The 56,149-nt window shown below is 71.3% G+C and carries 54 protein-coding genes (1 of these 54 cut by a window edge); 30 read left to right on the forward strand and 24 right to left on the reverse strand.

Annotated elements, in window-relative coordinates; translation table 11 throughout:
• Positions 1-149 precede the first annotated feature (149 nt).
• Genes ACFY6U_RS35830 through ACFY6U_RS35860 form a run of 7 tightly spaced genes read right to left on the reverse strand, consistent with a single transcriptional unit; the run spans position 150 to position 8,367 of the window.
• On the reverse strand, positions 150-1,076 hold the full coding sequence (locus ACFY6U_RS35830) for a GNAT family N-acetyltransferase (protein ID WP_390045470.1): 927 nt from the start codon (positions 1,074-1,076) through the stop codon (positions 150-152).
• A gap of 5 nt (positions 1,077-1,081) precedes the next feature.
• On the reverse strand, positions 1,082-2,338 hold the full coding sequence (locus tag ACFY6U_RS35835) for a hypothetical protein (protein ID WP_390045472.1): 1,257 nt from the start codon (positions 2,336-2,338) through the stop codon (positions 1,082-1,084).
• Complete coding sequence (locus tag ACFY6U_RS35840) at positions 2,338-3,543, reverse strand: MFS transporter (protein ID WP_390045017.1); 1,206 nt, start codon at positions 3,541-3,543, stop codon at positions 2,338-2,340. The genes ACFY6U_RS35835 and ACFY6U_RS35840 overlap by 1 nt, the downstream gene beginning before the upstream one ends.
• Before the next feature lie 36 nt (positions 3,544-3,579).
• Positions 3,580-4,452, reverse strand: a complete 873-nt coding sequence (locus ACFY6U_RS35845) for a GNAT family N-acetyltransferase (RefSeq protein WP_390045019.1) — start codon at positions 4,450-4,452, stop codon at positions 3,580-3,582.
• 41 nt (positions 4,453-4,493) lie between these two features.
• Positions 4,494-5,756, reverse strand: a complete 1,263-nt coding sequence (locus tag ACFY6U_RS35850) for an MFS transporter (protein ID WP_390045021.1) — start codon at positions 5,754-5,756, stop codon at positions 4,494-4,496.
• Positions 5,747-7,072 (reverse strand): hypothetical protein, encoded by a 1,326-nt coding sequence (locus ACFY6U_RS35855; RefSeq protein ID WP_390045023.1) that lies wholly within the window; start codon positions 7,070-7,072, stop codon positions 5,747-5,749. Before ACFY6U_RS35855 ends, ACFY6U_RS35850 begins: the two co-directional genes overlap by 10 nt.
• A gap of 26 nt (positions 7,073-7,098) precedes the next feature.
• Positions 7,099-8,367: an ATP-grasp domain-containing protein gene (locus ACFY6U_RS35860; RefSeq protein ID WP_390045025.1), complete on the reverse strand. Its 1,269-nt coding sequence runs from the start codon at positions 8,365-8,367 to the stop codon at positions 7,099-7,101.
• 152 nt (positions 8,368-8,519) lie between these two features.
• On the opposite strand from ACFY6U_RS35860, the gene ACFY6U_RS35865 reads away from it, so the two are divergent.
• The 3 genes from ACFY6U_RS35865 to ACFY6U_RS35875 all read left to right on the forward strand — a co-directional run bounded on the left by ACFY6U_RS35865 (position 8,520) and on the right by ACFY6U_RS35875 (position 11,565).
• The gene (locus ACFY6U_RS35865) at positions 8,520-9,272 is read left to right on the forward strand and encodes a class II glutamine amidotransferase (protein WP_390045027.1); all 753 of its coding nucleotides are present in this window, start codon (positions 8,520-8,522) and stop codon (positions 9,270-9,272) included.
• A 27-nt stretch (positions 9,273-9,299) separates the two neighbouring features.
• On the forward strand, positions 9,300-10,118 hold the full coding sequence (locus tag ACFY6U_RS35870; RefSeq protein ID WP_390045029.1) for a hypothetical protein: 819 nt from the start codon (positions 9,300-9,302) through the stop codon (positions 10,116-10,118).
• 73 nt (positions 10,119-10,191) lie between these two features.
• Positions 10,192-11,565, forward strand: a complete 1,374-nt coding sequence (locus ACFY6U_RS35875) for a glutamine synthetase family protein (RefSeq protein ID WP_390045031.1) — start codon at positions 10,192-10,194, stop codon at positions 11,563-11,565.
• A 91-nt stretch (positions 11,566-11,656) separates the two neighbouring features.
• On the opposite strand, the gene ACFY6U_RS35880 is transcribed toward ACFY6U_RS35875, so the two are convergent.
• From ACFY6U_RS35880 to ACFY6U_RS35915, 8 genes are all read right to left on the reverse strand, one after another.
• Complete coding sequence (locus ACFY6U_RS35880; RefSeq protein ID WP_390045032.1) at positions 11,657-12,934, reverse strand: DegT/DnrJ/EryC1/StrS family aminotransferase; 1,278 nt, start codon at positions 12,932-12,934, stop codon at positions 11,657-11,659.
• Positions 12,934-13,737, reverse strand: coding sequence for an SDR family NAD(P)-dependent oxidoreductase (locus tag ACFY6U_RS35885; RefSeq protein ID WP_390045034.1), 804 nt, complete (start codon positions 13,735-13,737; stop codon positions 12,934-12,936). Before ACFY6U_RS35885 ends, ACFY6U_RS35880 begins: the two co-directional genes overlap by 1 nt.
• On the reverse strand, positions 13,734-14,468 hold the full coding sequence (locus ACFY6U_RS35890; RefSeq protein ID WP_390045036.1) for a cupin domain-containing protein: 735 nt from the start codon (positions 14,466-14,468) through the stop codon (positions 13,734-13,736). The genes ACFY6U_RS35885 and ACFY6U_RS35890 overlap by 4 nt, the downstream gene beginning before the upstream one ends.
• Positions 14,468-15,634 (reverse strand): 2-deoxy-scyllo-inosose synthase, encoded by a 1,167-nt coding sequence (locus ACFY6U_RS35895; RefSeq protein WP_390045038.1) that lies wholly within the window; start codon positions 15,632-15,634, stop codon positions 14,468-14,470. The genes ACFY6U_RS35890 and ACFY6U_RS35895 overlap by 1 nt, the downstream gene beginning before the upstream one ends.
• A 192-nt stretch (positions 15,635-15,826) precedes the next feature.
• Positions 15,827-16,741 (reverse strand): TauD/TfdA dioxygenase family protein, encoded by a 915-nt coding sequence (locus ACFY6U_RS35900; protein ID WP_390045040.1) that lies wholly within the window; start codon positions 16,739-16,741, stop codon positions 15,827-15,829.
• A gap of 100 nt (positions 16,742-16,841) precedes the next feature.
• Entirely contained in the window at positions 16,842-17,939 is a 1,098-nt protein-coding gene (locus ACFY6U_RS35905; protein WP_390045042.1) for a DUF1611 domain-containing protein, read from the reverse strand.
• 1 nt (position 17,940) lies between these two features.
• Positions 17,941-19,191, reverse strand: a complete 1,251-nt coding sequence (locus tag ACFY6U_RS35910; RefSeq protein WP_390045044.1) for an MFS transporter — start codon at positions 19,189-19,191, stop codon at positions 17,941-17,943.
• Positions 19,184-20,476 (reverse strand): ATP-grasp domain-containing protein, encoded by a 1,293-nt coding sequence (locus tag ACFY6U_RS35915; protein WP_390045046.1) that lies wholly within the window; start codon positions 20,474-20,476, stop codon positions 19,184-19,186. The genes ACFY6U_RS35910 and ACFY6U_RS35915 overlap by 8 nt, the downstream gene beginning before the upstream one ends.
• Positions 20,477-20,723: 247 nt before the next feature.
• Between ACFY6U_RS35915 and ACFY6U_RS35920 the strand changes: the two genes are divergently transcribed.
• From ACFY6U_RS35920 to ACFY6U_RS35930, 3 genes are read left to right on the forward strand one after another with little or no spacing between them, the layout of a single operon-like run.
• Positions 20,724-21,821, forward strand: coding sequence for a fatty acid desaturase (locus tag ACFY6U_RS35920; protein WP_390045048.1), 1,098 nt, complete (start codon positions 20,724-20,726; stop codon positions 21,819-21,821).
• 44 nt (positions 21,822-21,865) lie between these two features.
• Complete coding sequence (locus ACFY6U_RS35925) at positions 21,866-22,996, forward strand: aminotransferase class V-fold PLP-dependent enzyme (RefSeq protein WP_390045050.1); 1,131 nt, start codon at positions 21,866-21,868, stop codon at positions 22,994-22,996.
• Positions 22,997-23,016: 20 nt separating this feature from the next.
• A complete protein-coding gene (locus ACFY6U_RS35930) occupies positions 23,017-24,330 on the forward strand; it encodes an amino acid deaminase (protein ID WP_390045052.1) in 1,314 nt (437 codons plus the stop codon).
• Positions 24,331-24,797: 467 nt separating this feature from the next.
• Here the strand turns inward: ACFY6U_RS35930 and ACFY6U_RS35935 are convergent, their stop codons facing one another.
• Positions 24,798-25,421: a prolyl oligopeptidase family serine peptidase gene (locus ACFY6U_RS35935; RefSeq protein WP_390045474.1), complete on the reverse strand. Its 624-nt coding sequence runs from the start codon at positions 25,419-25,421 to the stop codon at positions 24,798-24,800.
• Between the two features lie 163 nt (positions 25,422-25,584).
• Here ACFY6U_RS35935 and ACFY6U_RS35940 point away from each other — a divergent pair, with 163 nt between their 5' ends.
• Positions 25,585-25,740, forward strand: coding sequence for a hypothetical protein (locus ACFY6U_RS35940; protein WP_390045053.1), 156 nt, complete (start codon positions 25,585-25,587; stop codon positions 25,738-25,740).
• A 148-nt stretch (positions 25,741-25,888) separates the two neighbouring features.
• On the opposite strand, the gene ACFY6U_RS35945 is transcribed toward ACFY6U_RS35940, so the two are convergent.
• Positions 25,889-26,575 (reverse strand): response regulator, encoded by a 687-nt coding sequence (locus ACFY6U_RS35945; protein WP_390045055.1) that lies wholly within the window; start codon positions 26,573-26,575, stop codon positions 25,889-25,891.
• Positions 26,572-27,852, reverse strand: a complete 1,281-nt coding sequence (locus ACFY6U_RS35950; protein WP_390045056.1) for a sensor histidine kinase — start codon at positions 27,850-27,852, stop codon at positions 26,572-26,574. The genes ACFY6U_RS35945 and ACFY6U_RS35950 overlap by 4 nt, the downstream gene beginning before the upstream one ends.
• Positions 27,853-27,984: 132 nt before the next feature.
• Between ACFY6U_RS35950 and ACFY6U_RS35955 the strand changes: the two genes are divergently transcribed.
• Positions 27,985-28,551 (forward strand): class I SAM-dependent methyltransferase, encoded by a 567-nt coding sequence (locus tag ACFY6U_RS35955; RefSeq protein WP_390045057.1) that lies wholly within the window; start codon positions 27,985-27,987, stop codon positions 28,549-28,551.
• A gap of 236 nt (positions 28,552-28,787) precedes the next feature.
• On the opposite strand, the gene ACFY6U_RS35960 is transcribed toward ACFY6U_RS35955, so the two are convergent.
• Complete coding sequence (locus ACFY6U_RS35960) at positions 28,788-29,387, reverse strand: cation transporter (RefSeq protein WP_390045059.1); 600 nt, start codon at positions 29,385-29,387, stop codon at positions 28,788-28,790.
• 358 nt (positions 29,388-29,745) lie between these two features.
• Between ACFY6U_RS35960 and ACFY6U_RS35965 the strand changes: the two genes are divergently transcribed.
• From ACFY6U_RS35965 to ACFY6U_RS35980, 4 genes are all read left to right on the forward strand, one after another.
• Complete coding sequence (locus ACFY6U_RS35965) at positions 29,746-30,657, forward strand: M56 family metallopeptidase (protein WP_390045061.1); 912 nt, start codon at positions 29,746-29,748, stop codon at positions 30,655-30,657.
• 583 nt (positions 30,658-31,240) lie between these two features.
• On the forward strand, positions 31,241-31,792 hold the full coding sequence (locus ACFY6U_RS35970; protein WP_390045063.1) for a hypothetical protein: 552 nt from the start codon (positions 31,241-31,243) through the stop codon (positions 31,790-31,792).
• A 129-nt stretch (positions 31,793-31,921) separates the two neighbouring features.
• Entirely contained in the window at positions 31,922-32,371 is a 450-nt protein-coding gene (locus ACFY6U_RS35975; RefSeq protein WP_390045065.1) for a hypothetical protein, read from the forward strand.
• Between the two features lie 107 nt (positions 32,372-32,478).
• Complete coding sequence (locus ACFY6U_RS35980) at positions 32,479-34,122, forward strand: multicopper oxidase family protein (RefSeq protein ID WP_390045476.1); 1,644 nt, start codon at positions 32,479-32,481, stop codon at positions 34,120-34,122.
• Between the two features lie 207 nt (positions 34,123-34,329).
• Here the strand turns inward: ACFY6U_RS35980 and ACFY6U_RS35985 are convergent, their stop codons facing one another.
• Positions 34,330-34,701, reverse strand: coding sequence for a BlaI/MecI/CopY family transcriptional regulator (locus ACFY6U_RS35985; RefSeq protein WP_390045067.1), 372 nt, complete (start codon positions 34,699-34,701; stop codon positions 34,330-34,332).
• A 245-nt stretch (positions 34,702-34,946) separates the two neighbouring features.
• On the reverse strand, positions 34,947-35,489 hold the full coding sequence (locus ACFY6U_RS35990) for an NUDIX domain-containing protein (protein WP_390045069.1): 543 nt from the start codon (positions 35,487-35,489) through the stop codon (positions 34,947-34,949).
• A gap of 144 nt (positions 35,490-35,633) precedes the next feature.
• Here ACFY6U_RS35990 and ACFY6U_RS35995 point away from each other — a divergent pair, with 144 nt between their 5' ends.
• The 3 genes from ACFY6U_RS35995 to ACFY6U_RS36005 all read left to right on the forward strand — a co-directional run bounded on the left by ACFY6U_RS35995 (position 35,634) and on the right by ACFY6U_RS36005 (position 38,207).
• Complete coding sequence (locus ACFY6U_RS35995; RefSeq protein WP_390045071.1) at positions 35,634-36,818, forward strand: BTAD domain-containing putative transcriptional regulator; 1,185 nt, start codon at positions 35,634-35,636, stop codon at positions 36,816-36,818.
• A gap of 148 nt (positions 36,819-36,966) precedes the next feature.
• Positions 36,967-37,401 carry a hypothetical protein gene (locus ACFY6U_RS36000; RefSeq protein ID WP_390045073.1) on the forward strand — a complete coding sequence of 145 codons (435 nt, stop codon included), beginning with the start codon at positions 36,967-36,969 and terminating at the stop codon, positions 37,399-37,401.
• The gene (locus ACFY6U_RS36005; protein ID WP_390045075.1) at positions 37,398-38,207 is read left to right on the forward strand and encodes a helix-hairpin-helix domain-containing protein; all 810 of its coding nucleotides are present in this window, start codon (positions 37,398-37,400) and stop codon (positions 38,205-38,207) included. The genes ACFY6U_RS36000 and ACFY6U_RS36005 overlap by 4 nt, the downstream gene beginning before the upstream one ends.
• A 24-nt stretch (positions 38,208-38,231) precedes the next feature.
• Here the strand turns inward: ACFY6U_RS36005 and ACFY6U_RS36010 are convergent, their stop codons facing one another.
• Both ACFY6U_RS36010 and ACFY6U_RS36015 read right to left on the reverse strand, forming a co-directional pair.
• Positions 38,232-38,558, reverse strand: a complete 327-nt coding sequence (locus ACFY6U_RS36010; RefSeq protein ID WP_390045077.1) for a hypothetical protein — start codon at positions 38,556-38,558, stop codon at positions 38,232-38,234.
• A gap of 205 nt (positions 38,559-38,763) precedes the next feature.
• Positions 38,764-39,861 carry a DMT family transporter gene (locus ACFY6U_RS36015; RefSeq protein ID WP_390045079.1) on the reverse strand — a complete coding sequence of 366 codons (1,098 nt, stop codon included), beginning with the start codon at positions 39,859-39,861 and terminating at the stop codon, positions 38,764-38,766.
• Positions 39,862-39,996: 135 nt separating this feature from the next.
• On the opposite strand from ACFY6U_RS36015, the gene ACFY6U_RS36020 reads away from it, so the two are divergent.
• Complete coding sequence (locus ACFY6U_RS36020) at positions 39,997-40,917, forward strand: LysR family transcriptional regulator (RefSeq protein WP_390045081.1); 921 nt, start codon at positions 39,997-39,999, stop codon at positions 40,915-40,917.
• A 58-nt stretch (positions 40,918-40,975) separates the two neighbouring features.
• Here the strand turns inward: ACFY6U_RS36020 and ACFY6U_RS36025 are convergent, their stop codons facing one another.
• Positions 40,976-41,944, reverse strand: a complete 969-nt coding sequence (locus ACFY6U_RS36025; RefSeq protein ID WP_390045083.1) for a ScbA/BarX family gamma-butyrolactone biosynthesis protein — start codon at positions 41,942-41,944, stop codon at positions 40,976-40,978.
• A gap of 140 nt (positions 41,945-42,084) precedes the next feature.
• On the opposite strand from ACFY6U_RS36025, the gene ACFY6U_RS36030 reads away from it, so the two are divergent.
• From ACFY6U_RS36030 to ACFY6U_RS36095, 14 genes are all read left to right on the forward strand, one after another.
• Positions 42,085-42,732 carry a ScbR family autoregulator-binding transcription factor gene (locus ACFY6U_RS36030; protein WP_390045084.1) on the forward strand — a complete coding sequence of 216 codons (648 nt, stop codon included), beginning with the start codon at positions 42,085-42,087 and terminating at the stop codon, positions 42,730-42,732.
• On the forward strand, positions 42,729-43,694 hold the full coding sequence (locus ACFY6U_RS36035) for an NAD-dependent epimerase/dehydratase family protein (RefSeq protein WP_390045085.1): 966 nt from the start codon (positions 42,729-42,731) through the stop codon (positions 43,692-43,694). Before ACFY6U_RS36030 ends, ACFY6U_RS36035 begins: the two co-directional genes overlap by 4 nt.
• 444 nt (positions 43,695-44,138) lie before the next feature.
• The gene (locus ACFY6U_RS36040; protein WP_390045087.1) at positions 44,139-44,906 is read left to right on the forward strand and encodes a TetR family transcriptional regulator; all 768 of its coding nucleotides are present in this window, start codon (positions 44,139-44,141) and stop codon (positions 44,904-44,906) included.
• The gene (locus tag ACFY6U_RS36045; protein WP_390045088.1) at positions 44,903-45,664 is read left to right on the forward strand and encodes an SDR family NAD(P)-dependent oxidoreductase; all 762 of its coding nucleotides are present in this window, start codon (positions 44,903-44,905) and stop codon (positions 45,662-45,664) included. The genes ACFY6U_RS36040 and ACFY6U_RS36045 overlap by 4 nt, the downstream gene beginning before the upstream one ends.
• 33 nt (positions 45,665-45,697) lie before the next feature.
• Positions 45,698-46,504 carry a carbon-nitrogen family hydrolase gene (locus tag ACFY6U_RS36050; protein ID WP_390045090.1) on the forward strand — a complete coding sequence of 269 codons (807 nt, stop codon included), beginning with the start codon at positions 45,698-45,700 and terminating at the stop codon, positions 46,502-46,504.
• 295 nt (positions 46,505-46,799) lie between these two features.
• Positions 46,800-47,492, forward strand: coding sequence for a hypothetical protein (locus ACFY6U_RS36055; RefSeq protein WP_351499459.1), 693 nt, complete (start codon positions 46,800-46,802; stop codon positions 47,490-47,492).
• Positions 47,489-47,683 (forward strand): hypothetical protein, encoded by a 195-nt coding sequence (locus tag ACFY6U_RS36060; RefSeq protein WP_390045092.1) that lies wholly within the window; start codon positions 47,489-47,491, stop codon positions 47,681-47,683. The genes ACFY6U_RS36055 and ACFY6U_RS36060 overlap by 4 nt, the downstream gene beginning before the upstream one ends.
• A 121-nt stretch (positions 47,684-47,804) precedes the next feature.
• Positions 47,805-49,490 carry a GH3 auxin-responsive promoter family protein gene (locus tag ACFY6U_RS36065; protein WP_390045094.1) on the forward strand — a complete coding sequence of 562 codons (1,686 nt, stop codon included), beginning with the start codon at positions 47,805-47,807 and terminating at the stop codon, positions 49,488-49,490.
• 124 nt (positions 49,491-49,614) lie between these two features.
• Positions 49,615-50,499 (forward strand): alpha/beta hydrolase, encoded by an 885-nt coding sequence (locus ACFY6U_RS36070; protein ID WP_390045096.1) that lies wholly within the window; start codon positions 49,615-49,617, stop codon positions 50,497-50,499.
• Positions 50,489-51,634 (forward strand): enolase C-terminal domain-like protein, encoded by a 1,146-nt coding sequence (locus tag ACFY6U_RS36075; protein WP_390045098.1) that lies wholly within the window; start codon positions 50,489-50,491, stop codon positions 51,632-51,634. Before ACFY6U_RS36070 ends, ACFY6U_RS36075 begins: the two co-directional genes overlap by 11 nt.
• Before the next feature lie 84 nt (positions 51,635-51,718).
• Positions 51,719-52,606: an FAH family protein gene (locus tag ACFY6U_RS36080; RefSeq protein WP_390045100.1), complete on the forward strand. Its 888-nt coding sequence runs from the start codon at positions 51,719-51,721 to the stop codon at positions 52,604-52,606.
• Positions 52,603-53,820: a hypothetical protein gene (locus ACFY6U_RS36085; RefSeq protein WP_390045102.1), complete on the forward strand. Its 1,218-nt coding sequence runs from the start codon at positions 52,603-52,605 to the stop codon at positions 53,818-53,820. The genes ACFY6U_RS36080 and ACFY6U_RS36085 overlap by 4 nt, the downstream gene beginning before the upstream one ends.
• A gap of 161 nt (positions 53,821-53,981) precedes the next feature.
• Positions 53,982-55,664: an IS701 family transposase gene (locus ACFY6U_RS36090; protein WP_390045104.1), complete on the forward strand. Its 1,683-nt coding sequence runs from the start codon at positions 53,982-53,984 to the stop codon at positions 55,662-55,664.
• A protein-coding gene (locus tag ACFY6U_RS36095; RefSeq protein ID WP_390045106.1) for an MFS transporter crosses the window boundary here: on the forward strand, positions 55,664-56,149 show its 5' portion. Its footprint extends 810 nt past the window's final position; only the first 486 of its 1,296 coding nucleotides appear in the window; its start codon is at positions 55,664-55,666; its stop codon lies off the right edge, out of view. The genes ACFY6U_RS36090 and ACFY6U_RS36095 overlap by 1 nt, the downstream gene beginning before the upstream one ends.

Genomic DNA, 56,149 nt, shown 5'->3' on the forward strand with positions numbered 1-56,149 from the left:
GCGGGCTTTCCGTGGCCCCCCGCGCCCGGGGGGCCGGCCCACCCGCCGCCCCCCCCGCCGGGGGGGGGGCGGGGGGGCGCCCCCCCCGGGGGGGGGGGCCCCCCCCCCCCCCCCGGGGGGGCGGGCCCCCCACGGCCCCTTCATGCTGCCTACTGTCCGGGCGTCCGCACCTCGACACCTGTCAGGAACGGCGCGGTGTACTTCCTCGGGTCCGTGCCGGCAGGTTCGTCGGTGAACAGTTCGGCGTGCAGCATCCGGTTCTCGGCGGAGTCGGTCGCGTAGCCGAGAATCAGGCAAGGACCGCTCAAGTTCGTCAGGTTCAGGACCAGATCCGCCAGATCGCGGCCCTCGGGGTCGTGGAAGTCCTGGGACGGCACACAGCGGAATCCCATGCTCACCTTGAACGAGAAGAGCCCGGCCTTCGTGAGATGCCCGTACAGGTTGGGCTCGTCGCCCAGGGTCACCCACCGGTAGCCCTTCTCTCGGGCTGTGCGCATCGCGGCGAAGTAGAGCGTGCGGGCGAGGCTGGACCGCCGCCACTGTTCCGTCACAGCCGAGAACCTGATGCGTACGGCGTCCTCGTCCGGGCATTCCCGTACCACGCAGCCGCCGACCAGTTCGTCACCCTCGTGGGCATAGACAGCGAAGTACTTCTCTGCGCCGCCGAGAAGGCGGTTGCGCTGCCGTACGGCGATAGGGACGCCGAAGGCCATCTCCTGGACCCGCTCCAGGTAGAGCGCGAGGAAGGGGTCCAGGATCTCGGGCGCCATCGTGTCCTGGACCGTGAACCGCAGCGCGCTCTCCGCCCGCATCCGGGCCCGCCGTACGTCCTGACGCGACTTGTTCTCCAGACGGGACAGGAACTCCGCCTCGTCGGCGCCGAGCTCGGCCTTCCAGCACAGCAGCTCCGGCTTGCGAACAAATCCCGCCGCCGTCAGCTCGTCCCAGCACTCGGCCGGCGGTTCGGGGAGCCGAACCACGTCGATGTGCGGGCCGCTGTTGCGCCAGGGCCGGGTGTCCAGGTCCGCCGGAGTGATCAGGGCGACGGACAGCCCGTGTTCGTCGACGATCTCCATCGCGGTCACCCGACCCTGTCGTAGCTGACGGTCGCCAGGACGGGCTGGGCGTCGGTGCCCTCGGCCACCGTCACGCGGAACCTTCGGCCGATCTCCGTCACCCGCTGGGCCACCTGGTCCTCGTCCGCGGCGCGCATCACCACAATGCCGGCGTAGACGGATGAGTCGAGCGGCCCGTGGAAGACATCACCGGCCTTGATCTTGACCTCGGCATGGACCACACCCGGCACCGCGAGCAACTCCCGGACCGGAGTGACCTCGGTGACCGTGCCGAGCGGACGCGGAAGCATGTACTGGATCATGTGGTCCGTGCGGGGCGGCTGCTTGACGTCGAGCATGCCCCCCATGGACAGCTCCAGCAACGCACTCAGCTGGTCCACGCCGTACTGGTGCTCCAGCTGGGGAGTGATCCCGCCGCCGCCGGTACGGCAGGCGATCTCGCCGATCAGATAGCCCCGGGAACACTTGAGGACCTCGAGGTGGGTCACCCCGTCGGTGAGGCCCAGCGCGGCGACGACCCGCTCGTGGAGGGCGGTGATGATCTCGGCGTCCGGGTGGTCATCGGGCAGGGTGTACGAGCCGATGACGCCGCCCACGCTGCGCAGTACGGGCGCGAAGTAACGGGATACCGGGGCGAATCGGACCTCCCCGTCCACGACGATGCCGTCGCAGTGGAACTCGGTCTCGATGTCGATCAGTTCCTCGGCCATCAGCGGGTAGGCGCCCGCGCGCAGATTCGCCGTGCTGTCGTCGCCGGCCAGCGCCAGGGCGTGGTCCGCGTCGCGGACCACGAAGACGTCCTCCGAGCCGCCGCCGAAGGCCCGCTTGACTACGATCGGCCAGCCGAGATCGTCCCCGGCGGCCGGCGCGTCGCCGAAGGCGTCAAGTCGCCGGAAGTTCGCCACCGACAGCCCCGCGGCAGCCAGTTCCTGTTTCATCACGAACTTGTTGGAGAAGGCGTTCGACACCGCGTAGCCGGTGCCTGGCAGGCCGAAGTACGAACGGATGTAGCCGCCGGCCTGAATGCTCCACTCGGAAGGGGCCACCACGTAGTCGAACGGGTTGCGGGCCCTGATGCGCAGGGCGGCGAGCCGGACCTGGGTGAGGTCCTCGACGGTGTCGATCACCTCGACGTCCACGCCGGGAGAGTAGTAGTGCGCGTACTCCGGCATGGTGATGACGGAGAGATTTATGTCCTCACGCTGTTGGAGCGCTCGGGCCGCGTTCTCCCGGCCTGAGTTGATCAACAGGACGTTCTTCATCACACGGACCTTTCCTCGGCCATGGCGAGTTCGGCGGGTACGGGGACAGGGCGAGGGGCGCCGCTCCGGACTGTCCAGACGAGCACCCCGAGCAGTGCGGTCACGGTGACCGGGAAGAAGATCCGGAGCGAACCGGTGAGGTTGGCCGTGAGGCCAAGAAGGAGCGCGGAGACGGGGACAGCGCCGGTCATAAAGGTACGGATCACCGCGTTCACCCGGCCGGCCAGTTCGCTGGGGATCTCGGCCTGCCGGTAAGCCATCGTCGTGGCATTGACACCGCCCTCGCCGAGGCACAGCACGCAAAACGCGACGACCACGGCCAGGGGCGCGCTGATGAGCAGGGCGATGGAGCCGAGGGCGGCCACCCCGAGCCAGAGGGCGATCCGGTGGTGTCGGCGGTCAGGAGCCAGCACTTTGGGGCTCAGCCAGGCGCCCACGGCGGCAGCCACCGCACCGCAGGACACCGCGACGCCCAGGGCGGAGGAAGACCAGCGCCACTGGGCGGCGCCGACGGTGAGCAGGGTGGGTTCCAATGCTCCAGCACCGAGGTTGTACAGCGCGACGGCAAGGGTCAGCCGCTGGAGGTCGGATCGCGAGCGGAAGTACGTGATGCCCTCGCGAAGCATCGCGGTCAGCGCCGTCCGGGTAGTGGCGGGTGCCGACTTGGGCATGAAGACGACGGTCAGGCTGGTGAGCAGGAAGGTGGCGGCGTCGATCGCCAGGGCCCAGCCTGGGCCGACGCCGGCGATGACGGCACCGGCCAGGGCGGGGCCGGCGAACCGGGCCGTCAGCTGGATGGAATTGAACCAGCTCGACGCCTGGTCCAGGCGGTCACGCGGGACCAGGGCAGGTAGCAGCCCGTAGTCGCCCGCCACGTCGGAGACGACCTTGGCGAGGCCCATGACGAACAGCGCCACGAACACCGGCGCGATCGCCTTCATGGCAAGGAGCAGCGGGATCAGGGCCACGCACGCGCCCTGGATCACCTCGCCCGCGGCGAAGAGGAAGCGGCGGTCGTACCGGTCGATGGCCGCACCGAGGAACGGTGCCGCCAGATAGGGAGCGGTCTGGGCGGCAAGGCTCAGGACGGCCAGCAGACTCGACTGTGTCGACTCGACGAGGGCCCAGGGAACGGCCAGATAGAGAAAAGTATTTCCGGCCGTGGACACCGCGGTGGCCCCGGTCAGCAACCAGAACGATTTCATCGGGATTCCTCAACGCAGAGGGACATCAGGGAAAGATCAGAGGAAGTGCCCACTGGCCAGGTACGGTCCGGGTACCGCCATGCCGCGCACTGCGACATAGCCCTCCTGGACGATGTCGAGTCCAGCGGCGAGGCCTACGTCCATCGCCCACTCGTTGACCGCCGTGATCGACGGGACGAACGCCTCCGCCTGGGATGAGGCCAGGGCCTCCCACAACAACGCCCGTGCCGTGTCCTCGTGGGCGGCGGCCAGCAGCGCCACACGGCCCCGGTGGTCGACGTACGCGTATCCCGGCCTGGCATCGGACCGGGACACGATCAGCCGGAGGGTGGCCAGCATGAACGCGTGGTCGGGTCCGTGGCCCGCGCCGCGGAGGTCAGTGTCCAGCCGGTCCATCCAGCTGAAGTCGTCGGTACCGCCCTCGTTGAGACCGGTGACCGCTGGAAGCGTGGACCGGTTGACGGTGCCGGTCATCCGCACCTGAGAGTGGAGCGAGAACCCGGCGAGCCGGTAGCGGCGGGTAGCGCCGGGGTGCACGCTGGAGATGAAAATCCCCTGGCGGTCCCCGGCATGTGCGAGCGCGGCGTCCATGAGGCCTTTGCCGACGCCCTGTCCCTGGTGGCCCGGCAGCACACCGTACGTCGCCAGGTACCAGAGGCGGTCACGGTTCTGCGAGATCGCGAAGCCCGCGACCTCGCCCGCCTCGTCCACCGCTACCCAGCAGCCTCCGGGATCCACGGTGAGAAAAAGGCGCATCCGGTCGATCCAGAGGGCGGAGGCCTCGGCCGAGCGGGGCTGCACCTGCGGCTCGACGACACGCCGGTTGAGCTCCTCGGCCTCCAGGAACGTCGCCGCCGAGGCGCGTTCCGCGGAGTGGAGGTCGTCCTCCCGCATGAGCCTGATCTGCATGTTGAACTCCTGAATTCCCGAACTCTTCCGACTCCGCCGTCCTACCCCGGGAAGCGGCGGCCGGCGAAAGCGACCGCGGGACGGCTTGCCGCCCCGACGAGCAGGAGGAGCCCGGCGAGGACCAGCCAGCCGGGCCGGCCCCAGCCCAGCACCATGACGCCCATCACGGTCGGGGCCAGGGCGTCTCCGGCGCCGGCGCCGAGCCTGAAGACGCCGGAGTACTGGCCTTGTGCCTCGGCATCAGCGAGGCCGAAGGAGTACTCCATGGAGGCCGCGGCGTGCCAGAGCTCGCCTGCCGTGTACACGGCGGTGGCCGCCACCAGGATCAGGACCGAGACCCAGGCCGTCGGTCCGCTGGCCGCGGCCATCAGGACGAGGCCCGTGCACAGGGCGCAGCCGGCCCACAGCATCCGTTTGCCCGCGGCCTCCGTCGAGGTGACCGACCGGCCCGCCATCACCTGGAGGCTCGCCACCATCACGGTGTTGAGCAGCAAGATCGCCGACACGGTCCAGCGCGGGGCATCGGTGTGGTCCACGATCCAGAGCGGCAGCGCGAAGGTCGGCACGGCGTAGTGCACCTGCATGGCCCCGTTGATCACCGTTGCCACGAGGAAGGAGCGGTTGCGCAGGGCCACCCAGCCGGGTTTGTCCGTCGCCCGGGTGCCGCTGCGTACGGGACCGGGCAGCCGGGTGAGCACGAGGGCGCAGCCGACGAAGGCGAGGGTCCGGCCGACCAGGAGGCTCACGTAGGCCTCGCGGGTGTCTGCCTGGATGGCCAGGCCGGCCACCACCGCACCCAGGGCGATCGCGAGGTTCGTCATGGCCTGTAGGTAGGCGCGGTACGCAGCGGGCCGCTCGCCGCCGAACTGCCGGACCAGCGGGTCCCGGCTGCTGGGGTTGGCGGAGTGCACCGCGGCGGTCAGACAGGCCACCGCGATGAACGGCCAGAAGGTGTGGACGAAGAGGTAGCAGGTCATGAAGAACGAGCCGAGCACCATGACGCCGATCTGGGTGCGTTTGGCACCCCAGCGGTCCGCGACCCGGCCGCCGGCCAGCCCCGCGACGAGACCGACGATGCCGCCCGTGGTGAGACCGATCGCCACCTGAGCGGTGGGCAGTCCGACGACCCGGGTGAAGTACAGCGCGCTGCTGGTGACGAACAGACCGCTGCCGAAGGTGTTGACGAGGGTGGCGGCGGCGAGAATGCGCTGCGGCCCGGGTGCGGGCAGCAGCCTCGCCCACCGGCCTGGTGCACGCCGGTCCGCCGGGCCGACCTTCCGCTCGGTGTTTTCGGTCAGGGCCACAGCCGGTCCCCGAGGTCGCTGTGCGGCCAGGTCGCCCGCTGCCAGGTGCGCAGTTCCTGCGGGGTCGCCGGATGGGGGGCAACGGTCAGTCGCTCGTCGAACCACTGGCGGACGTCGGCGAAGCGTTGCTTCAACTCGGCCTCCGAGTCGGCGGTGACGAGGATCTGGGCCACCCGCTGGTCGGTGCCGGCGGGACCGCCGGTCCAGACCGTTCCGACGGGGGCTTCCACTCGGGCGTACTCGACCTCGGGCAGGGCCATCAGGTCGGCCGCCGAGGGGCGGTCGACGAGGATGCCGGGGCGGCCGGGCAGATAGGCGGTGCCGACCAGGCCCGGCCGGACTTTGACGTTCAGCTCGGGCCGTCGGCCGAGGCCGCACAGCACCATGGCCTCGCCGAGGTCAACGTCGAACTTCGCCTGCACCTCCTCCTGGATGAGTGCACCGCCGCGGCGGGCGCCGCACTCACCGAAGACGAGCCTGCCGGAGGCCGGATTGTGGAAGAGCTCCATGTGGAAGACGCCGTCCGTGAGGCCGAGCGCCCGCAGCGCGCCGAGCACCACGGGTTGAGCTCGCTCATACCGCCACTGCTCGGTGTCCGGGTCGATCCGCCGCATCCACAGCGGTAGTCCCTCGTCGAGCGCGGTCAGGCAGGGGGCGCCGTAGGCGCCAAGGGACCAGAAGAGGACCTCGCCGCCGAAGACGATGCCGTCGGCGATCCATTCCTCGCCTCCGATGAACTCCTCCAGGACGAAGGTGCGTTCAGCGGTGCCGGCCGTGCGGTACCGCCGGCTGAGACCGTGCAACTCCTCGGCAGTGTCCACGACGGCGGTCAGCCGGGTCGAGGCGCCGGCCACCGGCTTGAGCACGGCGCGCGGGTACGGAAGGTCTGTCAGGGCGGAGACGTCGTGAACGTCTTCGATCAGCGTCACCCGGGCGGTGTCGATCCCGGCCTCCGCGACCAGTCGCTTTTGCAGGTACTTGTCGCGGAAGTTGAGCGCCGTGCGCGCGTCGATCGCCCGGCAGCCCAGGTGTTCCGCGATCAGCCCGGCGGTGACCAGCGCGAACTCGTCGGAGGTGACGACTGCGTCGAAGTCGCGGTCCGTGAACCCGCCGCGATGCAGAGCACCCAGGACTGCCTCCGAGGAGGCCTGATGGTCGACCCGCAGAACGGTCACCTGGTCGTCCGCTGCGAGACCGGCGTCGTTCTCCCGGGCGCCCGAGGCGACGACGGCGTCGATGCCGAGGCGGACGCACGCCTCGACCACATACCGGGCGCTGCCCAGGAGCAGGACCAGCGGGCGGTTTTCGTTTTCCATGTCACTTCCTTCCGTGTGGGGTGCCGTCACAGCAGCCGGTAGACCTCGTCCTTGAGGTCGTCGACCAGGGCTCGGTCCCGGCGCAGGCTTGCTTCGTCCGGGCCGGCCAGGAAGAACCGCAGCGGGCTGGTGAGCAGATCCTCGGTGGGCCGGAGGCGCCTTCCGGGGCCGGAGCGGACGACGGCGCTGTGGACGGCGGGGAGCGCGGTGATCCGCTCCACGACGCCCGTGTCGACGGCGGCGATGACGCCGTCGAGAGCGGTGGGCGCGTGGTAGACGGCGGCAGCCTGCATCGGCTGGTACACACGGCCACCGAAACGGCGAGCGAAGCCGGTGGGCTCGGTGTAGGCATGGGCGACCAGTTCCGCGACGTTCGTGCCGAACACGATGTCGTGGAAGTCGGGGTCCATCGAGCCGTTGAGGCGGGCGCCGATCTCGACGAGGGTCGGGCCCTGCGGGGTCATGATGACCTCGGCGTGGGAGGGACCGTGCCGGATGCCCAGGGCGTCGAGGACGGTGTGGACGTAGGCGTTCAGGGCCGGGACGGGTGCGGCGTCGGGATCGCGCAGCACGCACATGTCGTAGATGGTGCGGCCGCCGTCGATGTGGCGCCGCTCGGACTCCCAGACCCCTGCCAGATAGCGGCTGCCGTCGGCGCTGACGCAGTCCACGGCGTACTCGCGGCCGGACAGGAACTCCTGGACCAGGACCTCGGTGTTGCGCTCCGCGAACATCGAGTGCGAGGCGAGGACACGGCGGGCAGCGTCGGCCACCTCTTCGGCGGTGCGGCAGATGTACACGTTGTCGGAGGACGCAGAAGAAAGCGGTTTGACGACGACGGGGGTACGCCCGTGCCGTACCGCCCACGCGGCGGCCGCGTCCGGGTCGTCGGTCTTGAACTGGTCGGCACAGCGGATGCCGGCGGCGCGCAGCGTCTCGATCATCTCGTACTTGTCGCGGCGGGCGGTGGAGAGCGCCGTGCCGTTGGTGGCGAGGCCGAGGCGTTCGCTGAGCATGTCGGCGAGCGGCACCCCGGGCTCCTGACCGGCAAGCACCGCGACCGGGTCCAGTGCGTGCAGCTGGTCGACGACCTGGTCCACCGCGGCCGCGTCCGGGCAGACCAGCCAGCCCCGGTAGTCCTCGGGACGCGGCGGGATCATCGCAGGCCGCGGCTCCGGCGTGCTCAGTACGTGCGTTGAGGCGTACCCGCGCCGAGCGAACGCGGTGACCAGGGACGCGGCGTTGGAGTATCCGTCCACGATCACAACGGTCTTGGGTGGCAAGTGGTCAGCCATCGTCACTCCTTGATCGAGGTCTAAGAGGTTGTCACAGCATTGCCTAAGAGGCAACCATATTGCCAAAGATTGCCACGGCTTCTAAGGTCGGTGCGACAGCCGACTCCGAGACCTTCGGGAGCCCCGATGCCCGCTGAGAGAACGGGCGGCCCATGTGCCGACTGATCCTGGCCCACGGCTCGTTCGACCCGGCGGAGATCGTCGCCGCCGCTGTGCAGATGAGCTGTGGAGTCACCGCGAACCACGACAACGCCACCACCGTGCACGCCCACGGCTGGGGAGCGGTATGGCGCGACCCCGTCGACGGCCGGCTGCGGGCCCACCGTGACGTACGCCCTGCCGCCGACAGCGCCGCCGACTCGCCCGTGGCGACCGTCCGGACCGACTTCCTCGCCCTTCACGTCCGCAACGCCACACTGCCCGAGAACCGGGGCCTCGCCTACACCCACCCGCTGGAACGGCCCGAGGACGACTGGTACTTCATGCACAACGGCTACCTGCCGACCGTGCACCGACTGCTTGGCATGCCCGCGTCCGTCTTCGACTCGGCGGAGTACTTCGACTACCTGATCCCGCCCCGGACCCCGCGCCTGGAACAGGAGAGCGCCCTGGAACGGCTGCGGGCGATCCCGGGCGGCGGCATGTCGGGCAACGCCATCGCCATCCACCCCGACCAGGCCCATCTCGTCCACTGGAGCCCGCCGGAGACCCGCACCCCGCGGTTCTTCGCGATGCACCGCCACACCACTGCGGACCGGGTCGTCGTGGCCTCCGAGACCGTTGTGGACCTGGCCCCCGCCGACCAGTGGGAGCCGCTGCCTGCCGACACCGTGTTCACGTTCCCGTTCACCCGGGAAAGCGCCCGCGCCGACGCCGCCTGGGAAAGCGCCCGCGTAAGCGCCTGAGAAAGCTCCCGAGAAAGGACCCCCGACATGCCCGCTGCCTGGGAACGCGTCGTTCACCACCTCGACCGGCCTGGGGATGCCGAGCCCCCCGGCCCCGGCATTCTGAAGGGACTCGTCAACGGCGACCACGCCGTGGTCGTCCTCCGTGGCCTTTTCCCCCGGGAGGAGTTCGACGCCGACGTCCAGCGCGTCGTCCCGCTCTTCGGGCAGGCCTCCACCACGCAGTACAGCAACGGCAGTCTGACCACCATCGGCCCGTTCCTGGCCAAGCACCTCGGTGCCGTCGACGCCTACTTCGAGGAGGCCGCCGCGGCCGCGCGGCTGACCGACTCGATCGGCTTCGGCTTGGCTGCGCGCACCCGCGCCCGCCTCGCCGAGGTCCTCGGCCTGAACTCGTTCGAGGCGGCCGTGGAGCCGGACGGCCGGCGATACGCGGAGAACAACGTCCGCATCTACCCGAACGGCGTCCGCACCCCGCTCCACAACGACAACATGATGCGCGACGCGGCCGGCACCGGCCTGCTCCTGCAGAACCTGCGACACCACCTCAGCGTCGTGGTGTGCCTCCAGGAGTGCGAAGAGGGCGGCGAACTGGAGATCCACCGCAAGAAGTGGGCACCCGAGGACGAGAGCTTCAAGGTCGTCCACGGCCTCGGCTACGACGACGCGGTCACCGGGGGCGCTCCCTCGCACCGCTTCAAGCCGGAGGCCGGCGACGTCTACCTGCTCAACCCCACGCACTACCACTCGATCGAACAGCCGCTGGGCACGGCGGACCGAGTCACCATGGGCTTCTTCTTCGGCTTCTTCGACGACGCCCTGACCGACGCCATCGCCTGGGTCTGACCGGCCGGGCCCTCCGGGGCCGTCCAGGACCACCTCAACGACCGCATCCGATCAGAGATGAGAGCTGCTGCACGTGCGTAACCACGACGCCCTGGACGGCATCAAGCACGCCGTCGAACAGGACAACATCGAGCTGATCCGCTTCCTCTGGGTCGACCACAACTCCGTCACCCGCGGCAAGGCCGTGACCCGCAGCGCCCTGCCCTCCCGCATGGAGTCCGGCATTGGCCTGGCCCGTACCCGGCAGGCGTCGAGCCTGCTGGACCTGGGCCAGCCGGTGCCCGGCTTCGACGCGGTGGGTGAGGTCCGGCTGGTGCCGGACCCCGACTCGTTCGTCCGGCTCCCGTACGCCCCCGGGTCGGCTGCCATGCTGTGCGACCTGGTGACCCTGGACGGCGAGCCCTGGGCCGCCTGCCCCCGCACCTTCCTCAAGGAGGCGCTGGCCACAGCCGCCGACTACGAGGTGTTCGCCGCCTTCGAGCCGGAGTTCACACTGTGCGCCGGGAAGCCGTCGCCCGGCCGGCTCGATCTCCTCGACGACGGCCTGTGCTTTGACAACGAGAGCTTCGATACCGCCAACGAGTACGCCGTGGCCCTGGTCCGCGCGCTGCGCGACCAGGGCCTGGAGGTGGAGACCTACCACCCCGAATTCGGCGCCGGCCAGCACGAGATGACAGTCCGGTACGCGCCGGCCTTGCGGGCTGCCGACAACTACGTCTGGCAGCGGGCCATCACCCGCGGCCTGGCCCGAGAACGCGGACTCTGGGCCACCTTCGCGCCCGTCCCGCGCCCCGGAATGCGCGGCAACGGCAACCACACGCATCTGTCGCTGTGGCAGCCCGGACCGGCAGGGGAGCCCGCCGTCAACCTCTTCGCCGACCCATCGGACGACCTGGGGCTGTCCTGCCTTGGGCGCCACTTCATCGGAGGTCTCCTCGCGCACCTTCCTGCGCTCATCGCCCTCACCAACGCGAGCGTCAACAGCTACCACCGGCTCCAGCCCGGCATGTGGTCCGGTGCCTTCGGCGCGTACGGGTTCGACAACCGCGAGGCGGCCATCAGGATCCCCAGCCAGCTGCGCGGCAGCGAGTCAGCCTCGACCAACATCGAGGTCAAGACGGTCGACTCGACAGCCAACCCCTATCTGGCCCTCGGGGCGCTCATCCACGCGGGGATGGACGGCGTACGCCGCCGGCTCGACCCCGGTGAGCCGCTCTTGGAGGACCCGAACAAGCTCTCCGACCGCGAGCTGCGCGAGCGCGGCGTCAGGCCACTGCCGAGGTCGCTGGAAGAGGCCGTGAACGCCCTGGAGCAGGACGAGTTCATGATGTCCGTCCTCGGTCCGGAACGCCGCGCCCTGTATCCGGCCGTCAAACGGGCCGACGTCCGGGACATGAAGGACATGGGATCCACCGCCGAATTCCACACCCACTCGATCAGGTTTTAGACGAGCTCGGCGCGGAGTATGTGCTTTGGCCCTGCACCCCTTCGAGGGGTGCAGGGCCAAAGCACATACTCCGCGCCGTAGTGCGGCCGGGTCAGCCGGTGAGCTCCGCACGACGGGCCAGGACCCGACGGAAGGCCTCGGCGATGTCGTGCATGTCCTCCTCCTCGCCCAGCAGCGCGGCGTGATGGAACGTGAGGAAGGAGCGGGCAGCGCGTTCGCTGATAGGCAAGGCATACCGGCCCGGGTCGAGCCGCTCCAGGTGGCCGGGGCCGATGTCGAACCTGGGGCGGGACGACGGGTCGTACAGCCGGCTGGCGAAGAGCGGCTGATACACGGGGCGCACGTGGAGTCCCAGCTCGGCGGTCAGGGCCTCCGCGACGTCCGCGGCGGCGGCGCCGTCACGGACCTCCTCGGGCAGTTCGACCGCGTAGCCGAAATAGGTGCGCCGGGTCGTGCCCGGGGAGGTCTGCTGGGGGCGCAGGCCCTGCCCGGCCAAGAGCCGGTCGAGCAGGACCGCGTTGGCCCAGCGGGTACTGTTCTGCGCGTCGAGGGTCTTCAGCTGAGCGATGAGCAACGCGGACTGGAACTCGGACAGACAGCGGTTGCTGCCCATCAACTCGCCCGTCTCCACCAGTTCGGGAGCGCCCGTGCGCGGCGGCGCCGCCGCCCGGCAACGCCCGTCAGCTCGCAGATGCTCGATTCGCCGGGCGAGGGCCGGGTCGTCGGTGACCGCCGCTCCCCCTTCGCCGCTGGTGAGCACCTTGGTGTGGTGCATGCTGAACGTGCCGACGTCACCGAAGGTGCCGACCTTGAGACCCTCGTACGTCGCTCCGTGGGCCTGGGCGCTGTCCTCGATCAGCGCCAGTCCGTGCCGGTCCGCCACCGCCCGGAGGGCGGCGAGGTCGGCCACGGCCGAGTACAAGTGCACCACCACCATGGCCTTCGTCGCCGGGGTGACGGCGGCCTCGGCCGCAGCCGGATCCAGGCACAGCGTTCGCGGGTCGACATCGGCGAACACCGGTACGGCGTTGACCCCGACCACCGTCGAGGCCGAGGCGGCCCAGGAGAGGGCGGGCACGATCACCTCGTCGCCCGCCCCGACCCCGCACGCCTCCAGGGCCGTCATCAGGGCCGCCGTACCGCTTGCGGTGGGGATGCAGTGGCCGACGCCGAGGTACGCCGCGAAGTCGCCGGCGAACCGCTGCTCGTACGTCGGGACGCCGCCGTACGGGCTGGCGATGGACCACCGGCCCGAATGCAGTACTTCGAGAAGCGCCACGTCCGCGTCCGGGGCGGGCTGCGGCCAGCGGGGCCAGGACCGGCCGGCGCGCACCGGTGTCCCGCCCCGCACCGCGAGTGCCGAGCCCATCAGAGCAGGCCTCGGATCGTGCCGCCGTCCACGCCCCAGACCGCGCCGGTGACGAACGAGGCCGCGTCCGAGGCGAGGAACGCGATGACCCGGGCGATCTCGTCCGGGGTACCCATCCGGCCAAGGGGCAGCTGGCGCTTGCTCATCTCGTACTCGACGGCCTGCTTGGCCTCCCGGCCGTGGACGTTGCCGAGGGTCTCGGCGAAGCCGCCCGGCCGGATCCACAGCGGGGTCCACACCGGGCCGGGGGCAACGGCGTTCACCCGTACGGCCGGGCCTTCGGACAGCGCCAGGCTCTTGGTCAAGCTGAGCAGGGCAACCTTGGAAACCTGGTAGTCGGCCGGACCGGCCTCCGGCTGGCGGGCGAGGTCGGAGGCATTGGTGACGATGCTGCCGTACCCGCGCTCCCGCATCCCCGGCAGGACCAGCCGGGTCGCGCGGACCGCGCTGAGGAAGTTCATCTCGAAGGTGTCCAGCCAGTCCTGGTCGGAAAGCTCGTCGAAGACACGGGCGCGGCACTGACCGACGTTGTTCACCAGCACGTCCGTGTGCCCGCCGAAGACGTCGAGCAGGGTGGTGAACGCCTCTGTGACGCCGTCGGCGCTGCCGAGGTCCGCTGTCACCGGTGTCACCTCGGCGCCTGCTTCGGACAACTCCTTGCCGAGCTGGGTGAGTTCCTCGGCGTCGCGGTCTATCAGGCCGAGCCGGGCGCCTTCCCCGGCCAGGGTGCGGGCCGTCTCGGCTCCGATGCCGCTCGCGGCACCGGTGATGATCGCCGTCCGGCCGTCGAGTCCGAGCTTCATACGACCCCCACCTCCGTGCTGATCACCCGGAGGGGTCCCGGCCCCGCGGTGCTCGTCGCGGTGAAGGCGAGCCCCGGGGTGACAGCGACGGACAGGCCCGGACCGCCGGAGTACTCGGCGCCGTCGACGGAGATCACGGCGGAGCCGTCCAGGACGTGCAGCACGATGCTGCGGTCGGCCGGCACGCTCTCGTCGAGTCGGCCGCCGTCCGGGACCTCCAGGAGCCGGAACCGTTGCCAGTCCCCGGTGAAGTACGGGGTGAGGTCGACCTCCGCCGACCGGTGCCCTTCGCGGGGCGCCAGCAGGTCGGGCACGTGCAGGTGGGCGGGGAGCGCTGCCGGGCCCTCGCCGGGGAAGACCTCGGTCACGAAGAAGTGCATGTCCTCGCCGCCCCGGTTGGCGATGGAGTGGGACGAGCCGATGGGAGTGGTGATCAGATCGCCGGCCTTGGCGTGGATCTCCACACCGTCCATCGTGACGACGGCGTGGCCCTTGACGATGTAGTAGATCTCCTCGGTGCGCAGGTGCACGTGCTCGCCGACAGAGGCGCCCGGCTCGATGACCACGTACTCGACGCAGTTCCACTCGCCTTCCAGGTGCATGCCGTTCATCAGCATCTTCCAGCGGCAGATGCCCTCGCCGCCGACTTGGCGGTGGGTGACGGCCGGCCCGGAGATGTCGTTGGCGATCGGTCCGAAGGGGCGGCGTTCGCCGCGTACCACGGTGGCCATCAGGCACCCACCAGCGAGGGACGGCTGGAGAGCACCGACTCGATGCCGATCCGTACGGTGTCCTCGTCGACCTGGGTGATCTGGTTGCCGCCAGGGCGGTGCGGTCGGCCGAGGCCTTCCAAGAGGATCAGGTCGCACGTGCCGTTGCGGCCGGGGACGTAGCCGCGCTTGTTGTCGAGTCGGACGATGTTGAGCACGGACGTGGTGTCGAGCTCCTCGGGCAGCGCAGTCGGGGCGCCGTTGAGTTCGAGAAGCTTCAGATGGGCCGCCTCGTCGGAGCGGTCGAGCATGCCGAGCTCCCGGGAGACCCGGGCGGCCGCCAGCATGCCGATGCCGATGGCGAATCCGTGGCGCAGCCGTCCGCCGGTGAGCAGTTCGGCGGCGTGTCCGACGGTGTGCCCGTACTCCAGGATGAGCGCCTCGCCCTTCTCGTTGGCGTCGTGACGCATCACCCGGGTCTTGGCGTCCACACACAGGTCGATGAACCGGCTCATCACGTCGGGCGGGTAGCGGCCGTCGGTGCGCAGCAGCCCGGCGACCTCGTCGTAGCGCTCGGGCACGATACCGATCACGTTCTTGATCATCTCGCAGAGCGCGGACTGGATCTCAGCGGCAGGAAGCGACTCGAGGAAGTCCAGGTGGTTCCACACGAGCACCGGGGCGTGGAAAGTGCCCAGGTGGTTCTTGCCGTAGCTGGAGTTCACCGCCTGCTTGAGGGAGAGCACCGAGTCGGACATGCCGAGGAGGGTGGTGGGCATGTGGACCAGCCGAATGCCGCGGAAGACGAGTGCGGCGAGCAGGCCCGCGATGTTGCCGACCGTGCCGCCGCCGAGGGCGACCACGACCGAGCGGCGGGTGATGCCGTGGCGGAGTGTCTCCTCGGCAAGCCGGTCGAGGGTTGTGAGGCTCTTCTGCGTCTCGTCGGCCTGGGCCTTCAGAACCTGGGTGGGCGCGAGCGCGGCCAGGTTCATCTCGGTCTCGGCGAGCAGGTGCGCCGGCAGCCCGGCGTCCGCCACTATCACGAACCGGTCCGCATCCAGCTCCGCGAACCGGGCGCGCAGATCACTCCACGCGCTGTGGCCGTGTCGTACGTGGAAGTCGTAGCGGACGTCGCCGAAGCGGACCTCGCGGTCGAGGCCGATGGCGTTCTCCGACAGGATGGTCACGTCTTCTCCTGGAATCGATCAAGAGCTGTCAACGGGCCTCGTGCCGCCTGTCCGTGCAGACATGAGGCCGCGGGGGAGTAGAGGTGGACAACTGTGAGGGCCCCCGCCGGGCGAGGGCGCGGACGCGCGGAGTGCGCCCGGCCTGGTGACGTCGCGTCGCCAGGCCGGAGTGCTTGCAGGACAGGGCCGGAATCACATGGTCTGCGCCCCGCCGGCGCCGAACTCCACGGTGTTGCCGTGGATCGCGTAGCCCGGCAGGCCGTCCACGCCGACGGTCGTCGGACCGGCGACGGTGACACGCTCGCCGCGCCGGTGCTCGGTGTAGTCCCGGATGGCGTAGTGCAGGGTCGCCTGGTTGTCCCAGATGACCAGGTCGCCCTTGCGCCAACGCCAGCGCACCGTGTGCTCGGGGAGGGTGGCGTACTCGGTGAGGGCACGCAGGATGTCCCGGCCGCCCTGCGGGCTGTAGCCGACGACGCGACGGGCGAACCCACCGAGCATCAGCGCCTTCTCACCGGTCTCCGGGTGCACGCGCACCGCGGGGTGCTCGGCGCTGAACACGTTCTTGAGGTAGCTGTCCTTCACGTCACCGTCGTAGGTGGCGTCGGTGAAGTCGGAGTCGTTGCTGTGGATCACGCGCAGGCCGTCGGCGAGCTTGCGCAGCCCCGCCGGCAGGTTGCGGTACGCCAGGGCGGTGTCGGCCCACATGGTGTCGCCGCCCACCGGCGGGCAGACGACGTTGTGCAGGATCGCGAACGCCGGCGGGTTCTCCATGTACGTGAAGTCCGCGTGCCAGTAGTTGGCACGGGTCCCCTCGCCCATGGAGTCCATCTCCCGCAGGTGCGGGAAGCCCTCGGGGCCGCCGTAGATCGGGTGGCCCAGGGTCAGGGTGCCCAGGCGACGGCCGAAGGCGACGAGCTGGTCGTAGGCGAGGTCCTGGTCGCGCAAGAAGATGACCTTGTGGGTCAGCAGGGCCTGACGCAGCTCGGCGACAACCGGCTCCGGCAGCTCCTCCGCGGCGTTCACGCCGCTGATCTCGGCACCGATGTTGCCCGCCACGCGGGCGATCTCGACACCGGTGTGCTCTCGTGTCAGGGTCTCGGACACTTCATCGTCTCCTTCTCGTCGACTTCGTCGTATTTCGGTCAAGAGTTCTGGGGAGAGGGGTGGGCCAAGGGGTGGCAGAAGGCCGGAGAGAGGGGTGCGCTCAGGCGGTCGGGCCGGCGAGGATCGCGTCCAGGAGCTTTGCGGCACCATCCGGGTAACGGACCACGTCGGTGGTGGGCAGGCCGGTGGCCGCCTCGATCTTGGCGATCTCCTCGCGGGCCTGTTCGTCGGAGAGACCTCGGGTGATCAGCGAGATGCCGACGACCGGGCAGCGGCCCTCCGGCCACACCCAGCTCGCGCCCTCCGCGTGCATCTCGATTGAGCGTTCCAGCGACGGGAGCGGGAAGTCCGGCAGCAGCTTGATGGTCGGACGGCTCAGGTCATGGCACAGGATCAGTGAGTCGGCGCGGCTGCCGTGCATCAAGAACAGCGGACCACCGGAGCCACGCGGGTGGTTCAGCGCGCCCTGGCCCTCGACCAGGACGAGTTCGCTCTCCTCCAGCGCGGAGAGGGTCTCCTCCTCGATGATCTTGGCGACGTAGTCGACCATGATCGCGTCGATCGAGACACCACGGCCGGTGATCATGGTCCCGATCTGCCCGGTCGCGACGAATTTCGCCGCGAGCTCGCGGCGCAGCGCCTCCTTCTCGATCTCGAGCATCGTGGTCATCTTGCCGATGCCGCAGTCGGTGCCGACCGTGAGCACGGTCCGCGTGCCCGGACGGTGCGTCGCGATCTCGAAGACCGGCTTGCCGTCCGGCATGAACTCGACGGTGTAGCGCTCCGTGGGCTCACGGCGGACGTCCCAGAGCGTGGCGCCGGTGCGCTCGGCCACGGCGACGATCTCGGCGTCCTCCCCGAGCATGGTGTGCAGGCCGTTGATCACGTCGAGGCCCCGGCCGACCGCGTCGAGGACCATGGCCCGCCAACTCGGCGGCAGAATGCCGCCGGTGGGCTCGGCACCCAGCAGGACCGCGTCCGGCTTGAAGGCCATCGCAGCGTCGACATCCGCAACGATCGGGATCCCGGTGCCGAGGCCCTGACCGACCGCGTCGCCGGTGTCCCGGCCGTCGTTGTGGCGGTCGACCACGGCGACCACCCGGTCGGACCGGTACCGCAGGATGCCCATCAAGGTCTTGGCCGGGCTCGGGGTGATCTCGTCCTCGGCGAGAATCGCGATGCGCTTCAGGTGTTCCATGTCAATGCCCTTCCTCGGGTCGTTCGGGGGTGATTCGGGCTCGTGCGAAGTGGAGACCGGCGCCGGCAAGCGTGGCCGCGCCGAGCGCGAGCCAGTACCAGTCACCCGCGCCGTGGTGGTAGCAGGCCAGGAAGACAGCTCCGCCGGACAGCGATCCGAGGGCCTCGCCGGTGGTCAGCGAGATGCCTTGGAAGTTGGAGGAGGTGATGGGGGAAACGTTGGTGAGGCGGTTGAAAGCGATACTGACCATCGGACCGAACAGCATTTCGGCGAACGCGAACACCGCCACTGCCAGAGCCGCCCCGGCGACGACGGGCAGGCCGACGCCGAGCAGCACGATTCCGGAGCCGAAGGCGGCCACCGCGATGGCCAGGAGCTCCTGCGGAGCCATACCGGCCCGGAGTCTCCGGTTCGTCAGGGCGGTCACCCCGGACTGGAACAGCACGATGAGGATCGGGGGCCCGCCGAGCAGCACCGCGCGGAGCATCGCGGGCTCGACCGCCAAGGCGACGAAGAGCGCGAACGCGGAGTAGAACTGCCCGTAGGCGAAGGCCCCGACCGCCGTGAGCGCGAGGGCGCGCAGACACTGCGGATCCCGCAGCGTACGCATCCGGGCGCGGACCCCGTCGATGCGCCGCAGCGTCCTCGGCGGTCGTAGCCCGAACGGCAGGCCGACGAGGAGCGACACGGCCGCGGCCAGGTAGGCGATACCGACGAAGGCGAGCAGCGACCGGTTGTCGCCCGCAACGTAGAGCACTCCGGCGATGAACGGGCCTAGCGCGGCGGCGGCGTTGGTAGCGATCTGGAGGATGCCGTAGACGGTGTTGCGCGCCGACTCGGCGGTGAGGCTTTCCGCCACCAGCACGCGGACCAACACTCCGTGGACGCTGTTGCCAAACCCGGCCAGGCACAGCGCGAGCAGCACAGACACCGGACGGTCGGTGAAAGCCAGGGTTCCGAATCCGGCGCCCGAGCAGACCATGCCCGCCGCCATGCTCACGGCGTACGGCAATCTCGGCAGCCAGCGGCTGATCAGCAGCGAGGACAAACCCACGCACATCAGGAACGCGAACATGTCGAACCCGGCAGCCGACGCGCTGCCTCCGCTGCCACGGGCCAGCATCACGGCCAGCACCGGCATCAGGGAGAACTTGCCGAACTGGCAGCACAGGTAGTTGACGCCGAGGGTGCGCCGCAGCGCCCTCTCGCTCAACCTGAAGGCGGCACCCGTCCGTTCGACCGTCTCAGTCATCGTCGGCGCCGTCTGTCCGCTGGTAGCCAACGAGCCGGGAGAGGTCGTTCTCGCGGCTGATCTCCCGCTCGTCGGACATCCGGTGCGCGGGCTCCACTGCCGACTGCGGGGTCACGGTGAAGACCAACCGCGCCACGCCCGCCGCGGCGTTGTCCGCCGCCTCGGCCGAGGTGTCCCCGGTGGCGATGACGTACGCGGCCCGGTCGCCCGACCAGCGCACCGGCCCGATGCGCTGTCCGACCTCGTGGAGTACGCGCAGCTCGGTCACCGCTGGATCGGCGACGACCTTCTCCTGGCCGGTCACCGCTTCGAGTTCGCCACAGGGGGCCTCAGCAAACCTGATCGCCGAGCCGCGCAGCAACGGCGGCGGCCCGGCCAGGGGTTCGGCCAGGCCCAGCGCCCATGACACGCTCAGGGCTTCCATGTCCACCCCGTGGGCGAGGCGGACCAGTTCGTTGATCCGGTCGCCACCGCGCCGGCAGTGCCCTTCGACGATCCGTGGACCGGCGGCAGTCAGCTTCACCTCGACGTGCGACGGCCCGTCGGTGAGGCCGATCACGTCCAAGAACGTCCCGACCAGGTCAACCACGTCAGTGACGACGGCCTCGTCCAACTCGGCGGGAACGGTGTGCCCGGCCTCCACGAAACCGTCGCCGGTCGACTTGTCGGTGAGGGCGAGCACGACGTGCCGGCCAGCGAAGGTGAATGACTCAGCGCTGATCTCGGGTCCTTCGAGGTACTCCTCGAGGAGGAAGGCGCCCGCCCCGCTGTCGGCGAACCGCTCGGCGATCTCGTCCACCCGGTCCGGCTGGACCAGGACGACTCCGAAGCTGCCGGTTGCCGAGACCGGCTTGGCGATGAAGGGGAAGCCGTGCTCGGCACCGAACGCGCGCAGGTCGTCGACCGTCCGCCCTAGAGCGGCCGCCACCGGACTCACTCCGCACTCGGCGAGTGCCGTGCGCATGGCCCATTTGTCGGTGACGAGGCGGACCGTGTCATGGCGCGGCCCGCGCAGCCCCAACCGATCGTTGAGGGCGGCGAGCGACAACAGGGCGTGCTCTTGAATGCTCACGACCGCGTCGAACGGCCGGTACGCGTGCAGATGCGCGACGAGGTCGACAAACGCCGGCTCGGTGTAGTCGGTCAGCAGGGTCACGACCGGAGCGGCGGCCTCGGCGGGCCGCACACGGTCGGGGCGCTGTGCCCACCACACCTCGGCTCCCAGCGCGACGGCCGCGTCGACCAGGGTTTGCTGATCGCCCAGGACCAGTACACGTGGCTTCATGGCAAGAACACTGCCAGATGTGTGCCGCATGAGGCAATCCCTTGAAGGAAAATTGCCTACCGCCTCGCAACGGAGGGCTCTTCATTCCCTCCCGATCTCTCCATCGCTGCAGGTCAACTTGGCATAATGCCAGATGGGAGCCGAACCAAGATTGACAATCACTTGCCAAGAATGTGCCTGACTCGTACGCTCAAGCCTCGCTTCGCCTCGTACTCGCCCTGCGTCCACCGGTCCTGGAGAAGAAGAAATGACGACGTCCATACAGAACGAGGATCTGAGTCTTGACTTCAACAGACTCGACCCTGGAGTGCGAAAACAGCTGAGAGCGCTGTGCACCGTCGACAACCACCACGCCCCGCTCGCCCTGATCGGCGACTACCTGCTGCTGGCAGCGTCGATCTACGCGTGTGTCGGCGTCTCCTACTGGTTCTATCCGCTCGCCATCGTGCTCATCGGCTCCACCCAGCGGGCCTTCGTGAACCTGCTGCACGAGTCCTCGCACAAGGTGCTCGCCCACAGTGGGCGACTCAATCTCGTACTCGGCACCGTGTTCTCGGGCTACCTGGTGCTGCACATGTACAACCCGTACCGCAACTCCCACATCGGCTTCCACCACCGGTTCCTCGGCGACCCGGAGAAGGATCCCGACTACCAGTTCCACCGGGACATCGGCATCTACGACCACCGGGTCTCCGACGCCCGCTTCTTCGCCCGCAACATCGCCTCGGCCCTGCTGGGCCTGCGCGCCCCCCAGTACGTCACCTACGTCGTGCGCGACCGCATCCTCTTCAACGAGAACGTCTCGGTGTCAATGCCGATCCGGCAGAGCACCGAGCGCGCACTGCTGCTCCTGCAGTGGGGTGCGATCGTCGGTGTGTGCGCTTGGCAGGGCTGGCTGCTTCAGCTGGTGCTGTTCTGGTTCGTGCCCCTGTTCACCACGGCCGTGGCCATCGGCTGGCTGTCGGAGCTGGCCGAGCACTATCCCCTGCCGGAGAGCGAGTCTCGGCAGAAGTTGATGACCCGCAACCGGCACGGCTGGGCCATCGAGCGCTTCCTGCTCGGCCGGCACCACGACAACTATCACCTGGTGCACCACCTCAACACCGGTGTGCCGTTCTGGAACATGAAGCGTGCCCACCAGGTGCTGCTCCAGGACCCCGGTTATGCCCGCTGGGACGGCCTCTGGGCCGGTGTCCTCACCCGCTCGCGCGGCCGTGAAAACCAGGAGACGCTGCTGAGCTACGCGTCGAAGTACCGCCGCTGGCGCCGCCTCGGGGGTGATCCCGCGCTGATCGACGACGGTGGCTCCTTCGCCGAGGCCGCCGCGCTCGCCCGCATCCTCTGACTCACCTCATGCCCCACCCCCTCGTCCAACGAAGGAGTCAGCGGATGCCCGTGCACCTCAACACCGCCGGTGCCGGCCTGATGTCCGCAGAGGTCGTGGAGACCATGACCGCCCACCTGGCGGAGGAGGCCGCCGAGGGCGCTTACGAGACGGAACGTCGCCACGAGGCCACCCTGGAAAAGGGCGTCTACGAGGCGCTGGCCCAAGTACTCGACGCACCCGTCGACGACCTGGCCCTCTTCGACAGCGCCACCCGCGCTTGGAGCTCTGCCGTGGACGCACTGCGCTTCACCGGCGCCGACCGCGTCTGGATCACCCCCTACGAGTACGCCGGCAGTCTCATCCTTTGGACCGAGCTGCGCAGGCGAACCGGCCTGCGCATCGAGGTCGTCCCCCTGACCCCGTCCGGGGACCTCGACCTCGAGTGGATGCGCCGCAACATCCGCGAGGACGTGGTGGCGGTCTCCGTCCCGCACGTCCCGTCCGGCTGCGGAATCGTGAACCCGGTGGAGGAGATCGGCCGCATCCTCGCCCCGTGGCCATGCCTCTACCTCGTGGACGCCTGCCAGTCGGTCGGCCAACTCGACGTCTCTGTGCGCGAGATCGGCTGCGACCTGCTCACCGGCGCAGGACGCAAGTTCCTGTGCGGGCCGCGGGGCACCGGATTCGCCGCCATCGGCCCCCGCCTGCGGGCCGTCGCCGCTCCCGTCTTCCACGACCTCCACGTCGCCGACATGACATCGGCCGACAACTACGAGGTACACACCGAGAGCGCCCGGCGCTTCGAATACGCGGAACGCTCGGCGGCCGCCGTCCGGGGCCTCGAAGCGGCGCTCCAGCACCACCTGGCCGGCTCCGACGGGCCCGGCACCGGACCGAGTCCGCGCGACGCGGTCCGGTGCATCGTCGACGAACTGCCCAGCACCCGGCTGATCGACCCCGGGACACGGCACGCCTCCATCGTCACCTTCGTCTGTGAACTGATGCCCGCGTCACGGATCCGTGACGAGCTCGCCGCCCGCGGCGTCAGCGTGTGGGTGGCACAGGGCAACCACACCCCGCTCTACCTACCCGGGCAGGGCGTCGCCCACGGTGTGCGCGTCTCACCGCACCACTACACCTCGCCCCAAGACATCGAGGTGTTCGCCCGAGCACTACGAGAAGTGATCCGTTGACGGTCACCGAGGGAGAACCCGTGCCTCACCCCGCCCCCATCGAACAAATCGACAAGGACGCCGTCAGAGCGCTCGCAGAGGAGCGGATCGACTGGCGCTTCAAAGGACTCCCTGTGTCAGCCGAGGGCAGCACTGTCGCCGAGGTCGCGGCCCGCCGCCTCAACGTCTTCGACGACGGCTTCGTCGGCCCACTCATGACCATCGACGCTGACGCCCTTGAGCACAACGTGCAAGTTCTGGCCAAGTGGTGCGCCGAACGCGGCGTCGAACTCGCCCCCCACGCCAAGACGACCATGGCCCCCCAGCTCTGGGAACGCCAACTCGACGCGGGTTCCTGGGGACTGACCGCCGCCAACACCGCCCAACTACGGGTGTACCGCCACTTCGGCGTCTCCACCGTCCTCTTCGCCAACGAACTGGTAGACGCACCGTCGCTGCGCTGGGTCACCGAGGAACTGGACGGCGACCCGTCCTACCGGTTCATCTGCTTCGCCGACTCACCCGAGGTCGCCGAAAGGATGCACAAGATCCTCGCGGCACTGGAGCCCGCGCCGTCCCGGCCCCTCGAGGTCATCGTCGAGCTCGGCAGGACGGGCGGCCGCGCCGGCGCCCGCACCGTCGAGGACGCCCTGGCCACCGCACGTGCCGTCCACGCGAGCCCCGCACTGCGTCTCGTCGGCGTCGGCGGCTACGAGGGCGTGCTGGTCAATGACCCGTCGCCGTACAGCCTCTGTGTGATCAACGACTTCCTGAACCGGCTGCGCGAGGTCACCACTCGGCTCCACGACGAGGGCCTGTTCGAGACCGACACCATCATGGTGACGGCAGGCGGCAGCTGCTTCTTCGACCAGGTGACCGACGCCCTCACGCGGCCCTGGAAGCCGGGAATGAACGTCCTGCCGGTGCTGCGCAGCGGCTGCTACATCGCCCACGACGACGGCTTCTACCGCTGGATGTCGCCCTTCTCCCGGGCGGATGACACCGAGCGGGAGCTGCGCCCCGCGCTGCACGCCTGGGGCCGGGTGACCTCGATGCCCGAGGCGGGCCTCGCGCTCATCACGGCCGGCAAACGGGACTTGTCCTTCGACGCCTGGCTGCCCGAGCCGCAGGCCGTCCGCCGCGACGACGGTACGACCCACGAGCTGCGTGACTGTGTCGTCACCGCAGTCAACGACCAGCACGCCTTCGTCCGCCTCGCGCCCGGCAACGACGTCAGGATCGGGGACTGGATCCGCCTGGGCCTCGCCTTCCCCTGCACGGCCTTCGACAAGTGGCAGCTGATCCCGGTGACACGGGACGAGACGGTCGTCGACTTCGTCCGGACGTTCTTCTGATGCGCCGCCCCGCGGCCTTTTGGAAGGGCCGTCGACTGCTCGCGGCCCTGCACACCTCCATGTCCGGCCCCGCCAGGGCCGCACCCGCTGACCGCACTACGCGTCCTGTGACCTGGCCTGATGGGCTTCGGCGCTGGGTGAACCAACGGACCCCCTGACCGCACCTCAGGTTCGATCACCAAATCCCCCGTGAACCGGTTCCGCCCTTCCGCCGCGACCCCCGCGCGGTGGTCGGGCGGGACCACCCGTCCTCCGGCTCCTGCCCTCCCTCATGGATGAGGGCCTGGAACCGATCGCACTACGGGCCGATGCGAACCATCACAAAAGCAACCGGAGGAGAGGCACTGTGAAGGCACTCGGCGGTATACAAAGGGAATGGGGTGGCGCGCGCGCAACGCCACCACCTACCACCCCACCCGATCACTCCGGCCGCCGAAACCGAGCCGCCGGCGGCCGGATCGGCATGGTCACTCCTCCCGTCGACATGACCGGAATCCTGCTGGACGACGAAGACGAAGACCCCGATCCCCCGTTGGAGGAGGACTACCGACGAAATGTGGTTCGCGGGGCGACGGAATGACGCGGGCGTCATCTGACGGGGCGCCCTCCCCGGGCTCGGCGGCATGAGCTTCGTGCGTCGACCGCCTACCTCGCCGCCGCGGCCTACCGAAGTTGAGGAACGTCTCGTACCACAGGCGCGTGTGGTTCGGCCTCAGGATCCAGTGGTTCTCGTCCGGGAAGTAGAGGTACTTGTCGGGGACTTCGTGCCGCTGAAGCTCCTGGATGAGCGCGGCGCCCTGCCCGATGGGCACGCGGTAGTCCTTCGCGCCGTGGATGACCAGCATCGGGGTACGGATCTTCGCGACCTCCAGGTGCGGCGAGTCGGCCTCGTACCGCTCGGGGCGGGTCAGCGGGTCGCCGAAGATCCGCTGGAAGTACCAGGGCGCATCGGTGTCGCCCTGAAACATCCGCAGGTCCCTCAGACCCGCATGGCTGACGATCGCCTTGAACCGGTCCGTGCCGGTGGCGACCCGGTCCACCATGTACCCGCCGTACGAGCCGCCGGCGAGCGCGATACGTGAGGCATCGATGTCGTCCCGGGCCCGCCGTCATAGGTGAACCGCGGAGCCTCGTAGAGGTGTTCCAGATCACCGACGACGTGGATCTCCTCACCGCTGACCGCGTTGGCCACCACCACGGCGGAGCGATGCTCGTCCGGGACCCGCCCGGGCACGAACCTGCGGTACGCCACCCGTGTGCCGTCCGGCGACGGTCGTCGCCCTCAGCTCGGACGGCCGGCAGATCGAAGCCGTGACCTTCGCGACGCAGACGGCGCGCTACATCAAGGTGGTCAACACCGGTAGCGCTGACACCTGGTGGTCGATCGCAGAGTTCAACGCATACGACTGAGCACCTGAATCGCGCTCCCGAGCCCGGGTCGGCTTGCTGACCCGGGCTCGGGGTTGCGTCAAGCCTTTCGGCCCCGGGCAAAGCCCGGGACAGAGCATCTGCGCGTTGGTAGGTGAATCCGCTGGGCGTGAGTCGCAGAGACGGCCGTTCAGTCCCCGGCCCGTACCAGCCCGCTCTCGTAGGCGAAGATCACTGCGTGGATACGGTCGCGGAGGCCGAGTTTGGTCAGGACGCGGCCGAGGTGGGTCTTGACGGTCGTCTCCCCGACGAAGAGACGGTCGGCGATCTCGCCGTTGGCCAGTCCCCGGGCGACCAGGGCGAGGACCTCCCGTTCCCGCTCGGTGAGCGCGGCCAGGCGGCTGCGCTGGGCGGGCACGGACGTGGGGGATTGCAGGACGAAGCGTTCGACCAGGCGCCGGGTGAGTGAGGGCGCCACCGTGACCTCGCCCCGCAGCACCGCCCGGACGGTCACCAGGATCTCCTCGGCGGGCGCGTCCTTGACGAGGAAGCCGTTCGCGCCGGCCCGCAGGGCCGCGTAGGCGTACTCGTCGAGGTCGAAGGTGGTGACGACGAGGATCCGGGGCGCATGGGGCTGCGCGCAGAGGTGTTCGGTCGCGGCGAGCCCGTCCAGGCCGGGCATGCGTACGTCCATCAGGACGAGGTCCGGCTCCAGGGCGGCCACACCCGCGATCGCCGCGTCGCCGTCGGCGGCCTCGCCCACCACGGTGAGATCGGGCTGGCTGTCGACGACCATGCGCAGTCCCATCCGGATCAGTTCCTGGTCGTCGCAGATCAGCACCCGCGACGGTGGCGAGGTGGGGGCCGGGCCGGTCATGGGGTCGCCGGGGTGGGCTCGGGCTCGGTGGGGCGCAGGGAGGCGGTGACCCGGTAGCCCCCGTCGGGTGTGGGTCCGGCGTCGACGCTCCCGCCGTACAAGGCGGTGCGTTCGCGCATGCCGGTGAGTCCGTGACCGCGGGCGTGCAGTCGGGCGGGGCGTTCCGGGACGGCTCCCGCTCCGGCTCCTGCTCCGGCCGAGTTCTCCACCCGGACGCGGACCAGCCGTCCGGGGCCCTCGGTACCGGTGTCGACCCGTACGTGGATCGTGGCGTTCGGCGGCGCGTGCTTGACGACGTTGGTGAGCGCCTCCTGCACGATGCGGTACGTCTGCACGGTGAGATCCGCCGGAAGGCCGCCCGGCTCTCCGCGAAGGTCCAGCCGGGCGCGCGTGCCGTTCGTGTTGAGGCGTCCGACCAGCCGCCGCAGATCGGCAAAGAGGGAATCACCGGCTCTGGCCCCACCGTTGCCGGGTCCGGGGGCGCCGGACGAGGCGTCCGCGTCGGGGGTGCGCAGCACCTCGAGCAGCCGGCGCAGTTCGTCCAGGGCGTCGCGGCCGGTCGCGCTGATGACGCCGAGGGTGCGGTCGACGACCGCGGGGTCGGTGTGCCGCATCAGCCTGCCGCCCTCGGCGTTCAGCACCATCACGCTCACACTGTGTGCGAGGACGTCGTGGATCTCGCGGGCGATGCGGGCCCGCTCCTCGGCGACGGCGAACCGGGCCAGGGCGAGACGTTCCGACTCGGCGAGCGCGGCCCGCCGCTCGAACTCGGCGACATAGGCGCGCCGGGCACGGACGTACTCGCCGAACACCCAGGCCCCGGCCAGCAGGAGGCCCACGGCGAGCGGGGTGAGCCAGGCACCGCGGGCACCCGGGCCCCCGTAGTCCCGCTGCCACGCGGGAATCCACAGCAGTACACAGCCGGCGGCACAGATCACCGTGGCCGCGGCGGCCCGGCGCAGGCCGCGGACCGTGAGGGTGGCCAGGACCGCGGCCAGGGCGACGGCGCCGCGTCCCGGTTCCTGTCCCCACACCTGTCCGAGGTACTGCGCCCAGAACGCGGCCGTCACCAGGGCCGCGACGAGCACCGGCCGGCGGCGGCGCCACAGCAGGGGCAGCACCAGGGCCGCGTACACGACCGCCTGTACCCAGACCGGTCGCCAGCCCGGCTGCGGGCGGATCACCGGGGGCACGGCAACCAGCACGACCAGCAGGACGTCCGTCAGCCACGGATGTCCGCGCCGCAGGCGGGGCAGGGTCTCGATCAGCCGGTGCACCGCCTCACGCTACGGCCGGGGACCGCTCCGGGGCATCGTCCTGGCGGGCGTCACCGGGTCCTCCCGCAGTCGTACGGACACCGGCCGGGGACACGACGTGCGGCCACCCGGGGCGCTTCCAGCATGGCCGCCATGTCGATCACCACCGAGTTCCTCAGACGGCCCCTCATGACCGGCGCCGTGGCGGCCAGTTCACGACGGCTGGCGTGCGCGATGACCGAGGGCATCGGCCTGGAACAGGCCCGGACCGTTGCCGAACTCGGCCCGGGGACCGGGGTGTTCACCGACGCGATCCTCGCCCGGCTCGCCCCCGGGGCACGGCTGGTCGCCGTCGAGCTCAACCCGGTGCTCGCCGCCCGGCTGCCGGTCACCCGGCGCGACAGCCGGCTGACCGTGGTCCATGGCTCGGCCGCCGACCTGGCCGCCGCGGTGGGCGAACCGGTCGACGCGGTGGTCTCCGGACTGCCCTGGACGGTCATGCCGCAGAACCGGCGCGGGTACATCCTGGATGCCGTGACCGAAGTCCTCGCGCCCGGTGCCTGGTTCACCACCTTCGCCTACCTGCACGCGGCCTGGACCCCGCCCGCCCGTCACTTCACCGCCGAACTGGCCAACCGTTTCGACCGGTTGGAACGCTCGAAGACGGTGTGGGCGAATCTGCCACCCGCCTTCGTGCACCGGGCCACCCAGCGGCCTTGACTGGGGGGTGCGGTGATCCGCGGTTGGGCGCCTCGTCGACCTGCGGTCATGCCTCGTGCGGTTGCTCTCGCGGGCTGGGGCGGACGGTCTGATCGGCGGGCGAGGACGGTAGTCGGGACCCTGACGGGACGCAGGGAATCGGAAGTGGCTGCGGCGGTGCGATGTGGACGGCCCGCACCGAAGCGGCCCACTGCGCCTGCGGTCCGGCTTGGCCGGCAGGCATCGCCCCCAGGTGCTCAGTGCTCGCCGAAGAAGATCTCCTTGACCTCGCGCAGCGCGTAGTGGACCAGCACGTATCCTGCGGCCGGGTCGGCCCACCACAGGCCGGCCACGGAGTTCAGCAAGAGGCCGATCAGCACGGAGGCGGCCAGCAGGCCGTCGATCAGGGTGACCCGGCCCTCGGTCTTGAGTACCGGGTTGTCCAGCGCGGTGCCGGTGCGTGCCTTGCCTGCGGCAAGCGTGAACATCACCAACGCCGTCACCGCAGTCCAGCCGATGCCCAGAGGTGAGTGACGGGGCCGGAAGCCGGTGGCCAGCACCCAAGTGGACTGCACCAGCAGGTACACCGCCAGCAACGCAAAACCGACACCGATCAGTTTCAGCGCGAAGCGCCGGCGGTCCTCGCCGGTACCGGACAGTTCCCAGATCACCACGGTGGAGGCGCCGATCTCGATCAGGGAGTCCAGCCCGAACCCGGCCAGCGCCACGGATCTCGCCGCGGTCGCGGCGACGGCGAGCACCACGATGCCGATCACGTTCCAGCCGAGGGTGGTGTACTCCAGGGCACGGCCGCGGCGGACGAGCGTCCTGCGGGTGGCGTCGTCAGTGCTGGTCACCGCGGGATCCTCCCAGAACCTGGGCTGTCTCTCCACAGCGGGTTCCTGAGACGCCCCGATGCGCGCTCTGCCCCGGCGCGACGTGCTTGCCGCTCCCGCTGCTGTGTTGATGTTCGCCCTGGTCGGCTGCGGCGGCTCCGACCGGAGCCGCAGCTGACCGGGGACATCAGGCAGAAGCCCAGGGTGCGGCTGCCGTCAGTGCCCCGGCGACCCCGCCGATCATGATCTGGAGGAGGACGTCCTCGCGGACGACCCGGACCCGGCGGGCGCGCCGGCCGGTTTCGTGGAACAGATGAGTACGGAGGAAGTGGGACGCGCTACGCTCGGCGCTCCGAGCGGTGAAGAGGCGGAGCAGCGCATGATCACAGCCGCGGGGTTGGCCGGATACGCGGTCCTGGTGGGTGCCGTGGTGCCGCCCCTGCTGGCCAGGGCCCCGTGGGCGCACCGGGCCCCGGCCGTCGCTGTGCTGGCGTGGCAGGGCCTCATGGTCACGTTCGTCGTCGCCACCGCCCTTTCGGTGTACCACGCGGTGACGGCCGAACAGCATGTGCACGACGGAATGATCGGGCTGCTCACCGCATGCGGACTGCCCGCGGACGCCTCGTCGGCGGGCGGCGCGCCCCCCACCTTCGACGACGCCCTGGCGATCGCGGCACCCGTCATGGTCGTCCTGCTGCCGGTCGGATGGCTGGTCCGGTGCGCCTGGCGGGCGCGACGTGCCGGCAACCGTCAACTGGACATGCTCACTCTCGTCGGCGAACCCGCGCCCGAGTACGGCGCCACGATCGTCGACCACGGCATTCCCGCGGTGTACTGCCTGGCCGGACGCCGCGCCCGCGTGGTCGTCACCAGCGGCGCGCTGGACATCCTCACCGAGGAGCAGTTGCGCGCCGTACTGGACCACGAGCGCGCCCACATCGTGGGCAGGCATCACCTGTTGAAGATCCTGGTGGACGCGTTCTCGCGCGCGTTCCGCGGTCTGCCGCTCGCCCGGCACGCAAAAGAGCAGACGAACCTGCTGCTGGAGATGATCGCGGACGACCGCGCCCTGCGGCATCACTCCAGGGAGACGCTGGCGACGGCGATGTGCGAGGTCGCGGCGGGACGAGCGCCGACGGCGGCCCTGGGGGCGGGCGGCTCGGGAGTCCTCATCCGGCTGCGGCGCGTCCTTGCACCGCAGCCCCGGCCGCACCGCGTGGCATGGCTGGGCATCGTCGTGGCCACGGTCCTGGCTCCGCTGCTGCCCCTGACGGTGGCGTGCGTGCCCTGACTCCCAGCGGACCCGCACCATCCCCAACAGGTTGATCAAGGCGCCTTCCACAACCTGCGTTTCGCCGGGAGAGCGGCGCGACGCCGGCCCGCCGGAGCGCGCCGTGGCCGGGCCGCTGAAGACCACCGCATGGGCACGGGCGGGCTGCTCGTCCCGGCGCGCCATCGTCTCCGGCATCGTACTCATGGGTACGGCCTGCCTCCCCCCGCTCACTGACACCGGCACGGCGCCCGCGTCTCCGGCCCGGCGGCCCGGGCCGTGACACCGGCACCGTTGTCCGCGGCAGTGGTCCTGCCGGGACCGGGCACGGCGGCGGTCCACCTGTTCGAGACAGACACCGTCGTGCGGTCGGCCGAGGCCGCCCGGGGCGGCCTGGTCCTGACGGACATCCGCAGGGCAGGTCCTCGATCGCTGCCGCAACCCGTCTGATCACCGTGGACGAGGACCTGTCCAACGACGAGACCGCCGCGCGGCTCCGAGTAAAGACCTCGTCATGCGCGTCGACTTCGTCTGAACGGTCAGCTGTCTGCGAACGTACTAAGGGCATCAGTAGATAACCCGTGTGACAACAAGGGAGAACTCCGTGTCCCGGCACCGCATTGCCCTCGTCATGGCCTCGGGCGTCGCCTCGGCGTTGCTGCTCACCGCGTGTGGATCGTCCAGCGACGGCTCCACGAATACCGGCGCGGCCGCACCGGCGGCCTCCGCGCCGGCCGGTACCACGGCACCCGCCGACGGCGGCACGTCCGCCCCGAGCAGTGGCACGGGCCATATGGTCAGCACGAACATGCTGATGTCCAAGACGATGGCCGGCATGGGTGCGGTGGTCACCGACGCCGAGGGCTTCACGCTCTACCGGTACGGAAAGGACCAGGTGAACATGTCGATGTGCACCGGCAGCTGTGCGCAGACCTGGATGCCGGTCATGGCCGACGGCACCCCTCAGGGGATGGGCGTGCAGGCCAAGGTCGGCGTCGTCACCCGCGACGACGGCATGAAGCAGATCACCCTCGCCGGCTGGCCGCTGTACCGCTACATGGGCGACACCAAGGCCGGAGAGATGAACGGCCAGGGCAAGAACGGCGCGTGGTTCGCCGTGACACCGGCGGGCAAGGAGATGGCCGCCTCGGGGTGACGGGTGCTGCGTGCCCTGCGGAGGCCCGTCTTCGGCCGATGACGTGTGCGCAGCTCGCTTAGTAGAGCCATATACCCCTGGTGGGTATAGTGGGTGGGTCGTGTCAGACAGAACGGGGCGCGGAAAGCGATGACGACAGCCACAGAGCGGCAGGCCGGACCCCGAGGCAGCGCAGCGCGCTGCGCGCGGGCCGTGGTCGTCGCGCTGCTCGCCGCACTCGCTGTCCTCGTCCACCACGACACGACGTCGGCTGTCACGCCCGCCCACTCCATGAGCGCGATGGCCGGCATGGATCACACCTCGGCCGCCATGACCCCGAGGCCCGCCCCGGTCGCGCACGGCGCGGTCCTGAAGACCGCGTACACGGCGACGGGCGATGACGGCGGCGCCTGCTCGGGTCCCGGCATGCAGCACTGCGCGGCTGGAAACGTAGGCACGGCGAAACTCCTGCCGCCGCCCGCCGCTGCCACCGTCGTCCGGTCGGATGCCTTCCGTTCCACGCCCGCCCAGCGTGATCCGACCGGGACGTCGTACCGAGCGCCCCCCGATCTCTTTGTCCTCTCCCGGCTGCTGATCTAGGCCGGATCCCGCGAGCCGCCGCCGCGTCCCCCTGGTACGCGAGCGGTGCTGCCCGCACGCGGTCCGGCCGACGGCACATCGAGTAGAGGACTCCCCACGTGAACGACATGAACAGCATCAACCGCCGCTCCGTCCTGCTGGCCGGGCTCGGCGTCGCGGGCGCGGGCGCGCTCGCCGCGTGCAGCAGCGGCTCCGGCAGCTCCACCCCCTCCCTGGTCGGCCCCGATGACGCGGCGGTCGCCGCCGTCGAGAAGAAGCGCAAGACCACCGGCAGGACGCAGCAGGTGACCCTGACCGCCGCGCGCGCCATGCTCGATCTCGGCGGCGGGGTCACGGCGGCCAGCTGGGCCTTCGGCGGCCGGACCCCCGGCAAGGAACTGCGGCTGTCCGTGGGTGACACGCTCGCCGCCGAACTCTCCAACCAGCTGCCGGACCAGACCACCACCTCCATCCACTGGCACGGGATAGCCCTGCGCGCCGACATGGACGGCGTACCCCCGGCCACCCAGGCCGCCGTACGCGCCGGCAGCAACTTCACCTACCGCTTCGTCGCCGACGCCCCAGGCACCTACTTCTTCCACCCGCACGTCGGCGTTCAGCTCGACCGGGGTCTCTACGCCCCGCTCGTCGTGGAAGACCCCAGGGAACCGCTCCAGTACGACGACGAGTGGGTCGTCATCCTCGACGACTGGGTCGACGGTGTCACCGGCACCCCCGACGAGGTCTACGCCGAGGTCAAGCAGGGCATGGGGGGCATGGGGGGCATGGACATGGGCGGAGCCGGCGCCGGCCCCAGCGACTCCTCCAGCGACGACATGGGGGGCATGGGCGGGATGGACATGAGCAACATGGGCACGGACAGCGGGAGTCCGGACGCGAGCGCCTCGCCGTCCGGCTCCGGCGGCATGTCGATGAAGTTCATGCTCATGGGGGCTCGGAGCAAGCTGCTCGGTGGCGACGCGGGCGACGTGAAGTACCCGTACCACCTGGTCAACGGACGTGTCCCGGCCGACCCGGAGGTGTACACCGGCAAGCCGGGCGAGCGCGTGCGGCTGCGGATCATCAACGCGGGCGGCGACACGGCCTACCGGGTGGCGCTCGGCGGGCACAGGCTGACCATCACCCACACCGACGGATACCCCGTTCAGCACCAGCGGGTCGACGCCCTGCTCGTCGGCATGGGAGAGCGGTACGACGTCCTGGTCACCCTCGCGGACGGCGTCTTCCCGCTGGTCGCCCTCGCCGAGGGGAAGGATGCCAACGGTATGGCGCTGGTCCGAACCGGTTCCGGCAGCGCACCGATGCCGACCGTCCGCCCGAAGGAACTCGACGGCCTGATCATGACCGCCGCGCGGCTGAAGGCGGCGGACGACGTCCGGCCGGCGACGAAGAGGGCCGACCGGGTGCACCGTATCGAACTGACCGGCGGCATGGGCGAGTACAACTGGGGCATCAACGGCAAGCGGTTCGACATGAGCAACCCGACCGCGAACCCGATCCTGGTCGAGCAGGGCGAGCGGGTCCGCCTGGACTTCGTGAACAGGACGACGATGTGGCATCCGATGCACCTGCACGGCCACACCTACCAGCTCGGCAGCGACGGCCCGCGCAAGGACACCACCATCGTGCTGCCGAAGAAGACGGTGTCCGTCCACTTCGACGCCGACAACCCTGGCCAGTGGATGCTGCACTGCCACAACGCCTACCACGGTGAGGCCGGCATGATGGCGTTGGTGGCCTACCAGGCCTGACGAACCTTCATCGAGAACTTCGCGTCCGGATCGGGCGGAGTCTCGGAGAGGACGTCCGCCCTGCGCCCGCCGACGTCAGGAGCGAGCGGCGGGCCAGGGCGACGTACTTTCCCGTGAAGTCGTCGGTGATCTGCCCGAACTCGGCCTCGCTCAACGGTGGAGCGGCGAACTCGGCAGGATGGCGACCCTGTCCTCCAGCGGCGCCAGTCACGTGTCGGCGCGTCTTCCCGCGTTGCGCAGGGCTTTGCGGAGCGCGCTGATCTCGGCGGAGGACATCTGGTCCACGAAGTGGGTCAGCGCCACAGGGCGGTCCTCGCTGGCGCTCAGGGCGTCCTCCATGAGGGCGGCCGCGTACTCCTCGCGAGTGCGCACCGGTTCGTACAGCCAGGCCCGGCCGTCCTTCTGCTCGCGTACCAGCCAGCCCTTGCTGTGGAGGATGTTGGCCACCGTCATCACGGTGGTGTAGGCGACGGGCCGGGTCCGGTTGATGTCGTCGACGATCTCGCGCACGGTCGCCGGGCGCCTCCACCTCCACAGACGGTCCATGATCTCCGCCTCCAGATCACCCAGCCGTCGCATGCCCAGCGTCCCCTCCTGCACCGCGGTAACAGGAGTCATCGTAAAGGGTGCAGTACGGCCGGTGGGGTGACCCGATCGCGGACGAGCCCGACGCGGCCGCCGCGAGCCTGGCCTGGCGACGGGATGACGTGCTGTCGCCGGCCGTCGCCCCGAGACGACGAGTCTCCCCCACCCCACCACTCGCTAGGCGAGGAGAAACCTTCTGAGCTGCGGCTCTGTCGTTCCCTCGCTCCGAGGGGCGAGGTCTACCCGGCGTCGCCGAAGCCGGCGATCGACAGTTGGGCGCCGCCGACCAGGTAGTGGCCGAGGGCAATGCCTGTCGTCGGCACGATGGCCGCCGGGATGGCGCCGGTGCCGGTCCAGCGGACCTGTAGGTGCTTGGCCGGTTCGGCGTTGACCGGCTCGCCGGTCCACTCGTGGGTGGCGAAGACGACGGTGAGGAAGCCGCACGGCGCCTCGACGCCCCAGGCGCCGTGGATGAGGTGGGCGACGCGCAGTGACCTCGGATCGACGACCAGCCCGGTCTCCTCCCGTAGTTCACGCACGGCCGTTTCGGTGATGGGCTCGCCGGGGTCGCTCTTGCCGGCCGGAAGGTCCCACAGACCGTTCCCGTACTTGGCGCCCGGGCCGCGCTGCAGGAGGACGACCCGGTCGTTCTCCGTGTCGTGGACGATGACGGCGGCCGCCAGGAGGGTCATCGACTCCACCGCGGGCCGCAGGGCCGGTGGCCTGCCGCCGGTGCGCCGGTCCGTCACGGGTTTCCCTTCGTAGATGGGCTCGTTCGGCATGCTAGGGGAGGGTCGTCCGGCCACGGTGCGGAATCGGTCCCGACGGCCTGCGGACGCCGTCGGTCGCTACACCGAAATGCGGATTGACACGCACAAACCACCGTCCTTGAGTGGACGCCAGGCAGAACCGCAGGGGGAGACGTCATGCCTGGTCACAGCAACTCATCCGCGCCGCAACCGTCGCTGCAACCACCACTGCCCGGAATCCCGAACGACCGGCTCTGCAATGAGTTACTGGGGGCGAGCGACGCCGCCGCCGACACCGGCGACCTGGCGACCGCCGCCGCCCATGCCCGTACCGCGGCGATGCTGGCCGCCTCCGCAGGGCTGGCGTCCCACCTGCGGGCCGCCCAACTGCGCCAGGGACGCCTGGCCCTGCTGGCCGGGGACCGTGAGGCCGCCGCCGACTGGTTCCGGCAGGCCGGGGCGCCGGACGCGGACCGGACCCCACCGGACGGCGCGGCCCGAGCCGACCCCGGCGCCCGGCTGTGGGGGCGGCTGCGCCACACCTGGCGTGCCCCGGAACCGCAACGGTCTCCCGACCCGGCCCAGCCTGCCGCGCACCTTGCGCCGCAGCTGGCGATCGCCCTGCTCGGCTCGCTCAACGTCAGCGTCGACGGCGTCCCCGCCGAGGGCTGGAACGGCCACCGCACCCGCTCGCTGCTCGCCTTCCTGGCCACCCACCGCGACCCCTGGCCGCACCGGGAGGCCCTGATGGACACCTTCTGGCCGGACTCCGCCCCCGAGGCCGCCCGCAACAGCCTCGGTGTCGCACTGCACCAACTGCGCCAGACCCTGCGCACCGCCACCGGCGACCCCGTGGTCGTCTTCAGCTGCGGCACGTACCGGCTCTGCCCGGGCCTCGGCCTGTGGCTGGACTGCGACGAGTTCGACCTGCGGCTGCGCACCGCCCGGGACGCGGAGGACCGCGGCGACAAGACCGACGCGGTGACGGACTACGAGCAGGCGCTCGCCCTCTACCGGGGCGAGTTCCTCGCCGAATCCCCGTACGAGGAGTGGAGCGCCCTCTACCGGGAGCGGCTGCGCCTGGCCCACCTCGACGCCCTCGCCCGGCTCAGCGAACTGCACTTCGTCACCGGACGTTACGTCCCCTGCGCCGAGCTCTGCCGCCGGCTGGTCGAGCTGGACCCGTGCCGGGAGAGCGCCCACCGCCGCCTGATGCGCTGCCTGAGCCGGATCGGCCAACCCCACCTGGCCATCCTCCAGTTCCGCTCCTGCGCCAAGGCCCTGCAGGCCGAACTCGGCATATCGCCACAGCGCGAGACGGCGGCACTCCACGACCGGCTGCGCGCCGACCTTCCGGTGTGAGCGTCGCTTAACGCGTGGCTCAACGCGCCGGTCCGCGCGATTAAGCGGTGCCCGGCGGGGCCGTTAAGCGGCGTCCGGCATAACCGGTGCCATGGCCGGCGGCACTCCGCCACCGAGCCGACCGCTCACGTCTCAGGGGGAGACCAGCATGACCGGACAGCCCGAACCCGGCAGCAACATCGCATTCGTGATCGACGCCACAGCCGTCCACGTGACGGACAACGACGGCATCCCGTCCAAGTACGTGCTCGACGCCGACAAGCAGATCAGGATGAACCTGGTCTTCGAGATCGACGGCCTCGTGATCCCGTCGATGGACGGCCAGAAGTACCGGGTGACCTACGCCTTGGCCCCGCTGACCGACACCCCGCCGTACAAGGCGGTGCACGAAGGCAACCTGAGGACAGCCCTGCCGTCGCCCACGAAGGTCTACAAGGAGGCCGACACCGAGGTGAAGATCCCGGCCGGCGCCGTCAAGCCAGGGCTCTACCAGCTGTCGGCGTTCGTCCAGTTCCCCAAGAACCCCGGCATCGCCGCGTTCACCACGCTCCCGGTGATCGAGGTCATCGAAGAGCAGCCGTGACCGAGGAGCTGACCCGCATCGACGGCGTCGGCGCGTCCACCGCGCGCAGACTGGCCGCCGCCGGAATACGTACCTGCGCCGAACTCTCCGCCGCATCCACGGACGAGGTGCTGGCCGCCGTGCACGGCCTGCACGGCATGTCCGTGAGCAGGGCCGAGCGGTGGCGCAAGGACGCGGCGGAACTCGCTGCGGCGGAACCCGGGCCGGAGCCGGAGCCGGCCGACGAGGAGGGGTACGAGAGCTTCGTCCTGCGGGTCCGGCTCGACCGGGGCCGGGTCCGCGCGACGGAGATCCGCAGAGTGCGCACCGGGGAGAGCCGGCACTGGCCCGAGTGGGACGCCGAGGCGCTGCTGGCCTGCGTCCTGGGCCGGCCGGCCCCGTCGGAGGCCGACGCACAACCGGAGCCGGAGCCGCAGGCAGCGGCGGCCGACGAGCCCGAGGATCGTTCCGTACCGCCGACCGTCATCCTGGCCCAGCCCCGGCTGTCGGTCGGCGACGGCGGCACCGTGCGGGCGTGGGTGCCGTTCGTCATGGACGTCACGCTCGAACTGCCGCCGTCCGGTGACCCGGAGCAGCGTTTCGCGTACTACGCGGCCGCCACCGAGATCCTGACCGACGCCGGACGGCGGATGCTGGCCGACGGCGGGGGCGTGGTGGTCGCCGGACACCCCGTCATCCGGCTGCCGTTGCCCGGCCTGCCGCCCGGCACCCACAGCCTGGGCATCGCGGTCAGCCTGCGCGAACCCGGCGGGCTCCACCCGAGCGCGCTGGCGGCCACCGTGGACGGGCTCGTGCTCAGCCTGTGACGGTGACGGGCACCGGACCACGCCTCACGCGGCGGAGCCCGAGTCCGGGCCCGCCTCGTCGTCCCAGGCGATGCCGATCTCCCGCAGCCAGCGGCTGTCCTCCGGTCCCGGCCCGGAAGGCATGGCCAACGGCTGCGGGACGGTCGGCGTGGCGGGCATTTCGGTTCGTACGATCGACAGGCCGCCCTTCCCTCCCGCATGGGTGACGGTCTCGTCGCCGCGCTCCAGCACCACCAGCTCGTATTGGGGCGGCCACCGCATCAGTATCCGGCGCCGGCAATTCGGGCAGAACCATTCCTCGGCGCCCGATGCCAACGTGTTGACCAACTGCATTTCATGGGTCGCGCTCATGGCGTCCCTCCGTACCGGCGCGGAACAGGGGAGTCGGATCGGGAACCGGATCGGCCGCGGGGTGGAGCGGCCGTACGCCCGTATGTGCTTCATGCCCACTGCGCGCTGATCGCCAATCAGCTTTCGGCGGATCGCCGGGGCTCGGGCAGGCTCGCCCGAGCCCCGGCGGCGTCCCACGCAGCGGACTGTGCGCATCCGAGAGGGGCTACTGAGTGAGCCCGAGTTCGCCGGACTTCTCGAGAAGGGGACGCGGGGTGTCGGACGGGCGGTCCTCCGGGGCGGGCCCGGCGTCGGCCGGGCGGAGGTCCGTGGCGAGGCCGGGGGCGGACGGCTCCTCGGAGGCCGTCACGGCTTCCGCGGCCGTCACGGTTTCGGTGGCCGGCACGGCTTCCGCGGCCTCCGCGGGCGCTGCGGTCGCCCCCTGCCTGCGGGTCATCCCCACACCCACCAGTACCACCGCCATCCCCAGCACCACCCGGATGCTCAGGTCCTCGCCCAGAACGACGGCCCCCAGCAGTACGGACACCACCGGCAGCAGGTAGCCGACCACGGCGGCGTTGGTCGCGCCCTCGTCGTTGATGATCCGGTAGGTGAGGTGGAAGGTGGTCGCGGTGCAGAACACGCTGAGGACGACGGCCGCGACGAGGACCGTCGGGCCGGGGTCGATCGCGTCCAGGCCGCCGATCGGCACCGCGAGGGCGGTCAGCCCGCTCGCGGCGACGAGCTGGGCGGCGGAGAGCGAGATCGTGGGCGTGCCCCTGCGGACCAGGGTGCGGCCCATGTACGTGAACGCGACGGCGTAGCTGGCGGCGGCGCCCAGGATCGCGAGGGCGCCCCAGCCGGTGGCGCCGGTCGTCCGCCAGGGGGCGAAGATGACGATCGTGCCGGTGAAGCCGAGCAGCAGCCCCGCCAGCCGTACGGGCCGCAGCCCGCGCTCCGAGCCGAGGGCGAGACCGAGGATGATCGACCAGAGCGGGGTCGTGGCGTTCAGGACGCCCGCGAGCCCGGAGTCGACGGTCTGCTGGCCCACGCTGAACAACGCGAACGGCAGGGCGTTGCAGAAGAAGGCCGCGACGACGATGTGCCGCCAGACGGCGACGCCCGTCGGCAGCCGGTGCCCCGTCGCGTAGCAGGCGACGACGAGGACGAGCGCGCCGAGGGCACAGCGCGCGAACGTGACCTGGAGCGGGGAGAGCCCGCGCAGCGCCAGCTCGATCCAGAGGAAGGTCGAGCCCCACAGCAGGGCCAGCACGGCCACCCGCAGGCCGCCCCACAGGGCCCGCGTACCGCTGTTGTCGGTCATGGCGTTTCCCCATTCTCGTCTTCTCGTCTGGTGGTCGTGTCGTCCTCGCCCCACGACTCCTTCGACTCCGACGGTGCCTCAGCCGAGCTTTGAGCACAAGCAAACGCTTCTACCCATACTGTTAAGCTGTCCTACATGCTTGATGTGAGACGACTGCAGGTCCTGCGCGCGGTGGTCACCAGCGGCACGGTCACCGCGGCCGCGGCCCACCTCGGCTACACCCCGTCCGCCGTCAGCCAGCAGGTGGCGGCGCTGGAGAAACAGGCCGGTACGGCACTGCTGGAGCGGGTCGGACGCGGGGTGCGCCCCACGGCGGCCGGGCTGCTGCTCACCGAGCACGCGGCGCTGATCAGTTCGGCGGTCGCCCAGGCGGAGACGGCGCTCGCCGACCTCCGCGCCGGGCGCACCGGCCGGCTGTCGGTCCGCTACTTCGCCACGGCCGGCTCCACGCTGGTGGCACCGGCCCTGGCCAGACTCCGCGCCGAGCACCCCGGCGTCCGCGTCGACCTCGAACTCGCCGACCCGGAGGACCCGTTCCAGGAGGTGGCGGGAGGCCGGGCCGACCTGGCCGTGGTGGTCCAGGCGCAGGACCGCACGGGCGGCGGCTTCCGGCTCGTCCACCTCCTCGACGACCCGTACGCGGCCGTACTGCCCCTCGGCCATCCGCTCGCCGGCAAGAAGACGATCGACCTGCACGAGCTGTCCGGTGAGCAGTGGGTGGGCAGCGAGCCCCCCGGTCCCTGCCTCGAACCCGTCATCGACTCCTGCGCGGCGGCCGGCTTCAGCCCCGACTTCGTCATCCAGAGCGAGGACTACGCCACCGCGCAGGGCTTCGTCGCGGCCGGCCTCGGCGTCGGTCTGATGCCGCGGCTCGGGCTGCGCAACCGGCACCCCGGTGTCGTCGTACGCCCGGTCCGCAACCCCGAGCCGGTCCGGGTGATCTCGGCCGCCGCCCGGGAGACCGCCCTCGAACAGCCGGCCCTGCGCGGCCTGTTGGACGCGCTGCGGGACGCGGCCGCCACCGCCGACCCGGGTGACGAGCCTCGGTCGCCATGACCGCGGCCTGCGGCGTGCGGGCCGCGGGGGCCGGCGGCGGTGGTGTGCGGGGCGCGTGTCAGGCGCCGTGCGCCCCGGGCACGGCGGGCGCGGCGGGTACGGCGGGTACGGCGGGTACGGCGTTCAGGGTGACCACACTGGCGAAGATCTCCTTGTCGTGCTGCCGGGCGCTGATCCGTACCCGGCCGGGGTCCGCCAGCCGCTCGGCCTCCATCCAGCAGGGGGCGTCCATCTCGGCGTAGCGGACGAAGTCGGAGTCCATGCCGGTGACCGCCGTCGTGCCGGGGTGTGCCGTGGCCAGGGCCGCCTGGCGGGCGGCTTCCAGGAGCAGCATGCCCGGCACGTGGTCGACGAGGTGGTCGAAGAGGGTGGGATGGGTGGTGTCGACGCGCAGCTGCCAGCGGTCGGGCCGGTCGGTGGCGGCGAGCACCACGTCCTCGAAACGGTCGCGGCCGAACGGTGTGAGACCGGCCGGTGGCGGCAGCGGCACGGCGCGTGCGGTCGCCGCGGCCGCGTCGGCGTACGAGCCGCGGAGCCGGTTGTAGACGGTGCGGTCCTGGACGGTGAAGCGGGAACGGGCCGAGGCGAGGTGCCGGCCGCCGCGCTCCACCTCGACGCTCAGGGATATCGCGGCGGCGCGTTCGCGACGGTACGTCACCTCGGTGCAGGTGATGTGCAGTTCCAGCTCGGCCGGGTCGCCGTCGGCGTACGCGGCCGACGGGTCGAGGCTCCAGCCGAAGTCCTTCCACAGTAACTGGTGGCCGAACGGCACCCGGTAGGCGCCGTGGGACAGCAGCGGCAGCGTCTGGCGTACGGTTTCGCTGAGCAGGAGCGGGTCGTGCAGGCCCAGGCGGTTGACGTAGAACGGGTGCGTGGCGGGCCAGGCGGCGGTGACGGTGAAGGCGTCGGGCGCGGTCCGCCGCCAGTCGCGCAGCAGTACTTCGGCCTGGTTCGTCTTGTGCGTGAAATCCGGTGAAACCCTCTCAAAACGATTTTCGAGGGCGTGCTGGGCAAAGCTGATAGACATGGTTGACCCCCCTGTTGCGGTGACTCTCCTGTGGGCACGCGCAGGTGAAACGAGGGCGCTCGCAGTGACAGGGCGGCGCCGACGTGAATAAAATAGAGGTCGTTCTTTTTGTTTGTCTACGGATACGAGGGAGTCCGCTGATGGCGCGACAACGACAGGAGCGGGCGGAGCGGACACGGGTCGCGCTCATCCATGCGGCGGCGGAGGAGTTCGACCAGGCCGGGTACCACGGCGCGGGTCTGAACGCGATCCTGCGGCGGGCGGGCATCACCACCGGAGCCATGTACTTCCACTTCAAGTCGAAGGAGGAGCTGGCCCGTGCGGTCATCGTCGACCAGGCCGCCGAGCTGCGCTGGCCCCAGGAGCGGAAGGGCCTGCAGCAGCTGATCGACGTGTGCCAGTACCTGGCCGTGCAGATGCGCTCGAACGTGTTGTTCCGGGCGGGTGTGCGGCTGGCCGTCGAGCAGAGCGAGATGAACCTTCTCGACTACTCGATCTACGACTGGTGGGCCGAGCAGTTCGCCACGCACCTGGCGGAGGCGCGGGAGCTCGGGCAGTTGCGTCCCGACGTCGACGAGGCCGCGTTCCCGCAGGTGATCGTCGCCGCCTACACCGGGACGCAGATCATGTCCCGGCTCGCCACCAACCGGGTCGACCTGCCCGAACGCATAGAGACCATGCTGCGATGTCTGCTGCCGGCCCTCGCGCCGGCTGAGGTCGTCGACACGCTGGAGTTCCCGGGAGACGCCGACGGGGCGAAGGCGACGGGGGAGGCTGCCGCTTCATGAAGCCTGTCCGGGTCTTGCTGACGGGCCCGACCGGGTTCGTGGGGCGGGCGGTGCTCGGGGCTCTGCCGCGCGCGGAAGGCGCGGGCGGGGGAGCGGTCGAGGTGCGTGCGGTCGCCCGCGCGGTTCCCGCGGATGCCGGGGCGCCGGCGGGCGTGGAGTGGGTGCGGGCGGACCTGGCGGACCCGGCGTCGCTGGCCGGCGTGGCGAGCGGCACGGATGTGCTCGTGCATCTCGCCTGCCGGGTCGACGGCGACGCGGAGGAGTGCGAGCGGACCAACGTCGATGGCACCCGGGCGGTCCTCGCCGAGGCCCGGCGGGCCGGGGTGGGGCGCGTCGTCCACCTGTCCACGGCGGCGGTGTACGGGCCGGGACCGCATCGGGGCATCGCCGTCGACGGGGTGACGCCGGCACCGGTGTCGGCGGCCAGCCGTACCCGGTTGGCCGCCGAGCGCATCGCGCTCGACGCGGGCGGGGTCGTACTGCGGCCCGGTCTCGTGCTCGGGGCCGGGGACCGCTGGGTGGTGCCCGCGCTCGCCGAACTGCTCCGGCGGGTGCCTGCGGGGTGGGACGGCGGGCGCGGGCGGGTGTCCGCGGTCGACGTCGGGGACCTGGCCCGGCTGGTGACCGCGGTGGCCCTGGCCCCGGACCGCGAGGTGCCCTCCGGGGTGTACCACGCCGGCCATCCCGTGCCGGTGCGCAACCGCGACCTGATGGCCCGGCTGGCGGAGCTGGACGTCCTGCCGCGGCCGGCCGGTGACCTGCCGTGGGACCAGTGCCTGGCGCGCCTGCGGGAGGCCCCGGGGCGCATCAGCGAACGGCAGTTCGCACTGCTGGCCCGGGATCACTGGTACGAGAGCGAGGAGATCTGGCGGTTGACGGGCTGCGCACCGGGACCGGGACCGCTGGAGCGGTTGGGCGGGGCGGCGGGGTGGTACCGGAGGCAGCTCGCGGCCGCCGGGTGACGGTCTGCGACCGCCGTGCCCGCCGGGCCCGCCGGGCCTGCCGGGCCTGCCGGGCCGGGGGTCCGGCGACCGGTGCCCCGTGCCCCGGTCTCCCCGCTCCGCGACGGTGGCCGTGGCGGCACCCTCCCGTCCGCAGGGGTGCGGATGCCCGGCCCGGCGCACGCGGTTGCCCCCGGAGCCACCCGGGCGCCGGCCCCGAGGCGCCGCCGACGGGCCGGCGTGCCCTGGCACATACCACCGGCATTACCTCAACTTGGCCAAGTAGTTGCCGAGTTGGGCAGACGGGGTGTCCAACGGGGAAGCGGCGGTAGGTTCGGGAGACTGAGGGCCCTGCCCTCTCGTCCCACAAGCGAAGGAACGGCGGGCGGGAGCGCGACGACGGGTCCCCGCCCCCGGTGCCCGGAGCACGCAACACCGTCCTGTGGCCCGTGGGTGTCAGTTCCCGTGACGGATACCGAGGTCAAGCCCATGGTGAAGCAGGTGCGAGCGGAACGCACCCGGCAGGCGCTGGTCGCGGCGGCGGCCGTCGAGTTCGACCGACAGGGGTACGCCGGTACCTCACTGTCCGCCGTGCACCGGGCCTGCGGGGTGACGATGGGGGCGCTCACCTTCCACTTCTCCGCCAAGGCGGAGCTGGCCACCGCCGTCTGCCACGAGGCCGAGGACGTCACCCGGCGGGCGCTGGCCCGGCCCGCCCCGGACGGCGCGCTCCAGCCGGTCGCCGAGTTCACCTTCGCGGTGGTCCGGCTGCTGGACGAGGAGGTCACCGTGCGCGCCGCGGCCCGGCTCACCCAGGAGCAGGCCGTCTCCTTCCGCTGGCACGCCGTCTGGCGTGCCGCCCTGCGGGAGGCGGTGGCCCGGACCCGCGAACGGCCCGGACCCGAGCCCGAGGAACTGGAACTGCTGGCCCTCTACCTCACGGCGGGCGCCGAGGCGGCGCTGCGCGCGGGCCGCACCGGCAAGGAGGTCCGCGCCCAACTGGAGCGTCTGTGGGCGCTGGTGTGCGATCCCGGGCCGTCGGCTGCCGCCGCGGCGCGTCCACCGGGCGCCGGCGCGTGTACACCGGGCGCCGTCGCGAGTCCGGTCGGCGTCCTTCCCCCAGCCCCTTCCCCTTCCGCGTCCCCTTCCGCGTCCCCTTCCGCGTCCCGTTCGTCGTCCCCCTCTCCGTCCCTGCCCGCGTCCTCATCCGATACGAAAAGGCTCACTCCATGATGCGACGCTGCGCGCTCGTCACCGGCGGTTCCCGGGGCATCGGGGCCGCCATCGCGACCGAACTCGCCGCCGCCGGGCACCGGGTGGCCGTGCACTGCCGTGCCGAATCCGCCGCCGCGAAGGCCGTGCTGGACGCCCTGCCCGGCACCGGTCACGCCCTCGTCACCGGCGACGTCGGCGCTCCGGGCGCGGCCCGGGAGATCATCGAGTCCGCGGTGGGACAGCTCGGCACGGTCGACGTCCTCGTCAACAACGCCGGCGTCTACGCCGAACAGCCCGTCGCCACCACCTCGTACGAGGACTGGCGGGCCGACTGGCGACGCCTGCTCGACGTCAACCTCCTCGGCCCCGCCGACCTCGTCTGGCACCACGTCGACCACCTCCGCCACCGGCGCCAGGGCCCCCAGGGCGCGCGGATCGTCAACGTCGGCTCGCGCGGCGCCTACCGCGGCGAACCCGACGCTCCCGCCTACGGCGCCACCAAGGCCGCCCTGCACGCGCTGACCCAGTCGCTCGCCCAGTCGCTCGGCCCGCTCGGCATCGCGGTGACCGCCGTCGCGCCGGGATTCGTCCGCACCGACCTCACCGAAGCCACGCTCGTCGGGCCCGTGGAGGACGACGTACGCCGGCAGAGCCCGTTCGGCAGGATCGCCGTGCCCTCCGACGTCGCGGCCGCCGTCGCCTGGCTGAGCAGCGCCGGGGCCGAGTGGTGCAGCGGCACCGTGCTCGACGTCAACGGCGCCTCCCACCTGCGCTGAACCCCGTACCCACCGACCACGAACGGAGACACCGTGCGCGCCGCCCTTCTGCAGATCGCCGTACGACCGGAAGAACCCGTCGCCGAGCGGCGAGACCGCGTGGCCGCCCTCGTCCGCGAGCAGCACGGCGCCGATCTCGTGCTGCTGCCGGAACTGTGGACGCTCGGCGCGTTCGCCTTCGACACGTTCCGGGCCGGGGCCGAGCCGCTCGACGGGCCCACGGCCCTGGCCATGGGCGAGGCCGCGGCCCTCGCGCGGGTCTGGCTGCACGCAGGCTCGATCATCGAACGCGGCCCGGGCGACACCCTGTACAACACCTCCCTGGTGTTCGCACCCGACGGCACCCTCCACCGGGCGTACCGGAAGATCCACCGCTTCGGCTTCGACCGCGGCGAGGCGACGCTGCTCGCAAGGGGCGAGGAGACCGTCACCGCCGTGCTGGACGGGCCCGGCGGGGCCGGACTCACCGCGGGGCTCGCCACCTGCTACGACCTGCGCTTCCCCGAGCAGTTCCGGCTGCTGGCGGACGCCGGTGCCGAACTGTTCCTCGTCCCGGCCGGCTGGCCCGCGGCCCGCCGCGCCCACTGGTCACTGCTGGCCCGCGCCCGGGCCGTCGAGTCACAGGCGTACGTCCTCGCCTGCGGTACGGCCGGCACCCACGCCGGGGTCGAACAGGCCGGGAACAGTGTCGCGGTCGACCCGTGGGGCGAGGTGCTCGCCGAGGCCGGGCCGGGCGAGGAGACGCTCGTCGTCGACCTCGATCCGGCGCTCGTGGCGAAGACCCGCGCCGAGTTCCCCGCGCTCCGCGACCGAGTGCTCGGTGTGCCGGCGCCCCGGTGACCGGCTCCCGGCGACGGGTGTCGCCCGCCCCGCGACCGCCGGGGCGGGCGACACCCGTCGCCCGTGCCGGACGCGGACCGTCACTGCCGTCAACCGCCGCTCCCCGCAATCCCGTTGGATCCGCTGCCGTGGCCCCTTGCGGGCCACGCGGCAGACGTGTAACACTCTTTCGCGAGGCAGTCTGCCCACTTTCAGGTGCTCCGAAAGTTCCGGGAACTCTCCCCTGGGCCCTCGCACTGCTGTCGCGTCGCCATCGAGCGGCGCTTTTTTTGTTTCCCACGAAGGTGAGGCGTCCATGGCCGACCCGACCCCGTCGCAGTCCCGCCCGCGGCAGTGCGCGTCGCACCGCTGCGGCCGGGCGGCCCGTTCCGACGCGCTGCGCCGCAGGCCCGCCGCGCCAGGCGCCCGGCTCTGCGGATCGTGCGCACGCGCCCTCGCGGCCGACCTGGCGGCGCTGCCCGCGCTCCACCACGAGAGCGAGCAGCAACTCGTACTCCCCGCGCGGCGAGCGGGCCTCGCCCGGGTCACGGGCAACCACCCGGACGCACCGCCGGTGAACGACGCGGCGCTGGAGGCCCGCCACGACGCCGTCGTACGCCTGGCCTCCTGGGCCCGGCTCGTGCTGGACGAGTGCGCGGACGCGGACGCCGGGGCACCTCCCGGCCGTACCGTCCCCGAGCTGGCCGCCTTCCTCGGCCGCCACGCCGGCTTCCTGGCCGCCCACCCCGCCGCGGGCCCGGCGGCCGACGAGATCGCCCAGGTGGCCACCGCCCTGCGGCTCGTCGTGGCGTCGCCCCGGCCGGAACTCGTACCGCTCGGCCGGTGCGTGGAGCCCGGCTGCGACGCCGAGGTGTCGCTGCCCGGGCGCGGTGGCGACGAACTGGTGCTGCGCGGACCGATGTGCGACGCCGGACACGTCCTCACCCCACGCCAGTGGCTCCTCCTGAACCAGCGTCAATCCACGGCCCGGACCAAGGAGTCCGCATGAACGACGACGTACAGACCCCGCGCGGCAAGCGCGTCCCCACCTCGCTCGCCGCACTCGCCCTCGGCGTCCGCGAGGGCACGATCCGCCAGTGGGCCCGCCGGGGCAAGATCACCCGGTACGGCACGAAGCGCCAGGCCCTGTACGACCTGAACGAACTGGCCGCGCTCGCGGCCGGCGAGAGCGCCACGTAGCCACACCCGGCACCACGTAACCCCCCCACCCACAGCACCGTTCGGCACCCGCCGCGCGGCGCTTCCGCCTGCCCGGAAACGGGCCGGCACCCGAGGAGAGACGACTGTGGAGACACCCCAGATGTCCCAGGCATCCCAGGCATCCCAGGCGACCCAGTGGCAGGAGCACTGGCAGACCCGCCGCGATCCCTTCGTCGCGGAGTGCTTCCGGGCGCGGGAGAGCCTGCGCGCCGACCTGAAGGACCCGCGTGCCGCCCAGGCCCGCGTCCTGGACGACCTCATCGACATCGGCGCCAGTTCGCTGCACTGGAAGGAGGAGGGGTACGACGTCATCGCCGCCGACCCCGCCACCTTCCGCTCCGTGCTGCCCATCATGCGCTACGACGACTTCGCCGAACAGATCGACCGGGAGACCCGTACCAAGGGCGGCGTCCTCTCGTGCAGCCCCGTACTGCGCTGGCTCAAGACCAGCGGGACCACGGGCACCCCCAAGCGGATCCCGTACACGCTGCACTGGCTGCTGAAATACCGGATCCCCGCGATGAAGGCCATGTGGGGCACCTACCTGGAGCACCACCCCGAGATCCTCGCCCACCCCTGGGCCACGCTCGACACCCAGACCGTCCGGGAGGACGTCTACGACTTCGTGCACGGGGTCGAGCACCAGGCGATCAGCAACCGCCATCCGCAGATCAACAGCCTGGACTGGAACCCGCCGTGGTACGAGTCCCCCTGGTTCGGCCCCGACGCCCCCACCAGCCACGCCGGGCGGATGTACCACCGCGTACGGCACCTCGTCGGCAAGGACCTGCACTACATCTCGGCGATCAACCCCAGCACGCTCGTCTCCCTGCGCGACCTGATCGCCGAGCACGGCGCCGAACTGGTGCGCGACCTGCGTGAGGGCACCTTCCGGGGCAGGCCGTGGACCGACCCCGACGAGAAGGCCGCGCTCCACCTCGAACAGGCTCTGGCCAAGCCCGACTTCAGCCTCGTCGACGTCTGGCCGTCCCTCACCCTCTACAGCTGCTGGCTGTCGGCCTCGGCGGAGCTGTACCGGCCACGCCTGGACGCCGTACTGCCCGGTGTCGCCAAGCTGCCGTTCATGAGCTGCGGCACCGAGGGCGTCACCACCATCCCCGTGGACGAGACCCTGGAGAGCCAGCCGCTCGCCGTCACCCAGGCCTGGTTCGAGTTCGTCCCCGCCGACGTACCGCTCGGGCAGCTCCTCGACGCCGGCGAGAAGGTCGAGACCCTGCTGTACGACGAGGTCGAGGCGGGCCGCGACTACCACCTGATCATGTCCCAGGGGAACGGCCTCTACCGGCTGTGGACCGGCGACATCTACCGTGTCGACCGGATCGTCGACGGCACGCCCTGGATCCACTTCACCCACCGCGACGGCGTCTTCCACTCCTTCACCGGCGAGAAGATCACCGAGAGCCAGGTCACCCAGGCCATCCGGCAGGGCCTCGAAGGCAGCGGCCTCGACACCGGGCTGTACATGTGCGGGCCGCGCTGGGACGAGCCCCCGTCCTACACCGTCGTCGTCGAGGTGCCCGTCCCGGGGGCCGGGCTGGACGCGGAGCTGTCCGCCGCCATCGACCGCGAGCTGTCCGTCATCAACATCGAGTACGCCTCGAAGCGGGACAGCGGACGGCTCGCCGGCCTCAGGGTCCGGACCGTGGCGCAGGGCGCGATCGCCGCGTACGTCGAGTCGCGGCGGCAACGGGGCAACGCGACCCAGTACAAGTACAAGCCGTTCCAGAAGGACACCGACTTCGTCGACGCGATCGTCACCGGCTGACGCCCGCACCGCCGGTGTCACTTCCCCGGCATCCCCGACCACGCACGGAACGACCACGCACGGAACGACCACCACCGAACGACCACGCACGGAACGACCACGCATCGAACAAGGAGAGTTCGCCATGCTGGAAACCCTCAGGCCCCCGCAGAACACCCGCCGCGAGATCATCGACCTGCCGTCCGGCGACGGGGTCCGGCTCGCCCTGCACGTCTGGAAGCCGAAGCAGATCAAGGGAGCCGTCTTCTACTTCCACGGGCTGCAGAGCCACGCCGGGTGGCTGTGGGAAGTGGGCCCGCAGTTCGCCGACAACGACATCGCCTTCTTCGTCCTGGACCGGCGCGGCAGCGGCATAAGCCCCGGCGCGCGCGGCGGGATACCGGACGTCGGCACCGTCCTCGGCGACTACGCCCAGGCCGTCGCGTTCGTCCGGGAGATGATCGGCGACACCGTACCCCTGTCCCTGTTCGGGCACTGCCTCGGCGGCTCCTTCATGGCGGCCCTGATGAGCTGGGAGGGGTTCACCACCTCCTACGACGCGGCCGTGTTCTGCTCCTCCTGGCTCGGCCGGATGCACGCCACGCTCGACGCGGACGCGCGGGCGGCGGTCGCGGCGGACACGAGCGAGGAGCCGTGGGACGCGGGGCTGGACAGCGCCGACTTCACCGGCGAGGCCAAGTACCGGCACTTCATCGACCACGACGACCTGGCCGTACGGCAGCTGACGCGGCGGTCGCGGGCCGTGCTGCTGGAGCTGGAGCAGCTGTATCTGGCGCGCGCGCGGACCAGGCCGAGGGTGCCCGCGGCCACCTTCGTCTCCGGGATGACCGACCCGATCGTGAACCTCGACGCGGCCCACTCCGTCTTCCAGGACCTCGTCTCCGGGCGCGGCGCGATCATGAAGTTCCCCACCGACAGGCACTACCTCTTCTACACCGACGTCAGCGGCGACCTGGTCGACTGGACGTCGACGTACACCCTGCTCCAAGGGGTGAACCGTGGCGCCTGAGACCGGGAGCCCCGGACGGGCCCGGCTGTACCACGTCGAACTGCCCATGCGGACGCCGTTCGAGCATCCCGCCGCCCGGCGCCGTACGTCCGACAGCCTGGTCCTGAGACTCTCGGCCGACGGCGTGGACGGCATCGGAGAGTGCGCGCCGCGCTCGTACGTCACCGGCGAGACCGCCGCGAGTGTGCGCGCCGCGCTCGAACAGGTCGACTCCGCCGCGCTGTGCGCGGTGCTGACCGGCCGCGACCCGGAGGAAGTGCTGGGCCTGCTGCACCGGGACGGCTTCTCCCGGACCTTCGGGATCACCGGCGGCAACAACCTGCTCTGCCTGCTGGAGACGGCGGTGCTCGACTGGCTGGGGCGGCGGCTGGGCCTGGGCGCGCGCGCTCTGCTGCCGGGTGCGGAGGCCGGGACCCCACCGTCCCTGCCGGTCTCCCAGGTGCTCGATCTCAGCCTGGACGCCGAGGAGTTCCTCGCCTCCCGGGGCCCCTTCCACTTCGTCAAGATCAAGGCGTCGGACGACGTCGAGCACGACGCGCGGACCGTCCGCACGATCCGCGACAGGATCGGCGGTGACGTACCGGTCATGGTCGACGCCAACATGTGCTGGACCCCCGCGAACGCGGTCGGCCACGCCCGCCGGCTGCGCGAGGCCGGCGTCGACTACGTGGAGGAACCGCTGCCCAAGGGCTCCTGGGAGGCGCTGCGCGTGCTGCGCCGCGACGGCGGGGTGCGGATCATGCTGGACGAGTCGGTGTGCACGGCCCGGGACGCCCGTACCGCGGTGGAGTCCGGGGCGTGCGACGCGTTCAACATCCGGGTGTCGAAGAACGGGGGACCGCTGCCGGCGGCCGGGCTCGTCGACTACGCCCGCGAGAACGGGGTCGGCTTCCAGTTCGGGGTCCAGGTCGCCGAGGTCGGCCCGCTCATCAACGCGGGCCGGGCCCTGGCCTTCGGCCGCCCGGACGCGCTCACCGTCGAGGCCGGCCAGTCCGACCGCTTCTTCCCCGAGATGATCGTCGCCCCGCCCCCGGCCGTCGACCGCGGCACCAACACCCTGTCACCGGCGGGCGGCACCGGCTGGGGCATGGCCCTGGCCGCGAGCGCGGAGCGCTGGGCGGTACGGGACCTCTGAGCCCGCCCCTCGCCCGAACCGCCCTCTCCCTCCTCCCACTTGCACGTCACACACCGCATCCCCCGCCCGAAAGGGAAGACCGTCATGACCGTACTGTTCGAATGCACCTACCGGGGCGGCCGTTACTTCGGCCTCGGAATCCCCAAGGACGGCGAGCCGCTGCACATCACCCCGCTCGGCAACCTGGACCTGGGGAAGCTGCTCGTCCGGGGCGGCGACGCCGCAGTGCGGCACGCCGCCGCCGAGGCGGTGGCCGTTCCCGCGAGCCGGCGCGACGCCGTGTCCTTCCGGCCGCCGCTGCTGCCCGCCCACCTCGGCGACGCCATGGTCGGCGGCTTCATGCAGACCCACAACGTCAAGGTGGACGCGGACACCCCGAGCCAGCCCAACTGGTTCCTCAAGGGGCTGGGCGAGGTGCTGAAGACCTCCGGGGAGGAACTGCGCGCGCCCGCCGGTTCCGTCGCGCTGACCGAGGAGGCGGAGATCGTCCTCGTCTACGTCACCGACGACGACCACCGGCCCCGGTACGTCGGCCACACCTTCGGCAACGACCTCACCGACATCGGCCGCTTCCGCCGCCACCGCGGCCACCTCTCCTACGCCAAGCTGTGCGACGCGGCCGTGGCACCCTGGCTGTTCCTCGGCGAACCGCCGCGCCACGTCACCGGGCACGTCACGATCGAACGGGACGGCGAGCCCTGCTGGCGGGGCGACTTCACCACCGGGACCAAGGCCCTGCACTACGGGCTCGACGACATCATGTCCGAGCTGTTCTCCTACGACGCCCTGCTCACCCCCGGCCGCGTCCACTACGTCTACATCGGCGCCGACCGCAGCAGCTTCCACGACGGCCACCGCATGGCCGACGGCGACCGTGTCACGCTGGACTTCGCCAGCCACGGCGTCACCCTCTCCAACACCGTGCGGTGGGCGTCGCCGGGGCTCGCGGCCGCCACGCACGAGGGCTCGTGAGCCGGGGCGAGAGGGTGCGCAGGCTCGGCGACACGGAGGCGGCGTTCGCCTACGCCCACGCACTCGTGCACGGCAGCGGCCGGCTCACCACCACCTTCACGGTGAACGGCGTCCTCGCCCCGGAGCGGATCGAGCGCGCGGTGGAGACGTGGGTACGGAGGCTGCCGCTGCTGTCGCTGCGGATCGAGGACACCGGCGACGGCGGACTGTGGTTCCGGCAGGGGACGCCGGGACCGCACCCCGTCCGCGAGCGGGAGGTGGACGGGGAACGGCTGTGGGCGCTGAGCGTCGGACGGACCCCGGTGGGTACGACCCGTTTCTCCCTCGCCCTGCACCCCGCGATCTGCGACGGATACTCCGTCGGCCGCCTCGTACGGCCCTTGCTGGACGCCCTGTTCGGCACGCCGGGTTCCTGTTCGGGGGAACAGGAACTGCCTCCCGACCTCGACGGGCTCACCTACCAGGGCGGGGCCGCGTGCGGGTGCGGGGTGTGCATGCCCTCCGGGTCGCCGCGGCGGGGCAGGCGGGACGCGACGCCGTGCGCGGGAGACCGTGACGGCCGGGCCGGGCGGGTGGACCGCGCGGGTGACGTCGTGACCCTCGCCCTGGACGCCCGCGCGTCCCGTCGGCTGCGTGACTGGTGCGGGACCCGGCAGTTGACGGTGAGCGGGTTTCTCACCACCGTGCTGGCCGACGCGCTGGTCCGGGCGAGCGGACGCACCGAGGTCACGGTCGCCACGGCGGTGTCCCTGCGGCGGAGCTACGCGGAACGGACGCTGATCACCGAACAGGGCTGTGTGCTGGGCATGGTGCGGGCGGCGCTGCGGGCGGGGCCGGGCGGCGACCCGGTGGGTGCGGCCCGGGCGAACACGGCGGCGCTGTGCGCGGCGGGGCGTGCGTGGCGTCCGGAACGGCGCGCGCACACCGCGGTCCGCCGCGCCGTGGAGCGGGTGGCGGCGGGGGAGGGCGGGGTGGAGTTGCGGGTCGTCGACGCCGGTTCGCTGGACACCGCGCTGGGCCCGCACGCCGGCAGGGTCACGGGGCTCCGGACCGTCGCGGCACATGGGGGGACGCGGCTCGGCGGCACCCTTCACCTGTCGTCGTTCAAGGGGGCGTTGACGGTGGCTCTCGCCGCCGGCGGGCCGTGGGCGGCGGTCGCGGAGCGGGAGCTGACGGATGCGGCGCTGCTGCGGTCCGCTCTGCTCCCCGTGTAAAGGCACAGGTGGGAGCGGTGCGCGGGGGCGGACTCCTCAAAGTCGTAGCCGGGTGGCCCCCTTTCTTGAAAACAAAGAGTTCGTTCTCTATTTTTTTAGGGCGGGCCTCGGACCGGTGAGGCCCGTCCAACCGCGCACAGCCGAGAGGAAGGAGGCGCGTCATGGCGAGGACGCTTTCCGCGGTGGCTCCCGGCCCGGCCCGGACGGTGGCCGGCTCCGTCGCGCACCGCACCGCCCTCGACGCCTTCGTCGCGGAGATCTTCGACCGGCTGCCCCGCTCCGACCAGCGCAGATGGGCCCATGTCTACACCCGTGGCCTGCTGGTGACGCCGGGTCGCAAGACGGTACGGCGGCTCGCGGCCGCCCTGCCCGACCCGGCCACGGCCGCCCAGGCCCTGCACCAGTTCGTCAACGCCAGTCCGTGGGACTGGGCGCCGGTCCGCGCCCGGCTCGCCGACTGGGTCGTACGGCGGTCCCGGCCCCGCGCCCTGGTCCTCGGCCCGGTGGTGCTGCCCAAGCGCGGCAACAGCTCCTGCGGGGTGCACCGCCGCTTCGTCCCGCGGGACGGACGTACTGTCAACTGCCAGCTGGGCGTCAGTGCCTTTCTCGCCGCGGACGACGCGACGGTCCCCGTCGACTGGCGCCTGCTGCTGCCCGGCGCCTGGTCCGAGGACCCGGAGGTCCGCGGCCGGGCCCGGGTGCCCGAGACCGCCGGCGGCCCCCAGGACTCCGCCGAGGCACAGGCCCTGGACCTGGTCGACGAGGTCGGCCGGGGCCTGCCGGACCCGCACGGGCTGCCGGTCGTCGCCGACCTGGTCGGCTTCGCGGACGGCGGTGCGCTGGTGAGCGGACTGGCCGCGCGGCGGCGGAGGTTCGTGGTGGCGGTGCCCGGGGACCTCGTCGTGGTGCCGGACCGGCCGGCGGGAGGCGGGGCCGGGCGCGTCCCGCCCGGGGCGTACGGCCGGGCCGACTCGGGCACGGCGGGACCCGCCGGGGCGCGGGCCGGTGCCGTCATCGCGCGGAGCCTGCTCGAGGCCCGCCGCGCCCGGCCGCAACTCGGCCCCCCGGCGGGGACCGAGCCGGACCGGGCCCCCGCCCCGGAGCCGGCGGCCGTGGCGACGGGGGTGGTCCGCCTCCCCGGCCTCCCCGTCGCCCTCCGGCTGGTCTGCGAACGCCGGACGGAGGGGACCGGGGGCCCCGGTGACGGCGTGCGGGTCTGGCTCACCGATCTCGTGGACCGGCCGGCGCAAGAGGTGCTGGCGCTGGCCCGGCTGCACACGGAGGCCGTCGACACGGTGGAGCGGCTGGCCGAGGACTTCGGGCTGCGTGCCTTCGAGGGGCGTTCCTACCCCGGCTGGCACCACCACATGACGCTGGTCTCCGCCGCCTTCGCCTATGGCACCCTCGGCTCCGCCACCGCGCCGCCGGGCCCCCCGGTCCCCGCCGCACACGCACCGAGGGCCGGCCGGCCGCCGCGCGGAGCGCGCAGCGGTACGGCACCGGCCCGGAGCGCCGGGGGTCCGGGCCGGGGTGGGGAAGCCCCCGCACGGGCTGCCGCACACCCGCCGCGGCCTTCCGCGGTCCCGACCGCCCCGCTCTCCCCTCTCTCCCCGCGTCGGTCACCTGTTCCGGTCAACGGCACAGCGGGCGACAGGCCACCGTCCCCTCAGCAGGCTGTGCTCGTGGGCCGAGGCAGCACAGGCACCGCGCCAGGTGCGCCGCCGCCCCGGGGTCCTGAAGGAGGGCACATGGACTCGTCCGCGACGCGCCGAGGGCACGACGAGAACGCCCGAACTCCCCGTGGCATCGCCCCCCACCTCTCCGACACGACTGGATGCTCCTGATGACCCTTCCCAAAGCGTTCTGGCTGCTCTGGTGCGGGCAGACCGCCAGCCGGCTCGGTACGCTCGCCCCCGCCTTCCTCGTCCTCTACCTGGAGCAGGACGGCCGCGTCGCCCCCGGCACCACCCCGCTCGTCGTCGGGCTCTTCGGCGCCGGTGTCGTGCTGTCCGGCCTGGTGGGAGGGGCGGTCGCCGATCTGATCGGGCCGCGCCGGACCATCGTCGCCGCCCAGCCGGTGACCGCCGTGATGGCCCTGCTGTTCGGTGTCGCCGACCATGTCGCCGCGTTGTGCGCGCTGTCGCTGATCACCGGGTTCCTGTCGGCGGTGGACCGGCCGGCCGGGGCCGGGCTGATCTCCGCGATCGTCCCCCAGGAGCAGTTCTCGAAGGCGTACAGCCTCTTCCTGGTCGGCTTCAACATCGGGATGTCGCTGAGCCCGGTCGTCTCCGGGTTCCTCCTCGAGGTCAGCCCCGGCGCCCTGTTCGTG

The organism is Streptomyces sp. NPDC013157, from assembly GCF_042899865.1.
Taxonomy (GTDB): domain Bacteria; phylum Actinomycetota; class Actinomycetes; order Streptomycetales; family Streptomycetaceae; genus Streptomyces.

Excerpts from the sequence above, each read along its gene's own strand:
- ACFY6U_RS35830 (WP_390045470.1), bottom strand. The coding sequence starts at position 1,076 with ATGGAGATCGTCGACGAACACGGGCTGTCCGTCGCCCTGATCACTCCG.
- ACFY6U_RS35835 (WP_390045472.1), bottom strand. The coding sequence starts at position 2,338 with ATGAAGAACGTCCTGTTGATCAACTCAGGCCGGGAGAACGCGGCCCGA.
- ACFY6U_RS35840 (WP_390045017.1), bottom strand. The coding sequence starts at position 3,543 with ATGAAATCGTTCTGGTTGCTGACCGGGGCCACCGCGGTGTCCACGGCC.
- ACFY6U_RS35845 (WP_390045019.1), bottom strand. The coding sequence starts at position 4,452 with ATGCAGATCAGGCTCATGCGGGAGGACGACCTCCACTCCGCGGAACGC.
- ACFY6U_RS35855 (WP_390045023.1), bottom strand. The coding sequence starts at position 7,072 with ATGGAAAACGAAAACCGCCCGCTGGTCCTGCTCCTGGGCAGCGCCCGG.
- ACFY6U_RS35860 (WP_390045025.1), bottom strand. The coding sequence starts at position 8,367 with ATGGCTGACCACTTGCCACCCAAGACCGTTGTGATCGTGGACGGATAC.
- ACFY6U_RS35865 (WP_390045027.1), top strand. The coding sequence starts at position 8,520 with ATGTGCCGACTGATCCTGGCCCACGGCTCGTTCGACCCGGCGGAGATC.
- ACFY6U_RS35870 (WP_390045029.1), top strand. The coding sequence starts at position 9,300 with ATGCCCGCTGCCTGGGAACGCGTCGTTCACCACCTCGACCGGCCTGGG.
- ACFY6U_RS35880 (WP_390045032.1), bottom strand. The coding sequence starts at position 12,934 with ATGGGCTCGGCACTCGCGGTGCGGGGCGGGACACCGGTGCGCGCCGGC.
- ACFY6U_RS35885 (WP_390045034.1), bottom strand. The coding sequence starts at position 13,737 with ATGAAGCTCGGACTCGACGGCCGGACGGCGATCATCACCGGTGCCGCG.
- ACFY6U_RS35890 (WP_390045036.1), bottom strand. The coding sequence starts at position 14,468 with ATGGCCACCGTGGTACGCGGCGAACGCCGCCCCTTCGGACCGATCGCC.
- ACFY6U_RS35905 (WP_390045042.1), bottom strand. The coding sequence starts at position 17,939 with ATGGAACACCTGAAGCGCATCGCGATTCTCGCCGAGGACGAGATCACC.
- ACFY6U_RS35910 (WP_390045044.1), bottom strand. The coding sequence starts at position 19,191 with ATGACTGAGACGGTCGAACGGACGGGTGCCGCCTTCAGGTTGAGCGAG.
- ACFY6U_RS35915 (WP_390045046.1), bottom strand. The coding sequence starts at position 20,476 with ATGAAGCCACGTGTACTGGTCCTGGGCGATCAGCAAACCCTGGTCGAC.
- ACFY6U_RS35920 (WP_390045048.1), top strand. The coding sequence starts at position 20,724 with ATGACGACGTCCATACAGAACGAGGATCTGAGTCTTGACTTCAACAGA.
- ACFY6U_RS35925 (WP_390045050.1), top strand. The coding sequence starts at position 21,866 with ATGCCCGTGCACCTCAACACCGCCGGTGCCGGCCTGATGTCCGCAGAG.
- ACFY6U_RS35945 (WP_390045055.1), bottom strand. The coding sequence starts at position 26,575 with ATGACCGGCCCGGCCCCCACCTCGCCACCGTCGCGGGTGCTGATCTGC.
- ACFY6U_RS35955 (WP_390045057.1), top strand. The coding sequence starts at position 27,985 with ATGTCGATCACCACCGAGTTCCTCAGACGGCCCCTCATGACCGGCGCC.
- ACFY6U_RS35965 (WP_390045061.1), top strand. The coding sequence starts at position 29,746 with ATGATCACAGCCGCGGGGTTGGCCGGATACGCGGTCCTGGTGGGTGCC.
- ACFY6U_RS35975 (WP_390045065.1), top strand. The coding sequence starts at position 31,922 with ATGACGACAGCCACAGAGCGGCAGGCCGGACCCCGAGGCAGCGCAGCG.
- ACFY6U_RS35980 (WP_390045476.1), top strand. The coding sequence starts at position 32,479 with ATGAACAGCATCAACCGCCGCTCCGTCCTGCTGGCCGGGCTCGGCGTC.
- ACFY6U_RS35985 (WP_390045067.1), bottom strand. The coding sequence starts at position 34,701 with ATGCGACGGCTGGGTGATCTGGAGGCGGAGATCATGGACCGTCTGTGG.
- ACFY6U_RS35990 (WP_390045069.1), bottom strand. The coding sequence starts at position 35,489 with ATGCCGAACGAGCCCATCTACGAAGGGAAACCCGTGACGGACCGGCGC.
- ACFY6U_RS35995 (WP_390045071.1), top strand. The coding sequence starts at position 35,634 with ATGCCTGGTCACAGCAACTCATCCGCGCCGCAACCGTCGCTGCAACCA.
- ACFY6U_RS36000 (WP_390045073.1), top strand. The coding sequence starts at position 36,967 with ATGACCGGACAGCCCGAACCCGGCAGCAACATCGCATTCGTGATCGAC.
- ACFY6U_RS36010 (WP_390045077.1), bottom strand. The coding sequence starts at position 38,558 with ATGAGCGCGACCCATGAAATGCAGTTGGTCAACACGTTGGCATCGGGC.
- ACFY6U_RS36015 (WP_390045079.1), bottom strand. The coding sequence starts at position 39,861 with ATGACCGACAACAGCGGTACGCGGGCCCTGTGGGGCGGCCTGCGGGTG.
- ACFY6U_RS36020 (WP_390045081.1), top strand. The coding sequence starts at position 39,997 with ATGCTTGATGTGAGACGACTGCAGGTCCTGCGCGCGGTGGTCACCAGC.
- ACFY6U_RS36025 (WP_390045083.1), bottom strand. The coding sequence starts at position 41,944 with ATGTCTATCAGCTTTGCCCAGCACGCCCTCGAAAATCGTTTTGAGAGG.
- ACFY6U_RS36030 (WP_390045084.1), top strand. The coding sequence starts at position 42,085 with ATGGCGCGACAACGACAGGAGCGGGCGGAGCGGACACGGGTCGCGCTC.
- ACFY6U_RS36035 (WP_390045085.1), top strand. The coding sequence starts at position 42,729 with ATGAAGCCTGTCCGGGTCTTGCTGACGGGCCCGACCGGGTTCGTGGGG.
- ACFY6U_RS36045 (WP_390045088.1), top strand. The coding sequence starts at position 44,903 with ATGATGCGACGCTGCGCGCTCGTCACCGGCGGTTCCCGGGGCATCGGG.
- ACFY6U_RS36055 (WP_351499459.1), top strand. The coding sequence starts at position 46,800 with ATGGCCGACCCGACCCCGTCGCAGTCCCGCCCGCGGCAGTGCGCGTCG.
- ACFY6U_RS36060 (WP_390045092.1), top strand. The coding sequence starts at position 47,489 with ATGAACGACGACGTACAGACCCCGCGCGGCAAGCGCGTCCCCACCTCG.
- ACFY6U_RS36065 (WP_390045094.1), top strand. The coding sequence starts at position 47,805 with ATGTCCCAGGCATCCCAGGCATCCCAGGCGACCCAGTGGCAGGAGCAC.
- ACFY6U_RS36070 (WP_390045096.1), top strand. The coding sequence starts at position 49,615 with ATGCTGGAAACCCTCAGGCCCCCGCAGAACACCCGCCGCGAGATCATC.
- ACFY6U_RS36080 (WP_390045100.1), top strand. The coding sequence starts at position 51,719 with ATGACCGTACTGTTCGAATGCACCTACCGGGGCGGCCGTTACTTCGGC.
- ACFY6U_RS36090 (WP_390045104.1), top strand. The coding sequence starts at position 53,982 with ATGGCGAGGACGCTTTCCGCGGTGGCTCCCGGCCCGGCCCGGACGGTG.